Origin of the sequence: Nitrobacter sp., from assembly GCF_047149785.1 — a bacterium.
In the GTDB taxonomy this organism is placed as follows: domain Bacteria; phylum Pseudomonadota; class Alphaproteobacteria; order Rhizobiales; family Xanthobacteraceae; genus Nitrobacter.
Window position 1 is genome coordinate 2,475,001 of record NZ_BAAGBE010000001.1, and the last position, 57,241, is coordinate 2,532,241.

General features: G+C 63.7%; 47 protein-coding genes, 3 tRNA genes, 2 rRNA genes and 1 pseudogene (1 of these 53 cut by a window edge). 19 read left to right on the forward strand and 34 right to left on the reverse strand.

All coding sequences use genetic code 11. The features are described from left to right. From ACMDCM_RS11455 to ACMDCM_RS11470, 4 genes are all read right to left on the reverse strand, one after another. A 23S ribosomal RNA gene (locus ACMDCM_RS11455) occupies window positions 1–422 on the reverse strand (it extends 2,398 nt beyond the left edge of the window). 433 nt (window positions 423–855) lie between these two features. Next, window positions 856–931 (reverse strand) — tRNA-Ala (locus ACMDCM_RS11460). A gap of 32 nt (window positions 932–963) precedes the next feature. After that, window positions 964–1,040: transfer RNA gene (locus ACMDCM_RS11465), tRNA-Ile, on the reverse strand. Window positions 1,041–1,272: 232 nt separating this feature from the next. Beyond that, window positions 1,273–2,761: ribosomal RNA gene (locus tag ACMDCM_RS11470) — 16S ribosomal RNA — on the reverse strand. Together the 16S and 23S rRNA genes with 2 tRNA genes alongside form the textbook arrangement of a ribosomal RNA operon. Window positions 2,762–3,611: 850 nt before the next feature. On the opposite strand from ACMDCM_RS11470, the gene ACMDCM_RS11475 reads away from it, so the two are divergent. Then, a complete protein-coding gene (locus ACMDCM_RS11475) occupies window positions 3,612–5,663 on the forward strand; it encodes a M23 family metallopeptidase (protein WP_412773677.1) in 2,052 nt (683 codons plus the stop codon). Between the two features lie 55 nt (window positions 5,664–5,718). Here ACMDCM_RS11475 and ACMDCM_RS11480 read toward each other — a convergent pair. Then, window positions 5,719–6,080: pseudogene (locus tag ACMDCM_RS11480) on the reverse strand (DUF1850 domain-containing protein). Between the two features lie 379 nt (window positions 6,081–6,459). On the opposite strand from ACMDCM_RS11480, the gene ACMDCM_RS11485 reads away from it, so the two are divergent. Beyond that, on the forward strand, window positions 6,460–7,746 hold the full coding sequence (locus tag ACMDCM_RS11485; protein WP_412773678.1) for a glycerate kinase type-2 family protein: 1,287 nt from the start codon (window positions 6,460–6,462) through the stop codon (window positions 7,744–7,746). A 91-nt stretch (window positions 7,747–7,837) separates the two neighbouring features. Here the strand turns inward: ACMDCM_RS11485 and ACMDCM_RS11490 are convergent, their stop codons facing one another. The 5 genes from ACMDCM_RS11490 to ACMDCM_RS11510 all read right to left on the reverse strand — a co-directional run bounded on the left by ACMDCM_RS11490 (window position 7,838) and on the right by ACMDCM_RS11510 (window position 12,021). Further along, window positions 7,838–8,239 (reverse strand): hypothetical protein, encoded by a 402-nt coding sequence (locus ACMDCM_RS11490; protein WP_412773679.1) that lies wholly within the window; start codon window positions 8,237–8,239, stop codon window positions 7,838–7,840. 137 nt (window positions 8,240–8,376) lie between these two features. Next, the gene (locus ACMDCM_RS11495) at window positions 8,377–8,733 is read right to left on the reverse strand and encodes a DUF3307 domain-containing protein (protein WP_412774733.1); all 357 of its coding nucleotides are present in this window, start codon (window positions 8,731–8,733) and stop codon (window positions 8,377–8,379) included. A gap of 346 nt (window positions 8,734–9,079) precedes the next feature. After that, entirely contained in the window at window positions 9,080–9,985 is a 906-nt protein-coding gene (locus tag ACMDCM_RS11500; RefSeq protein WP_412773680.1) for a DUF6537 domain-containing protein, read from the reverse strand. Next, window positions 9,982–10,650, reverse strand: coding sequence for a Crp/Fnr family transcriptional regulator (locus ACMDCM_RS11505; protein WP_412773681.1), 669 nt, complete (start codon window positions 10,648–10,650; stop codon window positions 9,982–9,984). The genes ACMDCM_RS11500 and ACMDCM_RS11505 overlap by 4 nt, the downstream gene beginning before the upstream one ends. A 492-nt stretch (window positions 10,651–11,142) precedes the next feature. After that, the gene (locus ACMDCM_RS11510) at window positions 11,143–12,021 is read right to left on the reverse strand and encodes a cytochrome c oxidase assembly protein (protein WP_412773682.1); all 879 of its coding nucleotides are present in this window, start codon (window positions 12,019–12,021) and stop codon (window positions 11,143–11,145) included. Between the two features lie 389 nt (window positions 12,022–12,410). Here ACMDCM_RS11510 and ACMDCM_RS11515 point away from each other — a divergent pair, with 389 nt between their 5' ends. Both ACMDCM_RS11515 and ACMDCM_RS11520 read left to right on the forward strand, forming a co-directional pair. After that, entirely contained in the window at window positions 12,411–13,382 is a 972-nt protein-coding gene (locus ACMDCM_RS11515; protein WP_412773683.1) for a sensor histidine kinase, read from the forward strand. Between the two features lie 185 nt (window positions 13,383–13,567). Further along, window positions 13,568–13,822 (forward strand): PepSY domain-containing protein, encoded by a 255-nt coding sequence (locus ACMDCM_RS11520; RefSeq protein ID WP_412773684.1) that lies wholly within the window; start codon window positions 13,568–13,570, stop codon window positions 13,820–13,822. A 310-nt stretch (window positions 13,823–14,132) separates the two neighbouring features. Here ACMDCM_RS11520 and ACMDCM_RS11525 read toward each other — a convergent pair whose 3' ends face one another. Both ACMDCM_RS11525 and ACMDCM_RS11530 read right to left on the reverse strand, forming a co-directional pair. Then, on the reverse strand, window positions 14,133–15,320 hold the full coding sequence (locus ACMDCM_RS11525) for an NnrS family protein (protein WP_412773685.1): 1,188 nt from the start codon (window positions 15,318–15,320) through the stop codon (window positions 14,133–14,135). A 206-nt stretch (window positions 15,321–15,526) separates the two neighbouring features. Beyond that, window positions 15,527–15,901, reverse strand: a complete 375-nt coding sequence (locus ACMDCM_RS11530) for a response regulator (protein WP_412773686.1) — start codon at window positions 15,899–15,901, stop codon at window positions 15,527–15,529. A 213-nt stretch (window positions 15,902–16,114) separates the two neighbouring features. Between ACMDCM_RS11530 and ACMDCM_RS11535 the strand changes: the two genes are divergently transcribed. Continuing rightward, entirely contained in the window at window positions 16,115–16,891 is a 777-nt protein-coding gene (locus ACMDCM_RS11535) for a Crp/Fnr family transcriptional regulator (RefSeq protein WP_412773687.1), read from the forward strand. Between the two features lie 285 nt (window positions 16,892–17,176). Then, complete coding sequence (gene typA, locus ACMDCM_RS11540; protein ID WP_412773688.1) at window positions 17,177–19,003, forward strand: translational GTPase TypA; 1,827 nt, start codon at window positions 17,177–17,179, stop codon at window positions 19,001–19,003. Window positions 19,004–19,241: 238 nt separating this feature from the next. Here typA and argF read toward each other — a convergent pair whose 3' ends face one another. Together argF and ACMDCM_RS11550 are read right to left on the reverse strand one after the other, a co-directional pair. Beyond that, window positions 19,242–20,165 (reverse strand): ornithine carbamoyltransferase, encoded by a 924-nt coding sequence (argF, locus tag ACMDCM_RS11545; protein WP_412773689.1) that lies wholly within the window; start codon window positions 20,163–20,165, stop codon window positions 19,242–19,244. Next, complete coding sequence (locus ACMDCM_RS11550) at window positions 20,162–21,370, reverse strand: aspartate aminotransferase family protein (protein ID WP_412773690.1); 1,209 nt, start codon at window positions 21,368–21,370, stop codon at window positions 20,162–20,164. Before ACMDCM_RS11550 ends, argF begins: the two co-directional genes overlap by 4 nt. A gap of 467 nt (window positions 21,371–21,837) precedes the next feature. Here ACMDCM_RS11550 and ACMDCM_RS11555 point away from each other — a divergent pair, with 467 nt between their 5' ends. Then, the gene (locus ACMDCM_RS11555; RefSeq protein ID WP_412773691.1) at window positions 21,838–22,344 is read left to right on the forward strand and encodes a GcrA family cell cycle regulator; all 507 of its coding nucleotides are present in this window, start codon (window positions 21,838–21,840) and stop codon (window positions 22,342–22,344) included. A 94-nt stretch (window positions 22,345–22,438) separates the two neighbouring features. On the opposite strand, the gene phoB is transcribed toward ACMDCM_RS11555, so the two are convergent. The 10 genes from phoB to ACMDCM_RS11605 form a co-directional block, all read right to left on the reverse strand. Beyond that, on the reverse strand, window positions 22,439–23,143 hold the full coding sequence (gene phoB, locus ACMDCM_RS11560; RefSeq protein ID WP_412773692.1) for a phosphate regulon transcriptional regulator PhoB: 705 nt from the start codon (window positions 23,141–23,143) through the stop codon (window positions 22,439–22,441). A gap of 21 nt (window positions 23,144–23,164) precedes the next feature. Beyond that, window positions 23,165–23,878: a phosphate signaling complex protein PhoU gene (gene phoU / locus ACMDCM_RS11565; protein ID WP_412773693.1), complete on the reverse strand. Its 714-nt coding sequence runs from the start codon at window positions 23,876–23,878 to the stop codon at window positions 23,165–23,167. Between the two features lie 31 nt (window positions 23,879–23,909). Continuing rightward, entirely contained in the window at window positions 23,910–24,731 is an 822-nt protein-coding gene (gene pstB, locus ACMDCM_RS11570) for a phosphate ABC transporter ATP-binding protein PstB (protein WP_412773694.1), read from the reverse strand. Further along, window positions 24,728–25,573 carry a phosphate ABC transporter permease PstA gene (gene pstA / locus ACMDCM_RS11575; RefSeq protein ID WP_412773695.1) on the reverse strand — a complete coding sequence of 282 codons (846 nt, stop codon included), beginning with the start codon at window positions 25,571–25,573 and terminating at the stop codon, window positions 24,728–24,730. The genes pstB and pstA overlap by 4 nt, the downstream gene beginning before the upstream one ends. Before the next feature lie 80 nt (window positions 25,574–25,653). Beyond that, window positions 25,654–26,643 (reverse strand): phosphate ABC transporter permease subunit PstC, encoded by a 990-nt coding sequence (gene pstC, locus ACMDCM_RS11580; RefSeq protein WP_412774734.1) that lies wholly within the window; start codon window positions 26,641–26,643, stop codon window positions 25,654–25,656. Between the two features lie 99 nt (window positions 26,644–26,742). Further along, a complete protein-coding gene (gene pstS / locus ACMDCM_RS11585) occupies window positions 26,743–27,768 on the reverse strand; it encodes a phosphate ABC transporter substrate-binding protein PstS (protein WP_412773696.1) in 1,026 nt (341 codons plus the stop codon). A 130-nt stretch (window positions 27,769–27,898) separates the two neighbouring features. Next, window positions 27,899–29,188, reverse strand: a complete 1,290-nt coding sequence (locus ACMDCM_RS11590) for an ATP-binding protein (RefSeq protein ID WP_412773697.1) — start codon at window positions 29,186–29,188, stop codon at window positions 27,899–27,901. Window positions 29,189–29,225: 37 nt separating this feature from the next. Next, window positions 29,226–30,281 carry a putative bifunctional lysylphosphatidylglycerol flippase/synthetase gene (locus ACMDCM_RS11595; RefSeq protein ID WP_412773698.1) on the reverse strand — a complete coding sequence of 352 codons (1,056 nt, stop codon included), beginning with the start codon at window positions 30,279–30,281 and terminating at the stop codon, window positions 29,226–29,228. A gap of 116 nt (window positions 30,282–30,397) precedes the next feature. Further along, window positions 30,398–30,724 (reverse strand): hypothetical protein, encoded by a 327-nt coding sequence (locus ACMDCM_RS11600; RefSeq protein WP_412773699.1) that lies wholly within the window; start codon window positions 30,722–30,724, stop codon window positions 30,398–30,400. Between the two features lie 4 nt (window positions 30,725–30,728). Then, complete coding sequence (locus tag ACMDCM_RS11605; protein ID WP_412773700.1) at window positions 30,729–32,120, reverse strand: OmpA family protein; 1,392 nt, start codon at window positions 32,118–32,120, stop codon at window positions 30,729–30,731. Window positions 32,121–32,393: 273 nt separating this feature from the next. Between ACMDCM_RS11605 and ACMDCM_RS11610 the strand changes: the two genes are divergently transcribed. Next, window positions 32,394–33,452 carry a polysaccharide deacetylase family protein gene (locus ACMDCM_RS11610; RefSeq protein ID WP_412773701.1) on the forward strand — a complete coding sequence of 353 codons (1,059 nt, stop codon included), beginning with the start codon at window positions 32,394–32,396 and terminating at the stop codon, window positions 33,450–33,452. A 144-nt stretch (window positions 33,453–33,596) separates the two neighbouring features. Here the strand turns inward: ACMDCM_RS11610 and ACMDCM_RS11615 are convergent, their stop codons facing one another. From ACMDCM_RS11615 to mtgA, 4 genes are all read right to left on the reverse strand, one after another. After that, window positions 33,597–35,360 carry a putative bifunctional diguanylate cyclase/phosphodiesterase gene (locus ACMDCM_RS11615; RefSeq protein ID WP_412773702.1) on the reverse strand — a complete coding sequence of 588 codons (1,764 nt, stop codon included), beginning with the start codon at window positions 35,358–35,360 and terminating at the stop codon, window positions 33,597–33,599. Between the two features lie 527 nt (window positions 35,361–35,887). Next, window positions 35,888–36,547: a hypothetical protein gene (locus ACMDCM_RS11620; protein ID WP_412773703.1), complete on the reverse strand. Its 660-nt coding sequence runs from the start codon at window positions 36,545–36,547 to the stop codon at window positions 35,888–35,890. Between the two features lie 130 nt (window positions 36,548–36,677). After that, the gene (gene rpmF / locus ACMDCM_RS11625) at window positions 36,678–36,863 is read right to left on the reverse strand and encodes a 50S ribosomal protein L32 (RefSeq protein ID WP_009798498.1); all 186 of its coding nucleotides are present in this window, start codon (window positions 36,861–36,863) and stop codon (window positions 36,678–36,680) included. A gap of 152 nt (window positions 36,864–37,015) precedes the next feature. Next, entirely contained in the window at window positions 37,016–37,693 is a 678-nt protein-coding gene (gene mtgA / locus ACMDCM_RS11630; RefSeq protein WP_412773704.1) for a monofunctional biosynthetic peptidoglycan transglycosylase, read from the reverse strand. Between the two features lie 380 nt (window positions 37,694–38,073). Here mtgA and ACMDCM_RS11635 point away from each other — a divergent pair, with 380 nt between their 5' ends. Together ACMDCM_RS11635 and ACMDCM_RS11640 are read left to right on the forward strand one after the other, a co-directional pair. Continuing rightward, complete coding sequence (locus ACMDCM_RS11635) at window positions 38,074–39,000, forward strand: polyprenyl synthetase family protein (protein ID WP_412773705.1); 927 nt, start codon at window positions 38,074–38,076, stop codon at window positions 38,998–39,000. A gap of 9 nt (window positions 39,001–39,009) precedes the next feature. Next, window positions 39,010–39,696, forward strand: a complete 687-nt coding sequence (locus ACMDCM_RS11640) for a DUF1345 domain-containing protein (protein WP_412773706.1) — start codon at window positions 39,010–39,012, stop codon at window positions 39,694–39,696. Between the two features lie 74 nt (window positions 39,697–39,770). On the opposite strand, the gene ACMDCM_RS11645 is transcribed toward ACMDCM_RS11640, so the two are convergent. Continuing rightward, complete coding sequence (locus ACMDCM_RS11645) at window positions 39,771–41,690, reverse strand: caspase family protein (RefSeq protein ID WP_412773707.1); 1,920 nt, start codon at window positions 41,688–41,690, stop codon at window positions 39,771–39,773. Window positions 41,691–41,956: 266 nt separating this feature from the next. On the opposite strand from ACMDCM_RS11645, the gene ACMDCM_RS11650 reads away from it, so the two are divergent. Continuing rightward, on the forward strand, window positions 41,957–43,564 hold the full coding sequence (locus ACMDCM_RS11650; RefSeq protein ID WP_412773708.1) for a Na+/H+ antiporter: 1,608 nt from the start codon (window positions 41,957–41,959) through the stop codon (window positions 43,562–43,564). Window positions 43,565–43,686: 122 nt separating this feature from the next. Here the strand turns inward: ACMDCM_RS11650 and ispG are convergent, their stop codons facing one another. Next, entirely contained in the window at window positions 43,687–44,979 is a 1,293-nt protein-coding gene (gene ispG, locus ACMDCM_RS11655) for a flavodoxin-dependent (E)-4-hydroxy-3-methylbut-2-enyl-diphosphate synthase (RefSeq protein WP_412773709.1), read from the reverse strand. Between the two features lie 260 nt (window positions 44,980–45,239). Then, on the reverse strand, window positions 45,240–45,731 hold the full coding sequence (locus tag ACMDCM_RS11660; RefSeq protein WP_412773710.1) for a Fur family transcriptional regulator: 492 nt from the start codon (window positions 45,729–45,731) through the stop codon (window positions 45,240–45,242). Window positions 45,732–45,953: 222 nt separating this feature from the next. On the opposite strand from ACMDCM_RS11660, the gene ACMDCM_RS11665 reads away from it, so the two are divergent. From ACMDCM_RS11665 to ppa, 7 genes are all read left to right on the forward strand, one after another. After that, a complete protein-coding gene (locus tag ACMDCM_RS11665) occupies window positions 45,954–46,442 on the forward strand; it encodes a MarR family winged helix-turn-helix transcriptional regulator (protein ID WP_412773711.1) in 489 nt (162 codons plus the stop codon). Then, window positions 46,435–47,595, forward strand: coding sequence for an HlyD family secretion protein (locus ACMDCM_RS11670; RefSeq protein ID WP_412773712.1), 1,161 nt, complete (start codon window positions 46,435–46,437; stop codon window positions 47,593–47,595). Before ACMDCM_RS11665 ends, ACMDCM_RS11670 begins: the two co-directional genes overlap by 8 nt. 4 nt (window positions 47,596–47,599) lie before the next feature. Further along, window positions 47,600–49,156: an MDR family MFS transporter gene (locus ACMDCM_RS11675; protein ID WP_412773713.1), complete on the forward strand. Its 1,557-nt coding sequence runs from the start codon at window positions 47,600–47,602 to the stop codon at window positions 49,154–49,156. 110 nt (window positions 49,157–49,266) lie between these two features. Continuing rightward, the gene (mutS, locus tag ACMDCM_RS11680; protein WP_412774735.1) at window positions 49,267–51,993 is read left to right on the forward strand and encodes a DNA mismatch repair protein MutS; all 2,727 of its coding nucleotides are present in this window, start codon (window positions 49,267–49,269) and stop codon (window positions 51,991–51,993) included. Between the two features lie 13 nt (window positions 51,994–52,006). After that, window positions 52,007–53,266 carry a flavin monoamine oxidase family protein gene (locus tag ACMDCM_RS11685; RefSeq protein WP_412773714.1) on the forward strand — a complete coding sequence of 420 codons (1,260 nt, stop codon included), beginning with the start codon at window positions 52,007–52,009 and terminating at the stop codon, window positions 53,264–53,266. A gap of 128 nt (window positions 53,267–53,394) precedes the next feature. Further along, window positions 53,395–53,904 carry a GNAT family N-acetyltransferase gene (locus ACMDCM_RS11690; protein WP_412773715.1) on the forward strand — a complete coding sequence of 170 codons (510 nt, stop codon included), beginning with the start codon at window positions 53,395–53,397 and terminating at the stop codon, window positions 53,902–53,904. Window positions 53,905–54,128: 224 nt separating this feature from the next. Further along, on the forward strand, window positions 54,129–54,659 hold the full coding sequence (ppa, locus tag ACMDCM_RS11695) for an inorganic diphosphatase (RefSeq protein ID WP_412773716.1): 531 nt from the start codon (window positions 54,129–54,131) through the stop codon (window positions 54,657–54,659). A gap of 190 nt (window positions 54,660–54,849) precedes the next feature. Here the strand turns inward: ppa and folD are convergent, their stop codons facing one another. The 3 genes from folD to ACMDCM_RS11710 all read right to left on the reverse strand — a co-directional run bounded on the left by folD (window position 54,850) and on the right by ACMDCM_RS11710 (window position 56,476). After that, window positions 54,850–55,734 (reverse strand): bifunctional methylenetetrahydrofolate dehydrogenase/methenyltetrahydrofolate cyclohydrolase FolD, encoded by an 885-nt coding sequence (gene folD, locus ACMDCM_RS11700; RefSeq protein ID WP_412773717.1) that lies wholly within the window; start codon window positions 55,732–55,734, stop codon window positions 54,850–54,852. 119 nt (window positions 55,735–55,853) lie between these two features. Beyond that, window positions 55,854–56,174, reverse strand: a complete 321-nt coding sequence (locus ACMDCM_RS11705; protein WP_412773718.1) for a DUF167 domain-containing protein — start codon at window positions 56,172–56,174, stop codon at window positions 55,854–55,856. Window positions 56,175–56,185: 11 nt separating this feature from the next. Continuing rightward, window positions 56,186–56,476, reverse strand: coding sequence for a YggT family protein (locus ACMDCM_RS11710; protein WP_040674890.1), 291 nt, complete (start codon window positions 56,474–56,476; stop codon window positions 56,186–56,188). Between the two features lie 417 nt (window positions 56,477–56,893). On the opposite strand from ACMDCM_RS11710, the gene ACMDCM_RS11715 reads away from it, so the two are divergent. Next, a tRNA-Ala gene (locus tag ACMDCM_RS11715) sits at window positions 56,894–56,969 on the forward strand. Window positions 56,970–57,241 lie beyond the last annotated feature (272 nt).

Sequence of the window (57,241 nt, forward strand, 5' to 3'; positions counted from 1 at the left end):
CGAGCATGAATGCTTGCATTACCCATACGGGGCTATCACCCTCTGAGGCCCTGCTTTCCTGACAGGTTCTGGTTGTCTCACATTCATGACTGGCCTGGTCCGGGTTCGCTCGCCACTACTACCGGAGTCTCTGTTGATGTCCTTTCCTCCAGGTACTTAGATGTTTCAGTTCCCTGGGTTCGCTTGAAACCTCCTATGTATTCAGAAGTCTCATACCTTCGTTTGATAACCGAAAATCCAAACCCACGACGACTTGCGTCATCATGAGCTTAGAGTTTCGGCTATCGAAGGTGGGTTTCCCCATTCGGAAATCCGTGGATCAAAGCTTCTTCGCAGCTCCCCACGGCTTATCGCAGCGTAGTACGTCCTTCATCGCCTCTCAGCGCCAAGGCATCCACCGAACACCCTTAAGGCACTTGATTGCTCTCATTATCAATATCCACACACTCGGCAGAATGTTGGCCGCACACTTGCGTCCGGGACCCGAAAGTCCCCTCGGCACGCACCCTCGATGAATGCTGCATGCGGCTGGACATTGATTAGAAAGACCAGCTTGCTTCGTAAGATCGAACCGATGGCGAGGCGGTCAAGCTTCGCCAACAGGATCATTTACAACCCGCTCATCTTGCAACTTGCGTTGCGACATAAACGGGCGCCGAAATGACCTGGAGATAGTGAATGAACGCCGACCATGCCTGGCGGCACGACCTGCGATCCAGACTCGGATCGATCTCCTCTTTACGATGTCAGAAATCCCGCACGTCCACCGGTTAAAGGATGGAGCCATGCGAAGCGATGTTTTCGCGGACGGCGATACAGAAACCTGCAAGGAGCAAGCCGATCGATCAAACCATCTGGTGGAGCCAGACGGGATCGAACCGACGACCTCATGCTTGCAAAGCACGCGCTCTCCCAGCTGAGCTATGGCCCCGTACCAGAAGACGAATGCAGCACTCGACAAGATGGTGGGCCTGGGAAGACTTGAACTTCCGACCTCACGCTTATCAAGCGCGCGCTCTAACCAACTGAGCTACAAGCCCCTACGACGAGAGACTTGCCGGCGAGCGATCCCGATGACGTCATCGCGAGATGAAGCCATCATGATACGTCGATCGCCACGGCCGCCCCTGGCGCGTGTTCGTCCGCGAAGAAAGAGAAACGAAGACGGCGAAATCCCGCCAATGCAGCTCGACGATCTGGCGATCGCCGGCCACTGATGTTTCCAAGAGACCCGATAGAAGAGCGTGAGCGCTTCTGAAGGGCCATCCTTAGAAAGGAGGTGATCCAGCCGCAGGTTCCCCTACGGCTACCTTGTTACGACTTCACCCCAGTCGCTGACCCTACCGTGGTCGGCTGCCTCCCTTGCGGGTTAGCGCACCGCCTTCAGGTAAAACCAACTCCCATGGTGTGACGGGCGGTGTGTACAAGGCCCGGGAACGTATTCACCGTGGCATGCTGATCCACGATTACTAGCGATTCCAACTTCATGGGCTCGGGTTGCAGAGCCCAATCCGAACTGAGACGGCTTTTTGAGATTTGCTAGGGGTTGCCCCTTTGCTTCCCATTGTCACCGCCATTGTAGCACGTGTGTAGCCCAGCCCGTAAGGGCCATGAGGACTTGACGTCATCCCCACCTTCCTCGCGGCTTATCACCGGCAGTCTCCTTAGAGTGCTCAACTAAATGGTAGCAACTAAGGACGGGGGTTGCGCTCGTTGCGGGACTTAACCCAACATCTCACGACACGAGCTGACGACAGCCATGCAGCACCTGTGCTCCATGCTCCGAAGAGAAGGTCACATCTCTGCGACCGGTCATGGACATGTCAAGGGCTGGTAAGGTTCTGCGCGTTGCGTCGAATTAAACCACATGCTCCACCGCTTGTGCGGGCCCCCGTCAATTCCTTTGAGTTTTAATCTTGCGACCGTACTCCCCAGGCGGAATGCTTAAAGCGTTAGCTGCGCCACTGGAGAGTAAACCCTCCAACGGCTGGCATTCATCGTTTACGGCGTGGACTACCAGGGTATCTAATCCTGTTTGCTCCCCACGCTTTCGTGCCTCAGCGTCAGTATCGGGCCAGTGAGCCGCCTTCGCCACTGGTGTTCTTGCGAATATCTACGAATTTCACCTCTACACTCGCAGTTCCACTCACCTCTCCCGAACTCAAGATCCTCAGTATCAAAGGCAGTTCTGGAGTTGAGCTCCAGGATTTCACCCCTGACTTAAAGACCCGCCTACGCACCCTTTACGCCCAGTGATTCCGAGCAACGCTAGCCCCCTTCGTATTACCGCGGCTGCTGGCACGAAGTTAGCCGGGGCTTATTCTTGCGGTACCGTCATTATCTTCCCGCACAAAAGAGCTTTACAACCCTAGGGCCTTCATCACTCACGCGGCATGGCTGGATCAGGCTTGCGCCCATTGTCCAATATTCCCCACTGCTGCCTCCCGTAGGAGTTTGGGCCGTGTCTCAGTCCCAATGTGGCTGATCATCCTCTCAGACCAGCTACTGATCGTCGCCTTGGTGAGCCGTTACCTCACCAACAAGCTAATCAGACGCGGGCCGATCTTTCGGCGATAAATCTTTCCCCGTAAGGGCTTATCCGGTATTAGCACAAGTTTCCCTGTGTTGTTCCGAACCAAAAGGTACGTTCCCACGCGTTACTCACCCGTCTGCCACTGACGTATTGCTACGCCCGTTCGACTTGCATGTGTTAAGCCTGCCGCCAGCGTTCGCTCTGAGCCAGGATCAAACTCTCAAGTTGGACTTGAAACTTTGAACCGGCTGATCACAACGTTTGACGAGGTCCCACCATAATCATTGAACGCGATTCACATCGCGGACAACGCGATCTCATTGCTGAGACCATGGTGTAACCTTTGAAACGTGTACCGCCGAAGTCTTTCGTCCGGTCCCGATCCGCAAAAGGCCGAAGCCCTCCGCTCGTCAGAACCCGCAAGGACTCCGCCGTCCACGTTTCTCTTTCTTCATCTTCACTTGTCAAACAGCCCGGGTCCGGAGACCCAACTTCCATCCCTGGAAGCCTCGTGAAACACTCACCGGACGACAAACAACAACCGACGGGTGTCGGCTGTTGATTCACTCAACCTAGTGAGGAGCTTCACAGGCGTAGCAATATGCCTCGGCAAAACCCGAAGCAGCGCCGCGCTCAGTGGGCGGGTTATAGTCTCACCCCCGGACGCTTGTCAACGCCCATCGTCAACAAATTGTTGCACGTGGACAAACAATTCCGCAGCGCGAAGAACCAGGATCCGCCGGCGACCCACGCCGTACTTGAGCCACATTCCTGCGACGTTCTCACAAAGAGTTAAGTCTTGAATCGCCGATTGCTAGGGGGCATCGGCCGGCAGCTTCAGGACACGGTGGTTTCAAGAGAGGGCGATCGTTCAAGCGCATCGCCTCATCCAGGTGACCGCAACGCATCAAGGGGTTCAGGCGCCATTGATATTCGGGACTGCGCGCAACACGGCGTGAGTCTCGGACGAGCATGAAGCATCCGCGGCTTCCCGCGCCGTTCCTTTCGTAGGGGCGCCGGTTCGCGAGGTGCAGGGAATTTCGCCGGACGCGGGCGGACATCGGGGGGAGACGGCGGATTGAATACGGCGCGCGGTGGCCATTACGGACGCGAGACCGGGATCATCGATCTCGGCCACGAGCCGCCGCTTTCCGCCGACGGATCCGAAGCCGCCGTGATCGACCGTCGCCGTATCTCGGTGCAGTGGTTCAGCGGCACCATCCTGACAGGTCTGTGCGGCGCGGCCCTTATCGGCGGCGCCGTTTTCGCCTCGCTCGACGGCGAAACCACGTTTGCCCGCATGCCGGAGCGGGTGGAAGGCACGCTGCGCGGCTCGTTCGGGGCCGGCGACCACCAGACCAGTCTTCACAAAAGCGACCGCCTGCCGCCGCCGAGCGAGGCCGCTGCCGCAAGGCAGGTCATCCGCGTCTCAACCGTAACCCGCGCCGGCAATCGCGACGTGATGCGCGTGCGGCCCTTCGTTCGCGTATCCGGCAACCTGTCGATGGCGACCAGCGACCTCAGCGCAAAGATTCCGCCATTCAACGCCCAGCGGCTGCTCTCCGACGTCGGAAGTCCCGGCCCGGCCGTCTCCGAAGATGCCAGCGCGGCAGCGGCCGCCGAACCCGACGCGGAAGTCTCCTTCGTGACCCGCGATCTCGCCCCGATCCTGCCGAAGGCGAAGATCGCAGCAACGATTCCGCTGGATGAAGTCCTGATGCGGGTGCGCGATGCCTCGAACTGGCGCGGCAACGGCGGCGTGCGCTACACCATGGCCAACGCGACGGCCGATGTCGGCGGCGCAACGTCGAGCATCAAGATGGCCTACGCCGCGGAGGGCGGCGTCGATCCCTATGCCGGATTCGAGGCCCGCATCGTCCCCGAAAACGTGACGTTGCTTCCGAAGACCAGGGAGCAGTCGACCGGCGGCAATCCGGTCGCCGAGCGCGTGCATCTGGTCAAGCGAGGCGACACCGTCATTTCCGTGCTGCGCGACCAGGGCGCGACACCGGAAGAAGCACGGGCAATCGCGGCAACGCTCGGGCCGCACGGGCGCGACGGCGGACTTAAGGAAGGCGAGAAGCTGCGCATCCTGATGGCGCCCGCAGCCCCGGGCCAGCGACTTCAACCCTATCGCGTGATCGTGGCAAACGATTCGACGATCGAGGCCGTCGCCGCCCTGTCGGACCTCGGCAAGTACGTCGCGGTCGACGTTGCGAGCATGAATTCGGTCGCGGAGACTGCCGATCCCAGCGACAACGAAAACGACGACGGCAGCGGGGTCCGGCTTTATCAAAGCATCTACGAGACCGCGCTGCGCGACAAGGTGCCACCCACGGTCATCGAAGACATGGTCCGCATCTACTCCTACGACGTCGATTTCCAGCGCAAGGTCCAGCCGGGCGATTCGTTCGACGTCTTCTATGCCGGTGACGACGAGGGAACGCCGGCGACCGAGAAGAACGAAGTGCTTTATGCCTCGCTCACCGTGGGCGGCGAGACCAAGAAGTACTATCGCTTCCAGACCCCCGACGACGCGACCGTCGACTACTACGACGGGACCGGCAAAAGCGCTAAGAAATTCCTGGTCCGCAAGCCGGTCGCCAGCGCCGTTATGAGATCCGGCTTCGGCATTCGGCGCCATCCGATCCTCGGCTACGTGAAAATGCATACCGGCGTCGATTGGGCCACGCCGTATGGCACGCCGATCTTCGCAGCCGGCAATGGCGTCGTCGAAAAGGCCGAATGGGAGGGCGGCTACGGCAAGTACGTCCGCATCAAGCATAATAACGGCTATGAGACCGCCTACGGCCACATGTCAGCCTTCGCCAAAGGCATTGTGCCCGGCAAGCGGGTGCGGCAGGGACAGGTGATCGGTTTCGTCGGCTCGACCGGCCGCTCCACCGGAGCGCACGTGCACTACGAAATTCTGGTCAACGGCCGCTTCGTCGATCCCATGCGCGTCAGGCTTCCGCGCGGCCGGTCGCTGGAGGGTCCGATCCTTGCCAGCTTCGAGAAAGAGCGCGACCGGATCGACGCGATGATGAACAGCCGCAATGCCGGCGCCCGGGTCTCCGACGCGACGGGCACCCCTGTCCTGTCCCAGGCCCGGCAGGTCTCCAACCGCTGAGGCGGGTGATCAAGCCGGGAGAAAAACGATCCGCATTGGGGGCTCAGGGTGAGGGTTACTCACATGCGCGCAGCGTCGTGACGTGAACTCCCGCGGGATGGCCCAGGATTTCAGACAAGGTACGACACGTTCCGTCCGCGCACAGCCGGCCACACCGGAATTGCCGAGCAGGAGTTGCGGCATCGGAGCGCGCTGCGGTCGCCATTCAAACCAGCCATCACGGAGTCGCGCCTCCGGCGGCGGCTCCATGCCGGCGCCCGAGCCCTTCACGCGCGCTTCCACCAGCTCGAGACCGCGCGGCGTGACGCGCCAGTCTTCCTGCCAGCCGGTCTTCTCGATCGAATGGGTCCACGCCGGCGTGAACGCTGCAAGCGCCAGCGTCTTGGTGACGCCCGCCGAAATGAGGCAAAGGCTCATGTCGCAGCCGTCGAGTGGCGGGATCCGCGCCGCCACTGCCAGGTCACGACCGCGAACGCCAGCCCGTAGCCAACCCAATCGCTATATTTGAATTCGCCGAGCAGGCAGAGCGCGGCGACAAACGCGGTACGACGAAAACCGCTTTAGACATTGGTATGAGTGAAGGCGCCGGCGAACGCGCATGCGGATCGCGCGCGCATATCCGGACATCCGCCTCCATGAACTTCGGCCTGTTCTTGCGTGCCAGCGTCACACGTGCGGCGCGGTTCAATATCGTTCCGACGTCCAGACGGGTTTCCTTGCGGCCGAATCCGGCGGATAACGGACGGCTTGTTCAACCCGTCGTCCTTTTGCACCGACCAAGCGCAAGATCCGAGCCATGACCGACCACCGCAAGCTGCTGCGCGCGATCTTCGATGCGGCGGTGGCCGCCGCTCATCCCGATAACATTCTCGATGCGCACCTGCCGCGCGCCCCGAAAGGTCGCGTGATCTGCCTTGCCGCGGGAAAAGGCGCGGCCGCCATGGCCGCGGTCGTGGAACGGCATTACCTCGATGCCGCGAGGCTCGGCCCCGAACGTCTGGTCGGCGTGGCCACGACACGTCACGGCCACGGCGTGCCGACACGCCGCATCGGGGTAATCGAGGCCGGCCATCCCGTGCCCGACGAGGCGAGCCTGCGCGGTGCCGATCTCAGCTTGAGGCTCGCGAGCAGTGCGACCGCCGACGATCTGCTGCTGGTCCTGCTGTCGGGCGGCGGATCGGCCAACTGGATCGCGCCCGTGGACGGCGTATCGCTCGCGCAGAAGCAGCAGGCCAACCGCGCTTTGCTTCGATCCGGCGCGCCGATCGGCGACGTCAACACGGTGCGGCGGCATCTGTCGCGCATCAAGGGCGGGCGGCTGGCGCGGGCGGGACGATGCGCGGACATCGTGACGCTGGCGATATCGGATGTGCCGCGCGACAAACCGGCCGACATTGCCTCCGGCCCGACCGTGCCCGATCCGACCACGCTGGCTGACGCCCGCACATTGGTCGCAAAGCACAATCTCACGCTCGACGATGCCGTCATCCGCGCCCTCAACGATCCGGCCAACGAGAGTTGCAAGCCGGGCGACGCCGCCTTCGCGCGCGCCCGCTTCGACATCATCGCGCGCCCCGGTGCTTCGCTCGCCGCAGCCGTCAGACTCGCGCGCGATGCTGGCTTTGAGGTGCTCGACCTCGGCGCCGATCTCGAAGGCGAGGCCCGCGATGTCGCCGCGGATCATGCGAAAGTGGCGCTCAAGGCGCGCGCCGACGGACGGAGACTTGCGATCCTGTCGGGCGGCGAGCTTACGGTGACGGTGCGCGGCAATGGACGCGGCGGCCCCAACCAGGAATACGCGCTGTCACTGGCATCGCAGCTCAAGGACACGCCCGGCATCTCGGCCTTGGCGGCCGACACCGACGGCGCCGACGGCGGCGCGGGCAGCGCGAACGATCCCGCAGGCGCCATCATCGATGCCCGCACCTTTGCGATCATGCGCGCGCAACGCCTCGATCCCCTCGCCTATCTCGCCAACAACGACGCCACCGCGTTCTTCGCCGCCACCGGCGACCTGCTGCTGACCGGTCCGACGCTCACCAACGTCAACGACATCCGCGTCATTCTGGTTGATGCCGCCTGATTGGCGCGACAGTCCGGGCAGCCCGCAGGACAGGAGCGCCCCGGGTGTCTTTAACGTCTTCGCTACGCCTGATGCCTATGCAGCGGTAGCGCTACGCCGGGATCAGCGCGGCCTCGTCGTCGTCGATCTGGTCATCGAGCGGAGCGAACGTGCTGAGCGGTCTGGTCGATAGCGTGATCGGCTTGCGTTGGCCGTGCAATGCCGGCGCCGCATGGGGCTGCCGTGCCTCACGCGACAACGCGAACAGCGTGGAGCCGACGCGGCCGCCGAGCTGGATCAGATCGCGCTCCGAGCAGTTCGAGGCGATCGACAGCGCCAGCGTATGCAGGTGGCTGCGGCGGTAGCAGAACAGTGCCAGCATCGCTCGTACATCCGGAGCAACGCTGGCGATGAGCTGCGGCAACCCATGCTCGTTGGAACGATACATGGCGCCCAACAGATCATCCTTGACTGGACATATGTCGTTCTCGAAAGCGTCCTGACTCGACCACATGGAGACTCTCCTGGATCAGGAGGATGCAACGCAATTTCCTAACGAGAAGTTAACCACCCGCACAAAGAGCTGCCCGACCGCCTTGCAATCCGGTTCCGAATCGGAATGCGGGCCATGTTCGCGGATGCTGTGCCGGGTCAGGCGTTGAAGGCCATGACCACCGACAGACCGAAGCCGGTAAGATGATGCAGCGCCTGATCGACGCCGATCAGCGTCCAGAACCACGGGTGCTGACGCTCCTGGGTCACCTCGAAGGTCGAGGAGAGGAAGCCCTTGGCGCGGTCCACGACGATATGGATCGCAAAATCGATAAAGGCGATGAACCAGAAGCGCGGCGCGATCACCAAAATCAGCAGCAGCGCGAGCGCCAGATGCACAAGGCAGTGCGCGAGCAGCGGCAGCGCCCAGCCGGTCTTTTGATCCTTGCCGACCGCCATCCACGAATTCTGCAGCACGAAATCGGCGATCACGTGCTTGACGGTCAGCACGGCCATCCAGCCGGCCAGCGGACCTACCGCGATCGACGACGACAATGAGGGAAGCAGCACGCGGACGCCCCTTGTTAGTGTGTGGGTTCGGAAGTTCGCTTCATCGCCCCTTGCGAGTCCGTCAAGCAAACTTCCGAACCTAAACCACGCTAGAGCGTTTTCAAGCGAAGTGGATACGCGGTTCGCGTAAAGAAAACGCGTCAAATCAAAAATCATGGAGCCCGCTTCTGATTCCATCAGAAGCGGAAAGGCTCTAGAACTATAAAATCACGCGAACCGGATTCCACTTCGCCCGAAAACGCTGTAGTGAACAGGTTCTAACATTTGCATCGGTTTCTTGCGAGCACCCTGGTCAAGTCGGATTCGGAAGAACCGGCGCTGATGCGCGAGCGCCGGCTCCGACCCGCTCCCTGATCCCGGCGATGACGCGCTTCAAGGATTCCTGCCGCGGGTCCGAACTCACGGCTGCGCGGGCCTCTGTTATGGCGCCCGCCAGATCCGGACAGGACAATGCGCCGTCGAGCGTCGGTTTAATGAGATGATCGACGATCAAATTCCAGTCCTTCAGACTCCGCGCGTAACCATCGCCGTGACCCCGCACCATCTCGGCTGTCGCGACCACCGCGGCGACTGCGGCAGGCTGCTTCGTCAGGCTGCGATCGATCATGTGCAGCCAGTGCTCGACCCAGGCGCGCTCTCTGGCATAGCGGAAGGAAGACAACCGCCAGCGCTTGAGCGAGGCTTCGATCCGCAGGCGGCGACGCCGCAATCGGCCCGCCGCGCTGAACCGCATGGTGACCGGCAGATGTAGCCATCCCGGATACTGCAGTATCCACAGCGCGTAATCGGCCGCCGTTTCCGGCAGCAACGACACCAGCTCATCAAGACGCAGCTTGCGGACATCGTCCGGCGGAACGCCCTGCCCCGCTTCAGCCTCGGCAAGTTTAAGCTGCGCCATCCGGATCGCGTCATCATATGCCATGCGCGCGGCCATCAGCCGCGTGATCTCGGCAAATGCCGCGTCATCGACGTTGCGCCGGCCGATAAAGCGCCTCAGCCGGGCGACGTAAAGCTGCGCGTAGCCCGGTCCCTGATAATCGATCAGGCGATGCACGGCATCGGCCGCGACCGGCCTGACACAGTCGGGCAGGCCCGCCGGCAGCACCGGTATCGGATCGTCGTCGTCGCCGAGCACATCTGCGAAAATCGAGCGGATCGCGGGAAGAACGCCGGTGCTTCTTGGAACGCCGGGATTCATGCCAGCTCGGGTGTCGCGGTCGCCGGCGCTGTACGTTCCGCCAGCCGCTCCTCGAGCTTGCCGATGTTCTGAAACAACCGGGCGCTGGCCAGCCGCAGGAAGTAGAAGCCGAATTCGGGATTCTGGACGTAAAGCTGTTCCACCTGGCGATAGCTGACGCTGAGCACGGTGCCGCTTTCGATGCATTCGAGCGACTGGGTGCGCTCGTTGGAAGGCGACAGCATCCCGAGTTCCCCGACAATGGCCCCGACCGGAAGCTCGATGCCGGACTCCACCAGGCGATAGCGGCCGCTGACGATGTAGAACATGCTCTCGGCCTTCTCGTTTTTGTAGAACAGCATGTCGCCCGCCTCGCATTTACGTTCGGTCATGAAAGGCTTCAGCCAATCCATCGACAGGTCGCTGTTCACGGACTTCTTCACCTCGCGCACGAGCAGCAGCATCTGGTGCAGGCGATAGCCGTTAAGGCAGAACAGCCCGGCGTGAAGCCCGAACTGCAGGACGTTGTGAAGCGGGACCGCAGTGATCATCAGCACGAGATTGGCCAGCATGCCGAAAGCCCGGAGCGGAATCATGGTCCGCATGGTGTAGGTGGCAACCACAAAGAACGAGGCGGCCAGGCTGCCGATCGTTCCGAGATGGTCGGCTAAATGTGATGTGTCCATGGCGGTCCAGCCAATTTCCTTGAAGCGATGAGGTTGACGACGGTCTTTCAGGCGGCCGCCGGGGACGCCGTCGCCGGGCATGATATTCGGGAAGCAACGGGCATTATATACGGGATTATAACTCAATAACTCGGCTAAAATGCCGCTCGCCGACGCGCGGCCGCCAACCCCTCGCCTCGCAGGGAAGGCGTTTAGTCCGGCGTCGAGGGCTTTCCGAAATCGACCTAGCGGGGGCGGCGGGGGCGGCGGGGGCGGTTCAGACGTTCGCTTCGGTCTCTCTGCAAGCCCCTCAAGCGAGCTTCTGAACCCGAACCCGCTGGAATCATAAGGTTGCTATAGCGTTTTCGAGCGAAGCATGTCCTCGGGCTTGGTCTGAGGATGGCTACCGGTTCGCGTGAAGAAAACGCGTCGAATCAAAATTTAGAGCCCCTTCCGGAATCGGAACACTAGAATTCTTTGTCCAAGACGGCATCGGTTGAGCCGGCTTGAGGTTTACTCCTGGCTCACCGTCTGCAGGTAGGCGACGAGATCGTGGCGAGAAGGCACGTCGAGCACGCGCACCGGCATGCGGGCGCCGGGTACGAATTTCTTCGGATCGGCCAGCCAACGGTCCAGATTATCCCGCGACCAGACCAGACCGGCGCTCTGGAGCGCGGACGAATAATGATAGCCAGGGACGGTGCCCGCCTTGCGGCCCACCACGCCGCCCAGCCGGGGACCTGCCTTGTCGGCATCCAGCGCGTGACATGCCGTGCATCGTTCGCTGAAGAGCTGCTTGCCGTGGACCGGGTCAGGCGGCGCATTGGGAAGGAAGCGCGCCAGGTTCTTGCTCTGCGATGGATTCACCGACCGAAGAAGCGTGTAGCTGAGCGTGATCGTATTGACGGCCTTGTTGTCCGAATCCTCGGCGAAGGCCGGATCGACGAAAAAGACGACCGGCATCTCGATCTTCTGATGCGGGTCGAGGCGCTCCTCGTTGAAGCAGAAGCACTGGATCTTATTGAAATAAGGCCCGCTGGTGTTCGGCGTGACATTGTATGTCGCGTGGGCGACGATCGACTCGTTGCTGAGATTCTCGGCCTTGAAGAAAACCATCTTCTGCTCGCCGAGATGAACATCCACGGAACGCTGCTCCGGCTCGAACCGCCACGGCAGATCCGACGCCACATTGGTGTCGAACGCAACCGTAACGGTCTTGTCGGACGTGACGGCCGGGTCCGTATATGCCCGTTGCGTCGTTCCTCCGTATCCCGTCGCACTGCAGAACACGCGATATATTTCCGGCGAATAGGCGACGAGTCCGAGCATAATGCCGAGCGCCACGAACGAGGGCAGGAGAACGTTCAGGTGCTTCCAATTGCGCGGCTTCATAATTTCGATCTCTCCCGCGATGCCATCCCGGCATGGGGTGTAGATCGATGCGGGGCGGCCGTCCACCCATCGAAATGCGGACATGATAAGACAAAATGCGATATTCGCGCGAATTGACGCATTTGTGATCTGTTCGAATAATCACGCCGCGTTCGTATCGCGAGCGCTGAACACCAAGCCGAGCGTTAAACGCAAGCGATGGCCGCGCACGGTCAATCCCACGGGGGAGAAATAATAATGTATGCGTCCGAGCCGGGCTTTGTGTTAACTGACTTGTATTCCACAACGTCCGCACCGGCGAATTGTCCTGGCCACCGGACAGGTGATTGCCCGAGCGCATCGCGGTATCATAGCTTTTTACCGCGGGAGTGCATGCAATCAGGAACCCGATGGCGAAGTGGATCGATGAATTCCGGCGCGGATTGCAGGGCGTCTCCGTGCCTTCGGCGATCCTGGGTTTCAGCCTTGCGGCGGCCTGCCTGATCCTTGCAACCGCGCTCCGGTTCGGAATCTCGTTTTTGCGTCCCGATGTGCCCTACGGCCCCTATCTTCCCGCTGTCTTTGCGGCCGCCGCATTCGGCGGAGAACGCGCCGGGATCGCCGCCGCGATAGGCGGCGCGGCTCTCGGCCTCATGCTGGATTTTGGCGGGGCGCCACAGGGACTGGCCGCGGCGATACTCGTCGCGATCTATTCCGTCGTCGCGGCGCTCGTCATTCTGGGTGTACGGCGCTACCGTTCACTGGTGGCGCACCACCACGAGCTCACACGCCGCCTCGGCAAGGAACAGCGCTACCGCGAACTCGTGGTGGAAGAACTGCAGCATCGACTCAAGAACAAACTCGCCACCATCCACGCGGTGGTCAGGCAGGCGCTCCACGATTATCCGGTCGCCTGGAGCAAGATCGACAGCCGCATCCGCGCACTGTCGGCGACCGACGACCTGATTGCGCGCACGGACGGTCGCGGCTGCGATATCATCGACCTCCTGCGCCTGGAGCTTTCCCCCTACGGCCACGTCCGCTTCACACTGGACGGCAAGCCCCTGTTCCTGCCGGCGAAGCTCGCGGTCAGTCTCGCGCTGGTGTTTCATGAACTCGCGACCAACGCCGCCAAGTACGGAGCGTTCTCCACGCCCCGCGGCGTCCTCCATGTGTCATGGACCGTGACCAACGACACGTTATCGATCGTCTGGGACGAATCTGGCGGCCCGATCATCACGGTGCCGGGCAAGCCGGGGTTTGGAACGCATCTTCTCAATGCCGGCCTCCGCCCGTTCGATGGGAAATCGGAGATCGCGCTCCTCAGCACTGGATTGCATTGCATGATGCAATGCCGGATCGAGTCAGCCAACGGCCAATAACGTTATCGCAAAGCGGGACTGCGGAGGCCTTCATCCTTGGCTCGCCAAGATACGGCCCGGAAAACGCCGCAACCGCCAGGCCCGCAAACTTGCCGCGTTCGGGAACGCAACGGACCGCTGCCGGTTCTATCGGTGTTGCGTCCGCGCGACGGCGCAACGGATCGTATCGCGACGAGGAGGATCCCATGCGAAACTATCTTCTGCCTCTGGTGGCCGCCGTCTCGCTCGGTACCGCCGTCCCCGCAATGGCCTACGATTCCGGTGACCTTCTCTCGATGCAGGAGGCGCTCGGCGTCGCGACCGACATCGGGCTTGTAACCGTCTCTGACACCGAGTTCGCCGGTAACGAGTGGCAAATCGAGGGGCGCGACCTGTCCGGCCGATACATGGAGGTCGACGTCGACGCCATCACCGGCGAAGTATTGAACGTCGATCGGTAAAAACACCACTATGTCAAGGCTGTGAGCGATCGTCCGGTCCAGCTTTAGAGCTATTCCGGCTTGATGGAATCGAAGCCGCTCTAGCTAGCTTTTGTTGCGACGCGTTTTCTTCACGCGAACCGGCATCCGTCCTCGGGTCAAGCCCGAGGACATGCTTCGCTCGAAGACGCTATAAAGCGTGATCCCGAAAAAGCCTGCCCCCGACTGGATCCGGGGCGGCAACCGGCTTTCGGGAAAAGATCATGCTCGTTCAGACATGACGGCGGTGCGGCCGGACGTCCGCCGCCCGTTCATCTCCATGCTGAACGTTTCACCCGTTACGACGGGGCGCCAGCAACATCGGCCCGTATCTGAGAGCAAACAGGCCGAAGCCGCCGATCCATAGCGCCGCCGAGGCCTCAATCAACATCGGAGGCGAACCACTGGCCGCCGCCGCAACGCGCGCCATGGCGGCAAGGATCACAAGGAGATAGATAAGGGCCGTGGTTCGATCCGCCGCGAGCGGACGGCCGGTGTGGCCGAGCGAAACGCGCGTCATGACGCCGAGCGTCATGGTGCCGATGGCGCCGGCGGTCAGCGCGTGGATCGCAGCGGCTTCCGGCACGTGAACTGTCAGCCTCGACACGCCCAACAAGGCTGCGCCGACGACGACCCAGAGATACCCGACATGAAGAACGCTCAACAGCGGTTCGGCTGTGGTGGCAATGCCGCGCCAGCGCCAAAGCCGCCAGAGATTAAGTACCGCGGCGACAACCAGAAGCCCGCCGACAGGCGGAAATGCCGGAAAAAAGGCCCAGCCGATCATCCCGGCATGGAGCGCACCAAGCGCGATGCTATCGACCCGGTCATGCGCGGGTGGAAGGGCGTCCGCGCCTTGCTTGACGAGCCAGTTGCGCGTGAAGGCCGGGATGATCCGCCCGCCGACCACCGAGATCAGGACGATGATCGCCGTCAACCCGAGGCGCCATCCGAGGCCCGCGGGCACGGAGAAACCTGCAAGCTCCAGATACATCAGAAGATCGGCGATCCCAAGAAAGGCGACCGGGAGCGGCATGGGCATGTTGCGCCAATTGCGCCCGGCGACGATTTCGCGGGCGCAGACCGCGCAAAGCACGAACGGAAAAGCGAGATCGATTGCCGCCGCGAGCCAGAACGGGATCGACGCCGACACGAGACATGCGACCCGGCCCGCGAGCCACAACGCCGCCAGCGCAGCGAGCGGCCAACCGCTGACCGGCGCCCGGCCGGTCCAGTTCGGGATCGCAGTCAACAGAAAGCCGGCGATGGCCGCCATGACGAAGCCGAACAGCATTTCGTGAATATGCCACGTCAGCGGATCGAAGCGGCTGGGCGGCGCGATCCCCATCGTGAGCATGACGATCCATCCGGCGAGTGCTGTCGCCGACCAGATGCCCGCCATCAGGAAAAACGGTCTGAAGCCGATCGTCCAGATCGCCAATGGCCTGGCTCTTGCGCTCTCCACATCCGACATGGCCATGCGACATCCTCTCATCGTTCCGCCCGCAGTTGTCAGCGCGCAAGTTTCGGCCGCGGGAAACGGTATCCTCGATGGTCAAACATGAGATTGCGCTGACGCAACCGACAGGTTGATCGGGTGGCGACCCCGATGGTGGCATAGACCGTATCGAACAGGCCGCAGGCCCGCAACGTCACCGAACGGCGAGCAACAAGCCTGAATCCGGATCATCTCGCGGTGCTGCTTTGCCAGCCCAACAGAATCGCGGACAATTCGTCGCGTGCTAACGGTTTCGAGAGTCTGGGTCGATCTGAATATTCCGGCGGAAAGGCCCTGTCGCCGCTATAGCCGGTCACAAAAGCAAACGGGATTTGCAGCGCGGCCAACCGCCCCGCGACAGCAAAGCTTTTTTCCTTGGAGAGCCCGATGTCGAGAAGCGCGAAGTCGGGAGCGCGTTCGTCGATCATCTCCAGCGCCTGAGCGACGCTTGAGGCAATCCGGACTCCTGTTACGCCGAACTCCACAACCATCTGCTCGAAGTCGAGCGCGATGATGGCATCGTCCTCAACGATCAAAATGTCGCCGGGCACGTCGGCTGGCATGTCGGCTGGCATCGCTGCCGAATTATCGGGAACGACGGGCTTCATGAAGTCTCATCCGGTGATGGCTGAAATTCCGCTGGAACCTTAACCGAGACGCATTCCCTCGCTTAGTTCCCGGCCGGAACCGACCACATCGCACGGGCGCTTGTCTGTTCACTTTTGAACATAACATCCCGGCAACTTTCCCTATATTCGGGTCGCAGGAAGAACATCATGGCCACTCAGCAGGCGCCGCACACCGACCGCCCCTTCAACAATCTCCTGCGCAGGCTCAGCGACGTCGATTACAAACTCATCGAACCGTTTCTCGTCACCGTGACCGGAGCGAGCGACGACCTGCTCTACAATCCCGGGGACAACGTTGAAATTGTCTACTTCCCCTGCGCAGCAAGTCTCACATCCTATCTCGTTCCCAACGAGGACGGCCGCGATGTCGAAACCATTCTGGTCGGGCGAGAGGGCGCCGTCGGCGGTATCGTCAGCCACGGATTTCTGCCGGCCTATACGCGGATCACGATCAAGGTCGGCGGGCCGTTCGTGCGATTGCGCATCACGTGTCTGGAAGCCGCGAAGGCTCAATCCCGCTCGCTGAGCAATCTGTTCGCGCGCTATGCAGACTGCATGCTGGCCCAGGTTTTTCAGTCCACCGCCTGCAACGCCATCCACTCGATCGAACAGCGCACGGCCAAGTGGATTCTCGCGGCGAGGGAGCGGACCGACAGCGACCTCGTGCCGCTCACCCACGAGCAACTCTCGACCATGCTGGGCGTCGGCCGAAGTTACGCCAGCCGCGTCATCCAGACCTTCAAGGCCGAGGGCATTCTGGAGACGCGGCGCGGCGCCATCCTGGTGCGGAACCGGGATGCTTTGATCGCCCGCTCCTGTCTCTGCAACGACGCGGTCAAGAGCCATTTCGAGGAGGTTTTGCGTGGGTTCTACCCGACCGAAGACGCCCGAACTGCGCAGGAGCCCCTGTCACCGGCAAAATGAGTTTTCTTACGACAAACAACGCATTGTTTTTTGACGATTTCCGGCTATATAGCGTCGCAGCGAAAGCGCCGGAGCCGCAATGCGGCTGTTCGCACCTCTAAGTCCGGCATTTCAGACAAGAAGTGGCGCCAATGACCTGGCCGGAAGCGACGAACCCCTGACCGCTTTTGCCGCGTGAATCGATCACGCCGCGCCCGTTTCCTTGACTTTTCCCCACAGGACCAGACCGCCGCCGCCAAACTGGGCGACGAGCGGTTTTCCCCGACCAAGAAGAAGCCTTGACCCATGAATCTTCGCAACGTCGCCATCATCGCCCATGTCGACCACGGCAAAACCACTCTCGTTGATCGCCTGCTGCAACAGTCGGGCACCTACCGCGACAATCAGCGCGTGGTCGAGCGCGCAATGGATTCCAACGATCTGGAACGCGAGCGCGGCATCACCATCCTGGCGAAGGCGGCCTCGGTGCAATGGAAGGACACCCGGATCAATATCGTCGATACGCCGGGCCACGCCGATTTCGGCGGAGAGGTGGAACGCATCCTCAACATGGTGGACGGCGCGCTGGTGCTGGTTGACGCCGCCGAAGGTCCCCTCCCGCAAACCAAGTTCGTGGTGTCGAAGGCGCTGAAAGTCGGCCTGAAGCCGATCGTCGTCATCAACAAGGTGGACCGCCCGGACGCGCGTCCGACCGAGGTGGTCAACGAGGTGTTCGACCTGTTCGCCGCGCTCGACGCCAGCGACGAACAGCTCGACTTCCCGATCCTCTACGGCTCGGCCAAGCAGGGCTGGATGGCGGACGGCCCGGAGGGACCGCAGGACGCCGGCATGCAGCCGCTGTTCGACCTGATCGTGCGGCACGTCCCGCCGCCGCAGGTGGAGGACGGACCGTTCCGCATGATCGGAACGATCATCGAGGCCAACCCCTATCTCGGCCGCATCATCACCGGCCGCATTACCTCGGGCGCGATCAAGCCGAACCAGAGCATCAAGGTGCTGGCGCGCGACGGCAAGCTGATCGAACAGGGACGCATCTCGAAAATTCTCGCGTTCCGCGGCCTGGAGCGCACGCCGCTCGAGGAGGCGGAAGCCGGCGACATCGTCGCCATCGCGGGAATGACCAAGGGAACCGTCGCCGACACCTTCTGCGATCCGGTCGTCGAGACGCCGATGCCGGCGCAGCCGATCGATCCGCCGACCGTCTCCATGACCTTCATGGTCAACAATTCGCCGCTCGCCGGCACCGAGGGGACCAAGGTAACGAGCCGCATGATCCGCGACCGGCTGCTGCGCGAGGCGGAGGGCAATGTCGCGCTGCGCGTGAGCGAGGCCGCCGACAAGGACTCGATGGAAGTCTCCGGCCGCGGCGAATTGCAGCTCGCCATCCTGATCGAGACCATGCGCCGCGAGGGCTTCGAACTCTCGGTCTCACGCCCGCGCGTCGTGCTGCGCAAGGACGAGGCGAGCGGCGAATGGCTGGAGCCGGTCGAGGAAGTCGTGATCGACGTCGACGAGGAGCATTCCGGTATCGTCGTGCAGAAGATGAGCGAGCGCAAGGCGGAGATGACGGAGATGAAGCCGTCCGGCGGCAACCGGCTGCGGCTGGTGTTCTACGCGCCGACCCGCGGCCTGATCGGCTATCAGGGCGAACTGCTCACCGACACCCGCGGCACCGCCATCATGAACCGGTTGTTCCACGGCTACGCCCCTTACAAGGGCGACATCCAGGGCCGCCGCAACGGCGTGCTGATCTCCAACGATCAGGGCGAAGCGGTGGCCTATGCGATGTTCAAGCTCGAAGATCGCGGACCGATGATGATCGAGCCGGGCTGGAAGGTCTATCGCGGCATGATCGTCGGCGAGCACACCCGCGACAACGACCTCGAAATCAACGTGCTCAAGGGCAAGCAGCTCACCAACATCCGCACCACGTCGAAGGACGAGGCAGTGCGGCTGACGCCGCCGATCAGGATGACGCTGGAAAAGGCGCTGGCCTATATCGAGGACGACGAACTGGTGGAGGTGACGCCGAAGTCGATCCGCCTGCGCAAGAAGCACCTCGATCCCAACGAGCGCAAGCGCGCCGAGAAGACCCGGGACCTGGTGGCGTAAGCATTATAGCGTTTTCGAGCGAAGTGGGTACCGGTTCGCGTGAAGAAAACGCGTCAAAACAAAATCATAGAGCTCCGCTTCTGTTTCCATCAGAAGCGGAAAGACTTTAGCGTGCGGGCAATCATCGCTTCACGAGCGGCCTGCAGCTCTCGCGGAGTTTATCACCGGGCAGCGCTTTGCGCCGGCCCGTGGGCTCGCAACGACACCTGAAGAAACGCCGGCAGAAGCCGAAGCGCGATTATCCCCTCGCGAGACACCAGGCCAGAATGCCCTTCTGGGCGTGCATGCGGTTTTCCGCCTCGTCGAACACCACCGATTGCGGCCCGTCGATCACCTCATCAGTGACCTCGTCGCCACGATGCGCCGGCAGGCAGTGCATGAACAGCGCATCCGGCCTGGCCAGCCGCATCAGCTTTGAATTCACTTGATAGGGCCGAAGCAGGTTGTGACGGTGCTCGCCGTCCTTGTCGCCCATCGACACCCAGGTATCGGTGACGATGCAATCCGCGCCGCGCACCGCCGCTTCGGGATCGGTGCCGAGCCTGATCGACGCCCCGCTCGACCTGATCCAGTCCTTCAGCGGCTTGTTCGGCGCAAGCTCCGGCGGGGTCGCGATGTTGAGGTTGAAGCCGAAGCGCTCCGCCGCATGCGCCCACGACGCCAGCACGTTGTTGTCGTCGCCGGTCCATGCCACGGTGCGGCCCTTGATCGGCCCGCGATGTTCCTCGAACGTCATCACATCAGCCATCACCTGACAGGGATGCGAGCGCCGCGTCAGTCCGTTGATGACGGGCACGGTCGCGTGCGCCGCCAGTTCCGTCAGCGCGTCGTGGCTGAGGATGCGGATCATGATGATGTCGACGAAACGCGACAGCACCTTCGCGGTATCGGCGATGGTCTCGCCGCGCCCGAGCTGCATCTCGGCCCCGGTCAGCATGATCGCCTCGCCGCCGAGCTGGCGCATGCCGACGTCGAACGACACCCGGGTGCGCGTCGAGGGCTTGTCGAAGATCATCGCCAGCGTCTTGCCATCGAGCGGCTTGTCGGCAGTCCTGCCTTCCTTGCGTCGCTTCTTCATCGCCACGCTGGCGTCGAGGATCGCGCGCAGTTCCGTCGCCGGCACGTCGAACAGGTCGAGAAAATGCCGCGGCGCCTTGCTCATTGCGCCGCCTCCTTGTTTGCACGCGCGCCGGAAAGCCGGGCGCAAGCCCGCTCCAGCCGCCGCACGGATTCCTCGATCTCCGCCTCGCTAACGATCAGCGGCGGCAGCAGACGCACGACGTTATCGCCGGCACCGACCGTCAGCAGTTTCTCCTCGCGCAGCGCGCCGACCAGATCGCCCGACGGCACCACCGCCTTGAGGCCGATCAGCAGTCCCTCGCCGCGCACCTCGCTCAGCACATCAGGATGGCGATCGACGACCGAGGCCAGCTTCTGTTTCAAGAGCAGCGACATCTTTCGCGTCCGCTCGAAGAAGCCCGGCTCCAGCATCACGTCGAGCACGGCGTTGGCGGCTGCGACCGCGAGCGGATTGCCGCCGAAGGTCGAGCCGTGCGAGCCCGGCGTCATGCCGGACGCGGCTTCCGCTGTCGCCAGACAGGCGCCGATCGGAAAGCCGCCTCCGAGCGCCTTCGCCAGCGACATCACGTCCGGCGTGACGCCGATCCGCTTGTAAGCGAACAGCTCACCGGTGCGGCCCATGCCGGTCTGCACTTCGTCGAACACGAGCAGCAGGCCGTGCTCGTCGCAAAGCTGACGCAAGCCCCGGAAGAACGCATGGGACGGCTCGCGCACGCCGCCTTCGCCCTGCAGCGGCTCGATCAGGATGCCGGCGGTCGCGGGACCGATCGCCTTCTTCACGGCCTCGATATCGTCGAGCGGCACCTGGTCGAAGCCGTCCACCGGCGGACCGTACCCTTCGAGATATTTCGCCGAGCCGGTGGCGGCCAGCGTCGCCAGCGTGCGGCCGTGGAAGGCGCCTTCGAAAGTGACCATGCGATAGCGTTCCGCATGACCCCTGGAGGCATGATGGCGACGCACCACCTTGATGGCGCACTCCACCGCCTCGGCGCCGGAATTGGCGAAGAAGACGAAATCGGCGAAGCTCTGCTCGCACAGCCGCGCCGCCAGCCGCTCGCCGTCCGGCGACTTGAACAGGTTCGAGACGTGCCAGAGCTTTGCCGCCTGCGCCTGAAGCGCGGCGACCAGATGCGGATGGCAGTGGCCGAGCGCGTTCACGGCAACGCCACTGGTAAAGTCGAGATAGCGGCCGCCGTCGGAACCGACCAGCCATGCGCCTTCGCCGCTCTCGAATGAGAGATCGGCCCTTGCGAAAACGGGCAACAGATGAGACGCCGCGGTGGTCATGACGGTTTGCCGGTTGATGATGGGAGCGGATTGATCCGATCGCGCTGTGGCGATCGGTCAACTGTCGGCCCCGGAAACGAAACGTGCCGCCTTTCCGGGCGGCACGTGAGGGTTATTCTAGGTGCGCAGCGGTCACTGTCAATATTTCCGTTGCACGCCAGTGATGCACGCCAGTGATGCACGAAAGTCGCAGAAAGCGCCGATTTTTCCGATTTTACTGCAGAACATGTGGACGCCGTAAGGCCGGACTCTTGCGCGCGAGTCACGCCATATTGTAGCGTTGTGGCTGTCGGATACGACATCTCGTGCGGCGTTTTTGATCCTCGAAGGTCTCTGTTCTCGGCGTAAGCGTCCTGGCGATTTTTCCGCCCGGCGAGGGCTAAGGGATTCTGCCCACACGGGTTTTCGGGGGACGCTTTCAGGTGCGGCCTTAGCGCAGGCACGCGTGACACAAGGGAAAACGTGCGATGACGGTGATAACCTGGACCGACGACCGCGTCGAGCAACTGAAAAAGCTTTGGGAGGCGGGTCTCTCGGCAAGCCAGATCGCCGCCGAACTCGGCAACGTGACGCGCAATGCGGTGATCGGCAAGGTGCACCGGCTCGGCCTGTCGGGCCGCGCCAAAAGCCCGTCGTCAACGGTTCCACGGCCGCGCAAGGCCCGCCCGGCCCAGCACATGATGCGGGTGTCGCGCCCGGTCTCCCGCGGCAATACCGCGCTCGCGCACGCCTTCGAGGTCGAACTCGAGGTGGATCCGATTGCTTATGACAATGTGGTGCCGATGAGCCAGCGGCTGTCGCTGCTCGAACTCAGCGAAGCCACCTGCCACTGGCCGGTCGGGGATCCCTCCAGTCCGGAGTTCTTCTTCTGCGGCGGCAAGGCACTCTCCGGCTTGCCCTACTGCGCGCACCACTCGCGCATCGCCTATCAGCCCGCCGCAGATCGCCGCCGCCCCTCGACGAAAGCCCGATAAACGCGGTTTGCACGTGACGCCCTTGCGAACGCAGGGACACCTTGCAACTTCAAAGCGTGTGCCCCCCACGTTCGCAAAAGCGACAGCGGGTGCCCTATTCAGCCGCCTTCGCGAACTGCTCGTCCAGCGCGTAGCCAGCACCGCGCACCGTGCGGATCGGATCCGGCTCGCCATCGGGATTGAGCAGCTTGCGCAGCCGGCCGATGTGAACGTCCACGGTGCGCTCGTCGATGTAGATGTCGCGGCCCCAGACGCTGTCGAGCAGTTGCTCGCGGCTGAACACCCGGCCGGGATGCTCCAGGAAAAATTCCAGCAGGCGATACTCTGTCGGACCGAGATCGACCTGACGGCCGGAACGCCGGACGCGGTGCTTGTCGCGGTCGAGTTCGATGTCGCCGAAGCTCAGGATCGTTGCAACCCGCTCCGGACTTGCACGCCTCAGCAGGCTTTTGAGCCGCGCCAGAAACTCCGGCACCGAGAACGGCTTGACGACGTAGTCGTCGGCGCCGGTTGCAAGCCCTCGTACCCGCTCGCTCTCCTCGCCGCGAGCGGTGAGCATGATGATCGGTAGCTGCCTGGTCTCGGGGCGCGCCCGCAAGCGGCGGCACAGTTCGATGCCGGACAACCCCGGCAGCATCCAGTCCAGCACCACGAGATCGGGGATGCGCTCCTTCAGCCACGTATCGGCTTCGTCGCCGCGCGCCACCGCGTCGACCTCGTAGCCTTCGGCCTCGAGGTTGTAGCGCAAGAGCGTCGTCAGCGCCTCCTCGTCCTCGACAACCAGAATGCGTGCAGCCATTGGTGTCCCGCCTGCTGTCGTTCAGTTTCCAGGAACCGACGCAAATCCCGTCATATCGCCCTTGGGGCGCTTGTCGAGCATCTGCTGGCCCTCGATCATGTAGAACACGGTCTCCGCGATATTGGTGGCGTGGTCGCCGATCCGCTCGATGTTCTTGGCGCAGAACATCAGGTGAATGCAGAACCCGATATTGCGCGGGTCTTCCATCATGTAGGTCAGGAGTTCGCGGAACAAAGAGGTGCAGATGGCATCCACCTCCTCGTCCCCCTTCCAGACCGCCATCGCCGACGGCAGGTCGTGCGCCGCATAGGCGTCGAGCACCGATTTGACCTGGGACTGCACGAGGTCGGTCATGTGCTCCAGACCGCGGATCAGCTTCAGGGGATGGAAATCGCTGTCGAGCGCGACCACGCGCTTGCCCATGTTCTTGGCAAGATCGCCGATCCGCTCCAGATCGATGGCGACCCGCATGGCGCCGACGATCGCGCGCAGGTCCACCGCCATCGGTTGCCGCCGCGCAATGGTGCGCACGGCGCGCTCCTCGATCATGCGCTGCAATTGATCGATCTCGGCGTCGGTGTCGACGACGCGCGCGCCGAGCGCGGCGTCGCGGCGGATCAGCGCATCCACAGACTCGACGATCTGCCGCTCGGCCAAACCGCCCATCTCGGAAACCAGCCGCGTCAGCTCCTGCAGATCGTCATCGAAAGCCCTGGCGGTGTGTTCGAAAGCCATTTCAATTCTCCCCGCGCATGCGCGCGCAACGTCAGCCGAAGCGGCCTGTGATGTAATCCTGGGTGCGGCGGTCGGCGGGCGAGGTGAAGAGCTTGTTGGTCGGTCCGAACTCGACCATCTCGCCGAGATACATGAACGCGGTGGTGTCCGAGACCCGTGCCGCCTGCTGCATGTTATGGGTGACGATCGCGATGGTGTAGTGATCCTTGAGTTCGTCGATCAGTTCCTCGACCTTGGCGGTGGAGATCGGATCGAGCGCCGAGCACGGCTCGTCGAACAGAATCACCTCCGGTCGCACCGCAACTGTCCGCGCGATGCACAACCGCTGCTGCTGGCCGCCGGAGAGGCTGAGCCCGCTGGCGTTGAGCTTGTCCTTGACTTCATTCCACAACGCGCTGTTGCGCAGCGCCCTTTCCACCCGGCCATCCATCTCCGATTTCGGCAGTCTCTCGTACAGGCGGATGCCGAACGCGATGTTTTCATAAATCGTCATCGGGAACGGCGTCGGCTTCTGGAACACCATGCCGACCCGCGCGCGCAGAAGATTGAGATCGAGCCCGGGGTCGAGAACGTCGGCATTGTCGAGCAGTACCTCACCTTCGACGCGCTGGCGGGGGTAGAGGTCGTACATGCGATTGAAGATGCGAAGCAGGGTCGATTTGCCGCAACCCGAGGGACCGATGAAGGCAGTCACGCGGTTGGCTGCGATCGACAGGTTGATGTTCTTCAGCGCATGGTGCTGGCCGTAATAGAAATTGAGATTACGCGTGACGATCCTGGCTGGGCGATCGGAATCGATCAACGACGGCGGAACGGCCGGGCGCGCGGAGATGGCGGCGGAAACGTCGGTCATTTTACGGTCCTCTCAGAGCCGATCAACCTCGCGCCGATATTCAGCGCCAGAACAGCCAGCGTGATCAGCAGCGCGCCGTTCCACGCCAACTGCTTCCAGTAGGCGTAGGGACTCTGCACGAAGTTGTTGATGGTGACGGGAAGGTTCGCGATCGTGTTCGTCAGGTCCACGCTGAAGAACTGGTTGCTCAGCGCGGTGAACAGCAGCGGCGCGGTCTCGCCGGCCACGCGCGCGGTGGCGAGCAGCACGCCGGTGATCAGTCCCGCCCGCGCCGCGCGATAGGCGATGCGCCTGATGACGAGCGAGCGCGGCAGACCGAGCGCGGAGGCCGCCTCGCGCAGCGAATTCGGCACCAGCATCAGCATATCCTCAGTGGTGCGAACCACGACCGGAATGACGATCACCGCGAGCGCGAGCGAGCCCGCGAGCGCCGAGAAGCCTCGCATCGGCACCACGACCGCGCCATAGATGAACAGTCCGATGATGATCGAAGGCGCGCTGAGAAGGATGTCGTTGATGAAGCGGATCACCGGCGAAAGGCGGTCGTGCCTGCCGTATTCGGCAAGATAAGTGCCCGCGAACAGGCCGATCGGCGCGCCGACGCCGACCCCGATCACGGTCATGATGACGGAGCCGACGATGGCGTTCAGGAGCCCGCCTTCGGAAGCACCGGGCGGCGGCGTGTTCTGAGTGAAAAGCTGCCAGCTCACGCCGGCCAGGCCATTGTAGAACAGCGTGAACAGGATGAGCGCGAGCCAGGTGACGCCGAAAGCGGCGGCGGCAAAACACAAGGCGCGGACGACGATGTCCCGACGGCGGCGGGACGCATAAATCGGATTCATGATTTCACCCGAACAGGCGTGATCTCTGAACAAGCAAATTCGTTTGTCCGGAAAATCCGCTTTCCGCTTTTTCGGATCATCTATTTCCCCGCCTTCTGCTCCAGCCGCAGCAGCATCAAGCGCGCAGCCGCGAGCACGAAGAACGTCAGCACGAACAACAAGAGACCGAGCAGCATCAGGCTCGACTGATGCAGGCCGTCGCTCTCGGCGAACTCGCTGGCGATCGCCGCGGAGATCGTGGTGCCCGGCGCGAAGATCGACGGCGAGAGGCGGAACGAGTTGCCGATGATGAATGTCACCGCCATCGTCTCGCCGAGCGCGCGACCAAGCGCCAGCATGACACCGCCGATGGCCCCGACACGCGTGCAGGGCAGCACGACGTGGCGCACGACTTCCCAAGTGGTGCAGCCGACCCCATAGGCCGCCTCCTTCAGGACCGGCGGTACAGTTGCGAACACGTCGCGCGAGATCGCGGTGATGAAAGGCAGCACCATGATCGCGAGGATCAGCGAGGCATTGAACAGGCTCAAATAGGACGGCGGACCACCGAAGATCGCGCCGAGGACCGGCACGCCCGCGAACAGGTCGATGAAGAAGGGCTGCACCGTATTGGCGAGAAATGGGCCGAGGATGAAGAATCCCCACATGCCGTAGATGATCGAGGGAATGCCGGCGAGCAGTTCGATCGCCATGCCGATCGGCCTGCGCGCCCATAACGGGCACAATTCGGTGAGAAAAACCGCAATGCCGATGCCGACGGGGATCGCGATCGTCATGGCGATGACCGAGGTCAGGATCGTGCCGTAGAGCGGGCTCAGTGCGCCCAGCACCGGCGGCTCGGCGGACGGCGCCCAGCGCTGCGTCGTCAGGAAGGCGCTTCCGAACTTCACAATGGCGGGCCATGACCCGACGATCAGCGAAACGATGATGCCGCCGAGCAGCAGCAGGACCAGGATCGCGCAGATCCGCGTGGTCCAGTAGAACGCCTTGTCACCGAGCCTGAAGGCGTTCAGCGCGCGGCTGCGGTCATGAGAGCCCGCCTGCTCCATCGCGCCGCCATGAACGGCCATTTCCGCCACGCTTGTCCCCTGTTTCCCGCTACGCATACTTTCTCGCAAGGGCTCCTGAAGAATGGAGGAGCGCGATGGCGCGCTCCTCCATGGCCGCGATCAGCTCCTGATCTCGGAGGTCCAGGTCTTTTCGATCTGCTTGACGACCGACTCCGGCATCGGGATGTAGTCCAGTTCCTCGGCCATCTTGCCGCCCTTCTCGAACGACCACTTGAAGAACTTGATGGCCTCGGTGGAGGCCGCTCTGTCGACCGGTTCCTTCTGCATCAGGATGAACGTCGCCGCGGTGATCGGCCAGGAAGCCTCACCCGGCTGATCGGTCAGGATCACGTAGTAGCCGGGCGCATGAGCCCAGTCGGCGTTGCCGGCCGCGGCCTGGAAAGCGGCGACGGTCGGCTGCACCGTCTTGCCGGCCTTGTTGATGAGCGCGGCGTAGACCAGCTTGTTCTGCCTGGCGTAGGCATACTCGACGTAGCCGATCGAGTTCCGGGTCTGGCCGACATTGCCGGAGACGCCTTCGTTGCCCTTGGCGCCGACGCCCGCCGGCCACTCGACCGCGGTACCCTCGCCGACTTTCGCCTTCCACTCGGCGTTCACCTTGGACAGGTAGTTGGTGAAGTTGAACGAGGTGCCCGACCCGTCCGAGCGATGCACGACGGCGATCGCAGCCGAGGGCAGCTTGAGCTTCGGGTTGAGCTTTGCGATCGCCGGATCATCCCATTTGGTGACCTTGCCGAGATAGATGTCGCCGAGCAGTTCGCCCGAAAGGACCAGTTCACCGGGCCTTACGCCTTCGACATTCACGACGGGGACGATAGCGCCCATCACCATGGGCCACTGCAAGAGGCCATCCTTGTCAAGCTTGTCGGCCGTCAGCGGCGCATCGGTCGCGCCGAAGGTCACGGTCCTGGCGAGGATCTGCTTGATGCCGGCGCCCGACCCGATCGACTGGTAGTTCAGGCCGTTGCCAGTCTCCTTCTTGTAGGCATCGGCCCATTTCGAATAGACCGGAAACGGAAAGGTCGCGCCCGCGCCGGTGATGTCAGCCGCCCTCGCCGGAAGCGAAAAGGCGGACGCCGAGGCGGCAACGAGGCCGGCGGCGGCGATGGCCTTGAAGAAATTCATGTGTGGTCTCCCTCGTATCGAGCGGAGCGCGAATGCGCTCATGGCGTCCGTCTAAGTGCGGTCGATGCTGCTTTTACGAAGGTTTGACGACAGCGGGATGACAGCGGCAAGCCGTTGCAACCATTGACCTTCAGGCGGGGGAGATCGCCTGCGCCGGTGGAAAACCCGCCGTGAAGGATGCGCCTTGGCCGGGCACGCTTTCGATCAGCAGGCGGCCGTGATGGCGGTTCAGGATGTGTTTCACCAGCGACAGGCCCAGCCCGGTGCCGCCCTGAGCGCGGCTGTCGCCGACGTCAATGCGATAGAAACGTTCGGTGAGGCGCGGCAAATGTTCGGGCGCGATGCCGGGACCGAAGTCCCGCACCACCACCCGGAATTCCGGGACGCCGTCGGGCGCCGCATCCATCATCGACGACACCACGATCCTGCTGCCCGACGCGCCGTACTTCAGCGCGTTCTCGATCAGATTCTCGAACAGTCGCAGCAACTCCTCGCGATCGCCGGCGATCATCACCGGCGTGTTCGGCAATGAAACCTCGATGTCGACCTGACGCTCCACGGCCAGCGGCTCGAGTCCGTCGACGACCTGACGCACGATCGGAATGAGATCGACAAGCGTGTCCGGCCGCACATGCGCCGACAGCTCGACCCGCGACAGCGACAGCAAATCGTCGATCAGCCGCGCCATGCGCGTGGCCTGAGCGTGCATGATGCCGAGAAAGCGGTCGCGGGCGCCGGGGTCGTCACGCGCCGGGCCCTGCAGCGTATCGATGAAGCCTGACAACGCCGCCAGCGGCGTGCGCAACTCGTGGCTTGCATTGGCGACGAAGTCGGCGCGCATTTCCTCGACCCGGCGCAACGGCGTCTGATCGTGGAACGTCAACAGCATGCAATGATCGATGCCGCCGAACGCGGTCGGCACCGGAACCGGCGTGATGATCAATTCCATCCAGCGATCGACCGGGACATGATTGAGATAGGTCGCCCGCCGCGTTTCCCGAGTCGCGATCGCCTCGCGCAACGCCGTGACGATCTCGGGCGAGCGCAGCGCGAATTGCGCAAGCTCGTTCTTGCGCAATGCCGGCACGAGTTGCGCCGCCGCGGCATTGAGATGGATGACGCGGCCGGCCCGATCGAGCAGAACGTTGGGATCGGGCATGCCGGCAATGATGGCATACGCCGCCGCGGTCTCCACCGGATTGGCGCCGAGTTCAGTTTCGCGCGATGCGGCCGGATCGTGAACCTGCCAGGGCACCAGCGCCGCGGCGGCGATGCAGACGAAGGCGGCGATGGCGCGGGAGGATTGCAGTCCGCCGAACACGGCAAGCGCAACCAACACCAACCCCGCAACCAGCAGAATGAGCGCCGAGCGGCGCAGCCGATCCGGCCAGGAGGCGGGCTTCGCAGCAAACATGGGCATCCTGAAAGCGGCTCCTTCCGCGGCCGCGTGAATGCTGTCAGGCGCCGGAGTCGCCCTGCTCCCCCACACAGGATACCTTACCCGCAGGCTCGACGCTTGCCGCGGGCCGCGCATCATGCGCGCGCTTCATGCGCTTGCTCATGACGACTTCCCGAAACGTCAGCAGGATGATCGAAATAACGAAGGGCACGACATAGTAGAGCAGCCGGAACAACAGCATGCCTGCCAGCAGGTCCTTCTTGTCCATTTGCCAGAGGCCGACCAGCATGGCGGCGTCGAACACGCCGAGTCCCCCGGGCGAATGGCTCGCGAATCCGAGCAGGGTCGCCGACACGAAAATCACGGCGACAACGACAAAGCCGACGTTCGGCTGGTCGGGAACCAGCACATACATGGCCAGCGCGCAGAACCCCAGATCGACGATGCCGATGAGGATTTGCAGAAGCGTCATCGGGCCGTCCGGCAGAACCACGGTCCACGATCCGCTGCCGACGCGACGCGGCCGGATCCCAACCCAGATCACGTATCCGATCAGACCGGCGATGATCGCGGTTGCGATCAGTCGGTTGCACCAGGCCGGAAGCTGATCGATGCTTGTCGCGGCTCCCGGATGATAGGCGATGCCGAGCCCGAGTACGGCCGCGTTGCCGAGCCAGAAGGTGAGACCGGCCAGAAAGCAGACCTTCGCGACGTCGATCGCATTCAGTCCCCAGGCGGAATAGACGCGATAGCGGACCGCGCCGCCCGTGAAGACGCTGGCGCCGACGTTATGGCCGACCGAATAGCTGGTAAAGGCCGCAAACGCCGCGATGCGGTAGGGAATGTAAGTGACGCCGATCGCCCGGACCGCGAACAGATCGTAGAACGTCAGGGTAAAATAGCCGGCGGCGACAAACAGGCCCGATAGCGCGATCAAGCGCGGCTCGGTCTGCCGGACGGCTTCCAGCACGTCGTCGACATCGATGTCCCTGAGGATATGGAAGAGCACATAGAATGCGACCGCAATGATCGTGACGCTGATCGCAACACCGAGTTTGTGCAGGACTTGTTTCTGGCGCAGAACCGAGATTGCCCTGCGTATTGATCCTAGCATCGAGAGCCTCGAACTACGGTCCCGGCAAAACTTTGCCGTTCCGCATTCATTCGCGTGGACAATGTCGTAGCGTGTTTGGGTTCCTAGTGGAATTCCGCCGGGGTTAAAAAAGCCTTTTATTCCAACACATCAGTGTGTTCCGCCGACCCGCCGGAGGCCAACTGGCGCGCGACCACCCGGTCGCGCAGCCACGAGCCGACCGCGCAACCGACAAGATAGACGCCGAACATCACCAATCCAAGATCGAGCCAGTAACCGAACCGGCCGGGAACCAGATGCGTCAGCGCCGCCACAATCAAGGCCGCGACCAAGAGAGACAGCCCCTGCGCGACCCGCTTCTTGACGCCCCGGCCACGGTGGACCACCGCGATCCAGCCCATGGCGAAACCCAGCAGCCACGATCCAGCGAGCCAACCCCAATGAAACATCGCCAGATAAACCATATCCTTACTGCCTCACAATGAAGTCAATGCGGCGATTCTTCGCCTTGCCCTCGTCGGTGTCGTTGGAGGCGATTGGCTGAGCACTGCCGTAACCCACCGGCTTGAATCGATCCGCGGGCATTCCGGCTTTCACGAGATAGTCCACGACCGCCTGCGCGCGTCGCTCGGACAACGTCTGGTTAAAGGAAGCGTCGCCGTCGCTATCGGTATGTCCGGCGATCTCGATCGTGGCGGTCGGACAGCGCAGCGCAGTTTCCGTCAGCCGGTCCAGCAGGCCGATGGAATCCGGATCCAGGGTGGCCTGGCCGGCTTCAAACTGGATGGTGCGCCTGCCCAGCAGATCGGCGAACAATTGCTGACAGACCGCGGGATCGACCGGCGCCGCCGCCGGCTTGACCGATACTTCCAGCTTCGCTTGCCAGCCTCGCGGCAGATCCTTGGGCAGGTCAGCGCGGATTTGCCTTCCCGCTGCATCATAGAGGGCATCGCCGGAAAGATTGACGTCCCGATCAGAGACGACAAGTCTTCCGGTCGACAACCGCGACAGGGATCCGAGCGCGCGCGTGACGACGGCGTCGAACCCTGCCGGCGCACCGAGACTTGCCTTGAGCTTGTCGACGACCTTCTCGCCGAACTTGCGGCCGGCTGATGCGGCGATCGCCGCATGCACGGCATTGTCGGGCACATAGCCGGTCAAGGTCAGCGTCGCGGCAACCGGATCCTTGTTGGCCTCGAAGATATACGGGGGGGCCTGGATGTCGTTGGAAACGGAATATCCGTCCGGCAGATTCTTGAGCGCTGCCGCAATCGCCTCGCGGCCGCCCAGTTCGCGCGCCATGCCCGACAGGTTTACCGTTAGATCGGAAATCGTGGCTTTGCCGGTCTTGAGTTTGCCGATCTCGCCGATCAGCAATATCGCCGCGGCCTCAAATCGCGGCGGCGCGCCGCGCGACAGATTCATGTGGTCGGCGAGGTCGATGCCTGAAAACGTCGCACGCGCGGCGTCCAGCAGCTTGTTCCTGACCACCGGCAACGGCGCGCTGCCGCTGAGCGTCACCCTTCCGACCTCGCGTTCGATGGTCCAGACGAACGGCTTGGCCTCGGCGACCAGCGCGGTGCGATCGTTGACCAGCCTCACGCCCGGGACCGCCTCGACCGAGGCCACCGCATTGCTGCGCTCCTGCTCCGAAAACGCCTCGGCAGAGAACGTGATATCGCGGCCGGCGGCGCTGATCGTGGTCTTGTCGAGAACGCTGTTTTTCAGCGAAGCGGCGGCGCGCGCGGTCAGATCGGCTTCCAGCGGACCCGTCGTGGTCCAGGCGGCTATCGCCCAAAGAACGGCGAGAGGGATGACGCCGGGCCACCACTTGCTGCTCCATTTGAAAAATCCGCGCATTCGATATCCCGTGTCGCGCAAAACCGGGCGGCTCGCCGGCGTTCCGGATCGTGCTGGCCGGACCATCTGAAGCGCGCGAACGGTCCAAACCAGATGCCGATTCGGCCGGCGCCGCGCTGGAAATGAAGAGAAAACAAACCCTTGCGAGGCTGTCAAACCGGAAATGGGACGAAAACCTCATAGCTGCTGCTTCGCCGCCGGATAACCGTTTCTTCAATCGTTTTCCACTAAGGAGGTCACCAAACCAACAATAAGGGCCGGCCGGTCAACTGGATGAAGCAGCTCCGCACCACCGTCATCCGCGCCGGACTGGAGGCGCTGTATTTCAGCGGCGCTCATCATCTGCTGCGGCCGATCTTCGCGGGCATCGGCACGATCTTCATGCTGCATCACGTGCGGCCGCGCCGGGACGCAGCGTTCCAGCCCAATCTTCACCTGGAAGTGACTCCTGAATTCCTGCGCACGACCCTGGCTCATGTCCGATCGCAGCGAATCGACATCGTAACGGCCGACGAGGCGCTCCGCCGGCTGATCGAGCACGACTTCTCGCGACGATTTGCCTGCTTCACCTTCGACGACGGCTACCGCGACAATCGCGACTTCGCGCTGCCGGCGATGCGCGAATACGACGCGCCGCTCACCGTCTATGTCGCGAGCGACTTCGCGGAAGGAACCGGCCGCCTCTGGTGGGTCGCGCTCGAACGCATCGTCGCGGCCGCCGACCGGATCGACAGCACGATCGGCGGCACCGCCATAGATCTCGACACCCGCACGGTCGAGGACAAGCAGGCCGCGTTCGCTCGGATCCACGACCTGCTGCGCGGGCTTGCGGACGATCGCGACATCGCGCGCGCGATCGGCGAATTGTGCGCACGCCACGGCGTCGATGAGTCCGATATCAGCCGGGAGTTGTGTCTGTCGTGGGACGAGTTGAAGCCCTTCGCGGCCGATCCGCTGGTCACCGTCGGCGCGCATACCGTCAGCCACTGCAATCTCGCAAAGCGAAGCGAGCAGCAGGCGCGTCAGGAGATCACCGTCAGCCGGACGCGGATCGAAGCCGTCTTGCAGCGTCCGGTCGCCCACCTCGCCTATCCCTACGGCGACCGTGGTGCTGCTGGACCGCGCGAGTTCGCTCTTGCGAAGGCGGCGGGTTTCAAGACCGCCGTCACGACGCGGCCGGGCATGATCTTTCCCGAAAATGCGGGGCATCCGACGGCGTTGCCGCGAATTTCCCTCAACGGAAATTATCAGACCGCGCGCGTCCTGCCGGTGCTGACATCGGGCGCCGCCACCGCCATGTGGAACGGTTTCCGCCGCGTCAGCGCCACGTGAAGGGATGGCGGCTAGAGCGTTTTCAAGTGAAGTGGATACCGGTTCGCGTAAAGAAAACGCGTCAAATCAAAATCATAGAGCCCGCTTCTGATTCCATCGGAAGCGGAAAGGCTCTAATTTGCAGGACCATCTGCTGCGCCCGCGTCACGCCGCCGGGATGGCCTCGGAGTTGCTCCAGGGCCGCGCCGGCGAGGCGAGACCGATCAGCCGCCCCTGGATGTAATCGCAGCCCCAGTCACGCAGCATGACGGCGGATTGCTCGTCCTGAACCCACTCGGCCACCGTCTTGATATCGAGCCGCCGCGCCAGATCGATCAGTGTCTGCACGAAAGCCCGATCGTCGGGGGAGCGCGCGATATTCTCCACGAACGCGCCGTCGACCTTGACGATGTCCACGCCCAGCTTGCGCAGGTTGCGGAACGAGGTGTAGCCGGCGCCGAAATCGTCGATCGCAATCCGGCTGCCGAAGTTCTTCAACCGCGTGACGAATTCCCTGACGCCGTCGATATCCTGAATCGCGACGGTTTCGGTGATCTCGACGATCAGGCGTTCGGCGACCCCGGGATGCGCCCCCATCAGGGATTCAATCGCCGCCCACCAGTCGGCGTCCATGGTGGTCTCCGGCGAGATGTTGATGCTGAGCCGGACGCCGGGCGCTTCCGCGAGTTCGGCGACCACAAGTTCGAGCACGCGATGATCGACCAGGCGGATCAGGCCGAGCTTTTCCGCGACCGGCACCACATCCGGCGCGAGCAGGAACTGCCCGTCCTGCTGGCGCATTCGCACCAGGCACTCGTAGAACGCCGGCGCACGCGTGCGCGCATCGACCACAGGCTCGAAGGCGGTGAGGATGCGCCGCTCGTTCAGCGCGGTGACGATTTCGTCGGTAACGCGGATGTTGGTCCGCCGCTGCGCGTCTCGCTCGACATCGGGCCGCCACACCGCGAACGACCCGTTGCGGCGGCTTTTGGCGGCTTCGAGAACTTCCTGGGCGCGGTTGATCGCCTCATCGGCGGTGCGTGCGTAACGCGGGGCCAGGACCGCGCCGATCGAGGCGGTGACGGAGACCGGACCGGACCTGGTCGGCACGATCTCGTCCCTGATACCCGTCAGAAGCCGCTCCGCGGCGACGTTCATGTCGTCGCTCGTGCAATCCTTCAGAATCAGTCCGAACTTGTTGCCGGAGAAGCGGCCGAGCACATCGCCGCTACGCAAGCGCGTACGGACACGCCTGGCGACGTCGCCGATCACCTCGTCGGCGACGTCGAAGCCGAAAGCGTCATTGATGCGCGCCAGATGGTCGATGCCGAGCAGCAGGAAAGCGAACGACGACCGGTAGCGCGCGGCTTCCTCGATCGCAACAGCAAGCGCCGCCGTCAGATGGGTGCGATTAAGTTCGCCGGTCAGGGCATCGTTTCGTGACAATCTGACAAGCTGCTCGTCTCGCGCGCGCCGCTCGTTCTCGAGCCGGACGATGCCTTCGACACGCACTGCCTTGCCATCGGCGTCGGCGAACCAGCAACCGGATTCCTCGATCCAGAGCATCGGCGCCGAGGCGCTGGCGCGCACGCCGTATTCGATGACATAGGGGACGCCCTCTCCCGGGCGCCGCGCAGGCGACGCGGCCAGCAGGACATCGGTGCGGACAGATCCGGACGGTTCGATCAGCCCGCCGAACCCGGCGCCGGTTGCGAGCAGAGCCGGGTCGATATCCTTAAAAATCGACGCCGCCTCACGGGTCCAGGCCATGGCGTCGCTGGCGATATCCCAGACGAATGCAGCCCGGCCGAGCGCAGCAACAATCTCCGACACCCTGGGCACCGGCGCTTGTTCCGCCGGCGCGTCGACTGTCTGTGACGCATCTACGCCGGACGGGGGCTGGGCTGCCGGTGCGATGGCGGATGTCATGGTCGCCTCATTCTGGGACGCCGACAGGTGATTCCTCTGCGAGCATAAGACCTCCCAGCCGCCAGGCATAGGCCCTAAACGCCCCGGAAAGCCGCCATTTGCCGGCACAACCGGGGGGGGCACCTCACGCGGTGCCCGGCACGGCCCTTGCGAGGCCAATCGCAAATACGGACGCGACGTCTCAAAACAACACATTTCGACGGGGCCGGATGAAATGGCGACCACGCAAACGTGCCAGACAGGTATAGTCGCCGCGGATCGGCGGGACGATAGCGAGGCGACAAACCCCGCAAGCGCCACGTCGGCATCCGCCGTCGTGCCCCTCGAACGTCAGCCTCCATTGCGATCCGTGGCGCGTCATGACGTTTTCTTTGTCACGCAACTGATCGCCATGGCGCAACACAGCCCGCAAACGCAGGCGTTACGCCGCGCTGCACCGCAGGTTGCGCACGCCGCCTATCATTCGACGAGCGTCCGAGATCAAGGCAGCGCGCAAATCGGCCTGCGGGTGACGCGAGTCATCTGAGCTAGCGCCGGGGCTGATCGGAAGACATCGGCGCCCCGCCGCCAGGCTGGATGTCGGACGCCGGAACGTTCGGATGCTGTTCGTTCGCGGTGGTCTCCAGGCGAACGATCACCGGCTCCGGCGCGATCTTCAGGACCGGTTCGGCAACGGACGCAGCCGTCGGAACGCCGGAGACAGGCGTCGGCGGAGAATCAGATGCCGGCGCGGAAACGGGCGGATCAAAACGCGGTGGTTCACGTGCCTCGGCTTCTTCAGACGCCGGTTGCAACGGCGCGGCGGCCGCACGGGCCGGCCGCCGCGCGCGCAAGACGAGGCCGGACAAGAAATCGACCGACGCCAGCAGCGTCAGCATGAAATAGGTCGATGAACCGAACTGCGGCAGCATCACGAATTCCGCCGCGGCGCCTCCGAATACCATCAGCGCCAACAGATGGTCGGTGAGGTATTTGCCGCCGGCACGGGAGCCCTTGATGATCTCGAACAGCAACAGGACGATGCCGAGCGCAAGCACCACGTCGCCGAGCGTCACCGGCCATGCCACGCCCGACACCAGCACCAACGTGAAAACGGGCTCCGTCAACAGGACGCCCGGCATCAGGAAGACGATGATGTTGCAGATCGCGAGAGGGATCAGGAGCAGCGGAAAACCGATCATGGACATCGGCAAAGCCTCCGTCGTTCAAGCGGGCGGGTTGAATTCGCGCCGAAACCGCCCTGACCTTCTCGCTCCCTTTAATTCCGGGTTATGCGGGACCTGCGATGCCAGCCCGGAAGCCCGAAATGAGGCCGGATCAGGAGTCGCTCTTGGCCTTCAAAACCTGGCGGCCCTTGTACATGCCGGTCTTCAGGTCGAGATGGTGGGGGCGTCGCAGTTCGCCGGAATCCTTGTCCTCGGCGTAAGTCGGCTTGCTGAGCGCATCCGCCGAACGGCGCATGCCACGCCGCGACGGCGATGTTTTTCTTCTTGGAACGGCCATATCGGATGTCCTTGCAGGGTTTGGGCGGCGTTATCCCGGAACGCCCACGGGCAGGCGTGCCCGGCCGAACGCGAGCTGAATGCTAAGGCCGGGCTTATAATGGAAGGAGCGCGCCAAGGCTAGTGGTCCGATTCCAACAACGCGGCCTCGGCTCAACCGCGATTGTCGCGCCAACATCGTCGCAGTTCGGCGGCCTGCGCCCGGACCATATAGGTTCCAGCCAGCCGGCGCACCCCGGGACCGGGCTTTCGGGCGCTCCGCCTGACCGGATTGGGCAGGATCGCGGCCATGAGCGCGGCCTCCCGGGCGGTCAGGTTCGCGGCGGAGCGCCCGAAGGCGTAACGGGAACCGGCCTCGGCCCCGAACTGCCCATTCGGACCCCACTCGGCGATATTCAGGTAGATTTCGAGGATCCGTTGTTTGGGCATCACGGCATCGATCCACATCGCGAGCGGAAATTCCAGCCCCTTGCGGATCAGGCTGCGGCCCGGCCACAGGAACAGATTTTTCGCGACCTGCTGCGTGATGGTCGAACCGCCGCGCGTCACCTCGCCGTCCTCGGCCTCGTCGAGCACCTCCCGCAGCGAATCCCAGTCGATGCCGCGATGGCTGCAGAACTTCGCATCTTCCGATGCGACCACGGAGCGCGGCAGCGCCGGCGAGATCGCCGCGAAATCGATCCACTGCCGCGACACCGGCGCGCCGGAGAGCTTGCGCCATATCATCAACGTCGAGACCGGACGGCCGGTCCGGTAGAGCGGCGTCAGCACATAGGGCAAAAGCAGCAGGCCGACAACGGCCAGCAGCGTGACACGGACCGTCCGCCGCATCACACCCCGCACGCAAAATCACGGTTAACGGTACCGAACACGGCACAAGCAGGCATCAAACTCCCCTTCCGGCCGCATCATAGCACGGCCGAACCGGCATATTGCCGATCGGGCGGAATTGACGAAGCCGGTGTCATGGACGATTGTCCCGCCCGATCGGCCTAAAGGGGTCGTTTGAGCCGAGTTGTCATTCCCGAAGCGCGTCAGCGGCTATCGGGAATCCGGTAACACGGGGAGAATCCGTAAATACCGGATTCCGGAAGGTTCGTCGCGGAGCCCGTTATCGGGCCGCGCTTTGCGCGGACCCGTCGGCGATGCCCCCGGAAATGGCACGGAAAGGTCGTTTTCTATTCTTGTTCTATTCCTGGAGCCCTTTTTTGATGACGTCAGGACTTTCATCCGCCGATTTCGCAAAACGCCTCGACAGGACGGCGGACGACACAGAGACGCTGCTGGGGACATTGCTGTCCGATACGCTTCAGCCCGGCGAGATCGCGCGGCCGAAGCGGCTGATGGACGCCATGCGCTATTCCTCGCTCGGCGGCGGCAAGCGGCTGCGGCCGTTTCTCGTCGTCGAAAGCTCGGCCGTGTTCGGGGTTCCGCGCGACGCCGCGCTGCTCGCCGGCGCGGCGCTCGAATGCATCCATTGTTATTCGCTGATCCATGACGACCTCCCGGCGATGGACAACAGCGACCTGCGCCGCGGGCAACCGACCCTGCACAAGACCACCGACGACGCAACCGCGATCCTCGCCGGCGACGGCCTGCTGACGCTCGCCTTCGACATCATCACCCGCGACGAGGTCCACAGGGATCCGGCGGTCCGCCTGGCGCTGACGCGCGCGCTGGCGCGCGCCGCCGGCATCGGCGGCATGGTCGGCGGACAGATGCTCGACCTCGCCGGCGAGGGCCGCTTCGGCGACCGCGAGCCGGTGGACGTGGCGCGTTTGCAGCAGATGAAGACGGGTGCGCTGCTCCGCTTCGGCTGCATCAGTGGCGCGCTGCTCGGCCAGGCATCGCAAAAGGATCATCAGGCGCTCGATGCTTACGGCCGCGCGCTCGGCGAAGCCTTCCAGATCGCCGACGATCTCCTCGACGTCGAAGGCGATGCGGCGGCCCTCGGCAAACCCGCCGGCGCCGACGCGGCGCTCGGCAAGACAACCTTCGTCACCCAACTCGGCATCGACGGCGCAAAGAAGCGGGTCCGCGATCTTCTGGCGAAGGCGGACGAGGCGCTGTCGGCCTTCGGCGCGCGCGGCGACGTACTGCGCGCCGCCGCGCATTTCGTCGCCGACCGCAAGAACTGAAGGATAACGATGGCGGGCAAGAACGCCGACGAAGAATTCTTGCTTCGCTTCAGGAAGCTGCCGGCGCCGGTGCGCATGGTCTATGCCCGGCCGCGCACCTTCGTCGCCGTCGCCGTCGGCATCGTCGCGTGCCTGCTGCTGCCGCATTCGCTGCAGCCGGTGACGCGGCTGCTGATCGGCTGGGACGTTTTCGCCGCGCTCTATCTCATACTCGTCTTCGTCGTGGTGTTCGGCAGCGGTCTCACTCACATCCGCCGTAACGCCCAGCTTCAGGATGACGGCCGCTTCGTGATCCTGCTGGTGACCGCGACCGGCGCCTTCGCCAGCATCGCCGCGATCGTATTCGAGCTTGGCGACCATACCCATAGCCCGCCGGAACTGGCGCTGGCGACGCTGACCATCGCATTATCCTGGGCAGCCGTGCACACCACTTTCGCGCTGCATTATGCGCACGAATACTATCGCGGGGCTGAACCCGGCGGCCTGCAATTTCCGAGCGGCGACCGGCACGAAGACGCCGACTACTGGGATTTCGTCTATTTCTCGTTCGTGATCGGGATGACGGCGCAGGTGTCCGACGTCGGCATCACCGACAAGATCATCCGCCGCACCGCGACAGCGCATGGCGTGATCTCGTTCGTCTACAATACGGCGTTGCTGGCGCTGATGGTTAACATCGCGGCGAGCGCGATCTGACCGCCGATAGCCATAGCATGATCCGTAAAGCAACCGGTCCGCGCGCCTGTTGCGCGCATGACAAATGCCCCGCTTCAATTGCAGATCTCGACGTTGCCGCCACCGCCTAACCGTCCACCCCCCTCCGCGGTGGTGCGGAACTCGATCCGGCAACCGCGCTTGACCGGGTGGCAGGTGTGATCGTCGCAGACAATGCCACCTTGCTCCGGCCTCGTGCTCGCGCGGCGGGGCAGTCTCCGCGGCGCAGCTATCGGCGGCGCCAGTTCGTCATCGAACCTGCCGCGGGCGGCGCGGCGGGGCCGGCGATTATCGCGCTCGCGCGACGCGGAAGGCGCCTTGCGTTCTTTCCGCGCGACACATTCGTTGTCGTCGTTGAGTACCTTGCCCTGGCCACAAGTGATCTTCGTACAGGTGTCGCCATCGGCCTTGTAGCCGTGACGGCAGATCAGCGGGCAGACGCGCGCCGTCTTGCCCTTGATGACGCCGAGCGTGTCGAGGCTGGCAAGCCTGACGTTCACCTTGGCGTCCGCGTAGCGATTGAACTTTTCGAGCGCGAGTCGGGACGCCCTGCCCCATTCGCCGTCGGCCGACCCGTCGTAGCAGCCGACGCGGCGCAATTCGGCCTGCACCGATTTGTTGATGTCAACGGCCGACAAGGTTGGCTGCGCGACAGACTCCGCCGGCGGGGTCCGGGAAGCGGTCTGCCGGGCCGGCGTCGGGGCGGCCGGCGAGGTGCCGGTCGGCGCAGGCGCGCCGGACTGCGTTGAACTGCGATCCGGCGTATTCGAAACGATCGCTGAAGATTTGGAATCCGAGGTATCGGCAGCGCGTTCGACCGCCTCGCGCGCCTGCTCCGCCGCGTCCACCTTCGCCTGCTCGATCCGCTTCGCCTTTTCGGCGGCAACCCGCGCCTCTTCGGCTACCTTGGCTGCGGCCGCCGCCTTGGCAACATCGGCCTGCTTCGCGCCTTCGGCCGCGAGGCGCGCTTTCTCATCCGCGGTCTCGCGCGCCTTCTCGGTCGCGGCGAGACGCGCATCTTCCGCGGCGATCTTGTCGAGCTGCCCTTTCGCAAGATCGGCGTAGAAGCCGGTCGGATAACTCTTCAGGAACGTGTCCCACGCTGCGCGCGTCCCGAGCTGCAGCGACAGTTCGTAATCGCGGCGAACCTCGGCGCGCGCATCGGCGACGGGAGCAGCCGGCACGGCCGGCACGACCTTGGCCGGAACCAGCGGCACATCCTCGCCGCCGAGCGAGCCGTAGACATACGGTTCCTGCCGGTTGTTGGTGACCTTGAGCACGTCGTCACGCACGAAGCCGAACGCCTTGCGCACGTCGAGGCCGGGCGTCGCGATATGGCGCACCAGCGCGGCGGTGAACGGGCTGTGCTTGCTGTCGCCGTCGGCGGCGGTCGAACCGGCCTTGGCCGCGTAGGCGATCAACGTATTCGGCGAGGTCGGCTCGACCTTGGCGAGGCCGCGACCGATCGAACGCATGCTGACCCTTTTCATGGTCTTGTCGAATGGATTGTCGCGGCATGCATCGAGAATCACCAGCCGCAACTGCTTGGCGGATTCCACGGCGACCAGCACGCGATCGAGCGATATCGCTTCGTCGTAGACATCGGTGTCGCGCTGAAGCGCCGCGTCGATCGGAATCAGATAGTTCGTGCCCTCCACCTCGATGCCGTGGCCGGCATAATAGATCACCGCCATGTCGGCGTTGCGCGCCTTGTCGCCGAAGTCGCGCAGCGCCCGCCGCATCTCGGCCCCGGTCAGGTCGTGACGCGCCTCGACCACGTCGAAACCGGCCTGTTCCATGGTCCGGGCGAAAGCGGCCGCGTCATTGTCAGGATTGGCGAGTCGGGGAACGTTGCGGTATTCCGAGTTGCCGATCACCAGCGCCACGCGCGTCTCCGCCGAAGCCGGCTGACAGATCAGCGCCGTGACCGCGGCCAGTAAAAATCCGAACAAATCGAGATATCGTCGCAAGCTCATGGCGGCACGTCCTGATCGTTCGTTCATATCACACCTGCCGGATTACCTGAAATCAAAGCCAGGCTTTGTGAGCCCGATCACAATCGTCAGGCCGGGCTGCTGCGCATCCGGGTTCGGACGATCCGTCAGCGCGCATGAATAGGACGACGGCAGCTCGCGAAACGTTCAACCGATCGGAGACGCCAGAAGGCCGCTTTCTGAACATCCCAAAGGACCGGGCATTGTTGACCCCGCCGCTGTTCCGCGCCATCTGAGGCACAGCCAACATGACCGAAACCTTTCTGAATTCCCTCCTCGTCCTCACCGTGCTGGCCGCATCGGCGGCACTGGCCCGGCGGCTGGTGACGGCGCCCGCCATCGTGTTTCTGGTGGTCGGCATCGTGCTGGCGTTCGTGCCGGGTCTTCCGCCCATCGAAATGGCGCCTGAAAGCGTGCTGCTGATGGTGCTGCCGCCGCTGATCTATTCCGCCGGCGTCTCCATGAGCTGGCGCGAATTCAGATCCAACCTGCGGCCGATCGCCCTGCTCGCCATCGGCTGCGTCATCTTCACGACCTGCGCGGTTGCCGCCGCAACACACTGGCTGCTCGGCCTGCCCTGGGGCGTCGGCTTCGTGCTCGGCGCCATCGTCTCGCCGCCCGACGTGGTGGCGCCGCTCGCCATCGCCAAGCGTCTGCATCTGCCGCACAGGATCCTGGTCATCCTCGAGGGCGAAGGCCTCGCCAACGACGCCACCGCGCTGATCCTCTATCGCTTCGCGGTGCTCGCGGTCTCGACCGGCACCTTTTCGCTGCCGACCGCGGCCGGATCGTTCGTCCTCATCCTGTTCGGCGAGATGGCGTTTGGCGCCGCCGTCGGCTGGCTCAGCCTGCGGCTGCGCCAGTGGGCCCAGGATGCACGGGTGGAAATCCTGCTGTCGCTGCTGACGCCCTATCTCGCCTATTGGGTGCCCGAACATCTCGGCGGCTCCGGCGTGATCGCGACCGTCGCCGCCGGACTTTATGTGAGCTGGAACGGACCGCTGCTGATCCCGGCGGCGACGCGGCTTCAGGGCATCTTCTTCTGGGATCTCGCGATCTGGCTGATCGAGGGCGTCCTGTTCCTGCTGATGGGCTTCGAGGTCCGGGTGCTGATGGAGAAGGCGAAGGCGGTCCCGATCGGCGAGGTGCTGATGGCGATCGCGCTGACCTCGGCTATCGTCATCGCGGCTCGATTCATCTGGGTCTTCCCCGGCACCTACCTGACCCGCATCCTCAGCGCGCGGGTCCGCAGGCGCGATCCGACGCCATCATGGCGCTATGTCGTGGTGATCGGCTTCACAGGGATTCGCGGCGTGGTGTCGCTCGCGGTGGCGCTGGCCCTGCCGCTGACGCTGCCGGGCGGCGAGGCGTTTCCCTATCGCGACCTCATCCAGTTGACGAGCTTCGGCGTGATCTTCGTGACGCTGTTCGGCATCGGCCTGACGCTGCCGTTCGTCGTCGACCTGCTCGGCGTCTCGAAGCGTGGCCGCCGCGAGGCGATGAAGGAGCGCGAGGCCGAGATCGCGGCGCGGCGAACCATCATCGAGGCTGCGCGCGGCGCGCTCACCACCATCATCACCGAACGCAAGCTGCCCGAGGGCCTCGCCAAGTTTCTCGAAGCGCGGCACGAAACCCGGATGCGAGCGCTGCCCGATCCGCCGCGGAACGGCGACGAGCATTCGCCGGCGACCAAGGGAGCATCCATGGTGCGCGAGATCATCGGCATCGAGCGCGCGCATCTCCACCAGCTCTTGCGCGAGGGCAAGATCACCGACGAAACCCGCCGCCGGATCGAGCGCGATCTCGACCTGGAGGAAGCGGTGGTCGACAACCGGGAAAAGCACACGCCGCTATAAGTGCCGGCCCCTGCTGAAAGCGCTTCATCGGAACACTATGTGCTCCCTCTCCCGCTTGCGGGGGAGGGTTGGGGAGGGGGGCAATGTCGATGAAATGTCCCCACTCGACCGGCTTCGTCGGTCTACTCCGCCGCGGTCGCCGCTTCGGCCCGCGTCTTGGCGCCGGAGCCATACCGCTGTTCGATGTAATCGATCACCAGCGCCTTGAAGTCCTGCGCGATCGCCGGCCCGCGCAGCGTCCTGAACTTCTTGCCGTCGACGAAGACCGGCGCGGCCGGCGCCTCGCCGGTGCCGGGCAGCGAAATGCCGATATCGGCATGCTTGGATTCGCCGGGGCCGTTGACGATGCAACCCATGACCGCAACGTTGAGCTGCTCGACGCCGGGATACTGCGCCTTCCAGTTCGGCATCTCGTCGCGGATGAAGTCCTGAATCGACCGCGCCAGTTCCTGGAACGTGGTCGAGGTGGTGCGTCCGCAGCCGGGACAGGCCGCGACCAGCGGCACGAACGTGCGGAAACCCATGGTCTGCAGCAATTCCTGCGCGACCTGCACTTCCAGCGTGCGATCGCCGCCGGGCTCGGGCGTCAGCGAAATGCGGATGGTGTCGCCGATGCCCTGCTGCAAAAGGATCCCGAGCGCGGCGCTTGAGGCAACGATGCCCTTCGAGCCCATGCCGGCTTCGGTCAGACCAAGATGGATCGCATAGTCAGAGCGTTCCGCCAGCGTCTGGTAGACGGCGATCAGATCCTGCACCGCCGAGACCTTCGCCGACAGGATCATCTTGTTTTTCGGCAGGCCGATTTCCTCGGCGCGCTTCGCCGACAACAGCGCCGACTGCACCATGGCCTCGCGCGTCACCGCGCGGGCGTCGAGCGGCGCGGCCGAACTGGCGTTCTCTTCCATCAGGTGCGTCAGCAATTCCTGATCGAGCGAGCCCCAGTTGGCGCCGATCCGCACCGCCTTGCCGTATTTGATCGCGGTCTCGACGATGTCGGTGAACTGCTTGTCGCGCTTGTCCTTGAAACCGACATTGCCCGGATTGATGCGGTACTTGTCGAGCGCTTCGGCGCAGGCCGGATGATCGGCCAGCAGTTTATGGCCAATGTAGTGGAAATCACCGATCAGCGGCGTGGTGACGCCGCGCTTGCGCAAACCGTCGCGGATATGCGGCACGGCGGCGGCGGCCTCGTCGCGATCCACCGTGATGCGGACCATTTCCGAGCCGGCGCGCGACAGTGCGGCGACCTGGGCGATCGTGCCCTCGATGTCGGCGGTGTCGGTATTGGTCATCGACTGCACCACGATCGGCGCGCCGCCGCCGACGGCGACGTTGCCGACCATGACTTGCGTGGTTCTGTGCCGCGGACTCGGGCCAGCGACGTCGATTTGCGACGGATTTTCGAGCTTGTTCATGGGTCTCAAAATATCAGGTTTTCGTGACATTCAGTAACGGATCAATGGCGAGCGGGGAAGACCGATCGAAGTCAAAGGCCGGCAACCACCACTGGCGCCGCAAGTCAAAGCCGGCGTCAGCGGGTCATTCATAATGAGATAACCCGCCGCGACGTCAAACAAAGGGGGCATGGAGGTAAAAGCCGGCAATTTGCCGGCGGAATAAGTTTTAACCATTGAAAACCATATCAAAATTTCATCTGGATGGCCGACCGACGCCGCTAGCTCGCGCTCTGGCAATGCGCGCAGGTGCCGGTGATTTCGACCACGGACAGCTTCGGCGTGAATCCGGTGGAGCGGGCGGCGTCGCTCAGGCTCTGCGCCACGCGGCTCGCCGGAATTTCGCCGACCGAACCGCACCGCTCGCAGATCAGAAACGCCACCATCGCGCTCGCATCGTGGTCGTGCCCGCAGGCCAGGAACGCGTTGCGGCTTTCGATGCGGTGAACGAGGCCGTTCTCCATCAGAAAGTCGAGCGCGCGATAGACCGTGATCGGCGCCGGGCGCGGCATCGATTTGGCCAGTTCCTCGATCACCTCATAGGCGCCGAGCGGCCGATGGCTCGACAGCAATGCCTGCAGCACCTGGCGGCGGATCGGCGTGAACTTCTGCGCGCGCTGGGCGCAGACCTTCTCCGCATGGCTGATCGCCTCCGAGGCGCAGCGGTCGTGATCGTGCCCCGGCACGGGGAATGTCGGTCTGGTCGCTGTCATCTTATGTCTATTTAAACCGTTTGAGCGGATTTCGCCGCTCTATTTCAATTTCAGCAGTCATATTCGCGGAATACCTACATCTTGCAATGCAGCATAGCCCCCGGAAGGTATTATGTGCAGGCAAGCAGCTAGCCATGAGCTGCACGCAGGTCAGCTTTTTCATAGTGGAGGTAATGCTTTTCATAAGCTTGCTTATTATAACGAGTGTTAGGAGTTCTTCCTATGCCGGACCGTTCGATCGAGAGCGACTTTCTCTTTACCCTGTTCGAGGTGCAGCGCCTGCTCCGGCTCTTCGCCGACAAACAGGCGTCGCGCTACGGCCTGAACCGGGCGCAGTGGGCTGTGCTCGCCAAACTGGAGCGCACCGAAGGGCTGAAGCAGGCCGATGTCGCGGAGTTGATGGAGATGCAGCCCATTACTCTGACGCGATTGATCGACAAGCTTTGCAAGGCCGGCCTGATCGAGCGCCGCGGCGATGACACCGACCGCCGCATCAACCGCCTTTACCTGACCCGGGCCGCGCGGCCCTTGCTGGCGCAGCTTGCCGCATTGCGTGGCGAAATCACACAAGCCGCGCTCGCCGATATCGCGATCGCGGATGCACGCCGTCTGATCGAGCAACTTCAAACCGTCAAGGACAATGTCCGCAACGCGCTGCAAGGCGTCGGGCACATCGACAACAGTAAAGCGAAAGAACAGCGCTATGGCTGAGCCAGCCCTGAAATTTCCACCCGATCAGAAAGGCGCGCCGGCGGTGCTGCCTCCATCGCCGCCCAAGGATGCCAAGCCGCGCCGGCGGTTGCTGGCTTCGCTGCGCCGCTACCGCCGGCCGCTGCTTCTGGTCGTGCTGCCGCTGATCGCGCTGATCGCCGGGCTGACATTCTATCTGTCGGGCGGCCGCTACGTGACGACCGACGACGCCTATGTCGGCGCGCAGAAGGTTCTGATCACGCCGGAGGTCTCCGGCAAGATCGACAGCGTGACCGTGAAGGAAGGTCAGCACGTCAAACAGGGCGATCCCCTGTTCGAGATCGATCCAGTGCCGTTCCGCCTGGCCGTCCAGCAAGCGCAAGCGAAGCTGAGTGTCGCCACAATCGAATACAACACGCTGAAATCGAACCTCGCCAATTATGCCCAGTCCGAAGCGCTCGCCCAGCAGAGCATCGACGTCAAGCAGCGCGATGTCGATCGCAAGACGGCGCTCGTGAAAAGCAATTCCGGATCGCGGCTCGACCTCGACAATTCCCTCAGCGCGCTGGTGCAGGCGCAGGGCGTGAACCAGATTCTGGAGCAGCAGATTTCGAATGCCCGCAACAAGCTGCTTGGCGATCCACATTTGCCGATCGAGAAATTCCCCGCCTATGCGCAGGCCAAGGCCGCGCTGGCCGACGCGCAGCGCAACCTCGCGAATACCGAGCTGCGCGCGCCGATCGACGGCGTCGCCACGCAGGTCGACAACATTCAGCTCGGCCGCTTCGTCGCCGCCGGAACGCCGGTGTTCAGCGTCGTCGATCTCGACCATCCATGGGTCGATGCGAATCCCAAGGAATCCGACTTCACCTACGTGGCCGTCGGACAACCCGTCGATCTCTCCATCGACTCCTTCCCCGACCACACCTTCAAGGGCACCGTGGGGTCGCTCAGTCCCGGCACCGGCGCGACATTCGCGATCCTGCCGCCGCAGAACGCCACCGGAAACTTCGTGAAGGTCGTGCAGCGCATTCCGGTCCGGATCTATTTCGACAAGAGCGATCCCGCCGTGGCCAAGCTGAAATCCGGCATGAGCGTCTACGTATCGATCGACACCCACCATCGCCGCACGCTCGCGGGCCTGCTTGGCCTGTCGCGCACAAAGCAGAACTAGATCGATGTCGGCGGCCCCCGCACATTCGGCCGCGGTTCCGGGGCTGCGCCGGAACATGGTGACGATCTGCGCCATGACCGCGACCATCATGCAGGCGCTCGACACCACGATCGCCAACGTCGCGCTGCCTTACATGCAGGGGTCGCTGTCGGCGTCGCAGGACCAGATCAACTGGGTGCTGACTTCCTATATCGTGGCCGCCGCCATCATGACCGCGCCGGTCGGCTGGATCGCCAACCGCTTCGGCCGCAAGCGCATCTTTATCCTCTGCTCGGCAGGCTTCACCCTCGCATCGGTGATGTGCGGACTGTCGCAGGATATCACCCAGATGGTGCTGTCCCGTTTGCTGCAAGGCGTGTTCGGCGCCGCGCTGGTGCCGCTGTCGCAGGCCGTGCTGCTCGACAGCTACGCGCTGCACGAGCGCGCCAAGGCGATGGCGATCTGGGGCATGGGTGTGATGATGGGGCCGATCATGGGCCCCTCGCTCGGCGCGTGGCTGACCGAAACCTATAGCTGGCACTGGGTGTTCTTCGTGAACCTGCCGTTCGGCCTGATCACGGTCATCGGTCTGAGCATTTTCATGGACGAGACCCGGCTCGACACCAAACTGCAATTCGACTGGTTCGGCTTCACGGCGCTCGCCATCGGCATCGGCGCGCTGCAGCTTGCGCTCGATCGCGGCGAGCAGCTCGACTGGCTGGAATCCTGGGAGATCACCACCGAGTTCATCGTCTCTGCCGTCGGCTTCTACTATTTCTTCGCGCACTCGCTGACGACGAAGCGACCGTTCGTTCAGTTCGCGATCTTCAAGGACCGGAATTTCGCGACCGCGCTTATCTTCATGGCGGTGATCGGCGTGGTGCTGTTCTCGACCATGGCGCTGGCCTCGCCGCTGTTTCAGAACGCCTACGGCTACCCGATCCTGACCGCGGGGCTGCTGCTCGCGACACGAGGCATCGGAACGTTCGTGGCCATGATGATGGTCAGCCGCCTCATGGCATACTTCGAGGCGCGGACCCTGATCGCCGCCGGCCTGACGCTGATCGCGATCACGCTCTACGACATGGCCGGCTGGACCGCCGATATTTCGGTGCGGGCCATTGCCATCAACAGTATCTTCCAGGGCTACGGTATTGGCCTTGTCTTCGTGCCGATGACCACCGCGGCCTTCATGACGCTGCCCGACCATTTGCGCACCGACGGCACCTCGATGCTGACGCTGGTGCGCAACGTCGCGAGTTCCATCGGCATTTCCATTGTCATCGCGCGACTGACAAGCGGAAGCATTCGCGTCCATGCCGTACTGGCCGAGCATATCAACCCGTTCAACAACGCGCTGCAGATGCCGAACGTGACAAGCACCATCAACCTCAACACCGACATGGGCCGTGCGATGATGGACCTGATCCTCAATGCGCAGGCGCAGATCATCGCGTTCTCGCAGGACTTCGAACTGGTCGCGCTGGTGACCGTCCTCGCGATTCCGCTGGCGCTGATCCTGAAATCGACCAAGGCGGCGATGCGCGCGCCGTCCGCGGATCATGCCGCGGTAATGGAATAGGATGAACAGCACGGACGCCCTCGCGCGACCGCGAACCGATCACGTGGAAAACGGGCACGGCCGCCGCAATGCCATAGGAAGCGGCATTGAAACTCTGTAGTTTCGCCGCCATGACGATCCAGCACACCGTTCCGACATCGCCGAGCACTGCCGCCTCCGCCGAGGCGTCGCGGGTTACACCGATGATGGAGCAGTATCTCGAAATCAAGGCGGCCAATCCCGGCCTGCTGCTGTTCTACCGGATGGGCGATTTCTACGAGCTGTTCTTCGAGGATGCCGAAATCGCCTCCCGCGCGCTCGGCATCACGCTCACCAGGCGCGGCAGGCATCAGGGCGCGGATATTCCGATGTGCGGCGTTCCGATCGAACGCTCGGACGATTACCTGCACCGGCTGATCGCGCTCGGCCATCGCGTCGCGGTATGCGAGCAGACCGAGGATCCGGCGGCGGCGCGCAAGCGCGGCAACAAGAGCGTGGTGCGCCGCGATGTGGTTCGGCTGGTCACGCCGGGGACGCTGACCGAGGAGACGCTGCTCGATGCCAAGGCCAACAATTATCTGCTGGCGCTGGCGCGCGCGCGGGCCTCATCGGGAGGCGACCGCATCGCGCTGGCCTGGATCGACATCTCCACGGCGGAGTTCATGGTCACCGAGTGCTCCACCGGCGAACTCGCCGCCACGCTCGCGCGCATCAATCCCAATGAAGTGATCGTGTCCGATGCGCTCCATGGCGATGCGGACATGAGCGCGCTGCTGCGGGAGTTGCCGTCGGTGACGCCGCTGACCCGCGACGTGTTCGACAGCGCGACCGCCGAGCGGCGGCTGTGCGATTATTTCGCGGTCGCCACCATGGACGGACTCAGCGCCATGTCGCGGCTGGAAGCGACCGCAGCAGCCGCCGCCGTCACCTATATCGACCGCACCCAGATCGGCAAGCGGCCGCCGCTATCGCCGCCGTCGCGGGAAGCCTCGGGCAGCGCCATGGCGATCGACCCCGCCACCCGCGCCAACCTCGAACTGACGCGCACGCTCGCGGGCGAACGGCGCGGCTCGCTGCTCGACGCCATCGACCGCACGGTGACCGCCGCCGGATCGCGGCTGCTGGCGCAGCGATTGGCGGCGCCGCTGACCGACAACGCGGCGATTGCGCGGCGGCTGGATGCCGTCGCCGCATTCGTAGCCGACAACGCCGCATGCGACGACATCCGCACCGTGTTGCGCGCGGCGCCCGATATGTCGCGGGCGCTGGCGCGGCTCTCGGTCGGCCGCGGCGGTCCGCGCGACCTCGCGGGCCTGCGGGACGGCATCGTTGCCGCCGATCAGGCTTTGGCGCGGCTTTCCGCGCTTTCCGATCCGCCGACGGACATCGCCACGGCGATGGCGGCGCTGCGGCGACCCTCCCGCGATCTCGCGCGCGAACTCGGCGATGCGCTGGCGGACGAACTGCCGCTGACGAAACGCGACGGCGGCTTCGCCCGCGAGGGCTACGAGGGTGCGCTCGACGAGGCCCGAAAACTGCGCGACGACTCGCGCCTCGTCGTCGCCGCGATGCAGGCCCGCTACGCCGAGGAGACCGGCGTCAAGGCGCTCAAGATCCGCCACAACAACGTGCTCGGCTATTTCGTCGAAGTGACCACGCAGCACGGCGACAGGCTGATGAGCGCGCCGCTCAACGCCACTTTCATTCATCGCCAGACGCTGGCCGGCCAGGTGCGCTTCACCACATCGGAACTCGGCGAGATCGAAGCCAGGATCGCCAATGCCGGCGACCGAGCGCTCGGCCTCGAACTGGAGATTTTCGACCGGCTCGCCGCGATGGTGGTCGAGGCCGGCGACGACCTGCGCAATGCGGCGCACGCCTTCGCGCAACTGGATGTGGCGGCCTCGCTCGCCAGGCTCGCGGCCGACGAGAATTATACCCGGCCCGAGGTCGATGCCTCGCTCGGCTTCGCCGTCGAGGGCGGCCGGCATCCGGTGGTGGAGCAGGCGCTCAAGCGCGGCGGCCAGCCGTTCATCGCCAATGCCTGCGACCTGTCGCCGGGCCCGGGCCAGACCTCCGGCCAAATCTGGCTGCTCACCGGCCCGAACATGGCGGGCAAATCGACGTTCCTGCGCCAGAACGCGCTGATCGCGCTGATGGCCCAGATCGGCAGCTTCGTGCCGGCGAGCCGCGCGCGCATCGGCATGATCGACCGGCTGTTCTCGCGGGTCGGCGCCGCTGACGATCTGGCGCGCGGACGCTCGACCTTCATGGTGGAGATGGTGGAAACCGCCGTCATCCTCAATCAGGCATCGGAGCGCTCACTCGTGATCCTCGACGAGATCGGGCGCGGCACCGCGACCTTCGACGGCCTCTCGATCGCGTGGGCGGCGATCGAGCACCTGCACGAAACCAACCGCTGCCGTTCGCTGTTCGCAACGCACTATCACGAACTCACCGCGCTGTCGGCAAAGCTGCCGCGGCTGTTCAACGCCACCGTGCGGGTCAAGGAATGGCACGGCGAGGTGGTGTTCCTGCACGAGGTGCTGCCCGGCGCCGCCGACCGTTCCTACGGCATCCAGGTGGCGAAACTCGCCGGCCTGCCGCCATCCGTGATCGCGCGCGCCAAAGCGGTGCTGGCGAAACTGGAGGCTCAGGATCGCGGATCGACCGTGCGCGCGCTGGTCGACGACCTGCCGCTGTTCGCGGTGCCGTCGCGCGCTACCGAGGAATCCGCGCCGTCCGGAGAAACCCCGCAACTGGTCGAGGCGTTGAAAGCCCTGCATCCCGACGAGATGTCGCCGCGCGAGGCGCTGGATGCGCTCTATGCTCTCAAGGCGAAACTGCCGAAACAGTGACCAGCGTGCCGCGATGCCGCGAAATCTCCCCTCCATTGTCGATGTCGCCATCATCGGCGCCGGCGCCGCCGGACTCGGCGCAGCCGACGCGCTGAAGGATTCCGGCCTCTCCATCATCGTGCTGGAAGCCCGCGACCGCGTCGGCGGACGCGCCCACACCATCGTTCCAGCCCCCGGCATCGTCTTCGATCTCGGCTGCGGCTGGCTGCATTCGGCCGACAAGAATTCTTTTATTGCAATCGCGGACCGCCTCGGTTTCGACATCGACAAAACCCCGCCGCCATGGCGCGAGCAGAGCTTTGACGCCGGATTCCCGGCGACCGAGCGCCAGGATTTCTTTGCCGCGCTCGATGCATTTGACGAGCGGACGAAAGAAGCCGCGAAAAGCGGCACCGACAGCGCCGCCAGCCTGTATCTCGCGCCGGACAACCGCTGGAATCCGATGATCGATGCGATTTCCAGCTATGTAAACGGCTGCGAACTCGACTCTGTTTCGGTCCACGATACCGCCGCCTATGAGGACACCGGGATCAACTGGCGGGTGCGGCGCGGCTACGGCGCGCTGATCGCGGCCTATGGCCGGCCCTGCCCGGTCGCGCTGAATACGCGGGTGTGGCGCATCGATCATTCCGGCTTGCAACTGCGCATTGAAACCTCAAAGGGCACGCTGATGGCGACCAAAACGATCGTCACAGTGCCGACCAGCCTGATCGCGAACGAATCGATCCGCTTTCACCCCGAACTGCCCGCGAAGGTGAACGCTGCCGCCGGCCTGCCGCTCGGCGTCGACGACAAGGTGATGCTGGCGCTCGACGATCCCGCTAACGCGCTGCCGAAAGACGGCAACCTGCGCGGCGCGACCATGCAGACCAGAACGGGCGCCTATCATCTGCGCCCGTTCGGCCAGCCCTGCATCGAGGGATTTTTCGGCGGCAGCTTCGCGCGCGAACTTGAGGACGCCGGCGACGGCGCACTCGCGGCGCAAGCGATCGAGGAGATCGTGGCGCTGCTCGGCTCGGATTATCGAAGGAAACTGAAACCGCTGGCGGAATCGCGCTGGGCCCGCGACCCCTTTGCATCGGGAGCCTATTCCCACGCGCTGCCGGGCCACGCCGGCGACCGCGCCGTACTGGCTGCGCCGGTGGATAGCCGGCTTTTCTTCGCGGGCGAGGCCACCTCTTCGAACTTCTTCTCAACGGCGCATGGCGCGCGCGACAGCGGCGAGCGGGCGGCGCGGGATGTGATGGAGGCTGTGCGATTGCCAAAACGCTGACACGGAGCCTGGACTGGTTGTCCCTTTTCGATACAAAACGCCGCACTGGCGATGCGGGAAGCTCACATTTTAACCTTTAATTAACGATGGACCTTGAAGACCGCGCGCGGACTTGCTTTGATCGGGGCATGAGCACGACCCTGATCGAACTCCGGCCAGCGAAGATCGCGGACGCATCCGCGGTTGCGGCGACCCATGACGAATCCTGGCGTTCGGCTTATCAGGGCATCATTCCCGGCGCGGAACTGGAAAAGCTGATCAACCGGCGCGGCCCGCTCTGGTGGGACAGCGCGATCCGCAAGGGCAGCCGCGTCAGCGTGCTGGTGTTCGGCGACAAGGTGGCCGGCTATGCCAATTACGGCCGCAACCGTGCTCGCAGCCTGCAATATGACGGCGAAATCTACGAGCTTTACCTGCGCCCCGAATTTCAGGGGCTGGGTTTTGGTCGGCGGCTGTTCACTGCGGCCCGGCGCGACCTGATGCAGAGCGGACTGAAAAGCATGGTGACCTGGGCGCTGTACGACAACGAGCCGGCGATGAAGTTCTATCCCGCGCTCGGCGGCCGCATGGTCGCGCGTTCCTCCGAGAGGTTCGGGCCGAAGTCGCTCGACAAAGTGGCCTTCGCCTGGACGGCCTAGAACCTTTCCGCTTCTGATGGAATCAGAAGCGGGCTCTAATTTTCTTCGCGCGGACCGGTATCCGCTTCGCTTGAAACGCTATAGGCGTTCGAAGAACGTTGCCCGCCTATGGTCCCCGCGCCCAACTTTTCGGAAGACTCTTCCCGAAGATGGATGGATACGCGGGTCAAGCCCGCGTATGACGGCTATGCACAGACCGACGCTCCTCGATCACGGGACCTCCCATGCGTATCGATGCGATCTCGACCGGACCCAATCCGCCCCATGAGGTGAATGTCATCATCGAGGTACCGGTCGGCGGCGAGCCGATCAAGTACGAGATGGACAAGGACGCCGGCACGCTGGTGGTCGACCGGTTTCTCTACACGGCGATGCGCTATCCCGGTAATTACGGTTTCATCCCGCACACGCTGTCGCAGGACGGCGACCCCTGCGACGTCCTGGTCGCCAACACGCGCGGCATCGTGCCCGGCGCGGTGATCAGCGTGCGGCCGGTCGGCGTGCTGTTGATGGAGGACGAGGCCGGCGGCGACGAGAAGATCATCGCGGTTCCGACCTCGAAGCTGACCCAGCGCTACGACAAGATAAGGAATTACAGCGACCTGCCGGACATCACGCTGCAGCAGATCCAGCACTTCTTCGAGCACTACAAGGATCTGGAGCCCGGCAAATGGGTCAAGGTGCTGCGCTGGGGCGGCGCGGAGGACGCGCACAGGCTGATACTGGAAGCCATCGCACGGGCGCAGGGGAAATAATCGCCACTCTCATTTGTCCCGGACGCGGTTCAGCGTCTTCACGCTGCGCCGCAGAGCCGGAACCGTCACGAAGATCGTCCCCCCCCTTTTTCACCCCCGGATCAGCAGCGCACCACGCCGCAAGAGCGGCGTGATGTGCAGCATCCGGGGCACGCCTCTTCCCTGGTTCGGCTTTTTATCGAAATTCTGCTCACACTCCCGGCGCGGGCAATCCCTCGATCGCGCAGGCGGCGCGCAGCGTATTGACCAGAAGGCACGCCACCGTCATCTGACCGACGCCGCCGGGCACCGGCGTCACCGCGCCCGCGACCTTCATGGCCTCGTCGAACGCGACGTCGCCGACCAGGCGGGTCTTGCCGTCAGCCGCCGGCAGGCGGGTGATGCCGACATCGATCACCGTCGCGCCCGGCTTGAGCCAGTCGCCGCGCACCATTTCGGCCTTGCCGACCGCCGCATAGACCAGATCGGCGCGGCGGCAGAGTTCGGGCAGGTTGCGCGAGCGCGAATGCGCGATGGTCACCGTGGCGTTTTCGTTGAGCAGCAACTGCACCAGCGGCCGCCCCACCAGGTTGGAGCGGCCGATCACGATGGCGTCCATGCCTTCGAGCGAGGAATGCACGCTTTTGGTCAGGATGATGCAGCCGAGCGGCGTACATGGCGACAGCGCGGGCAGACCGCCGGCGAGGCGTCCGGCGTTGTGCGGATGCAGGCCGTCGACATCCTTCGCCGGATCGATGCAAGCGATGATGGTTTCGGTATCGAGCCCTTTCGGCAGCGGCAGTTGGACCAGAATGCCATGCACGGCGGGATCGGCGTTCAGTTTCGCGACCAGCGCCAGCAGGTCCGCCTGCGCCACATCGGCCGGCAGGACGTGTTCGAACGAGGCCATGCCGGCGGCCTGGGTCTGCTTGTGCTTGTTGCGGACATAGACCTCGCTCGCGGGATCGTTGCCGACCAGCACCACGGCGAGGCCAGGCGTCAGCCCGTGATCGCGCTTCACCCGCGCCACCTCATCGACCACCCGCGCGCGCAAGTCTGCCGCGATGACTTTTCCATCGATGATTTTGGCCGTCATGCTGATCCCCGGGCTTGCCAGAGTCTTTCACCGTTTCATGGATACGGTGAAAGACTCTGGCTTCTTGATTTGACGCGTTTTCTTCACGCGAACCGGATTCCACTCCGTTCGAAAACGCTTTAGTCTGGTTGAGCCGCGGTCAAGGCGCGAAGGGCATGGCCGAGCCTGACGGGATCGCCGCCGACCGCGACCTGCTTCAGCCGCGAGGTCGCCCCCGCGCGTATCTGGACATCGGTTTTGCGCACCCCCAGCGCCTTGGCCAGCACCGCCACGACGGCGCGATTGGCTTCGCCGCCCTCGGCGACGGCGCGCACGCGAAGCTTCACCACCGGGCGTCCGTCGGCCAGCGTCTCAATACCGTCGATCCCGTCGCGACCGCCGCGCGGCGTCACCCGGAGCGCGATGCTGAGACCCTCCGCAGAATACCGCCACGGCTCCATCAAACCGCCGGTCAGAACACGGCGGGATAGATGTAATAGGTGATGACCCGCTGCATGAAGAGGATAATCAGGATCAGGATGATCGGGGAGATGTCGAGCCCGCCGAGATTGGGCAGCATCCGACGGATCGGCGCCAGCAGGGGTTCGGTGATCCGTTCCAGAAACTCGGCCACCGCGGCCACGAACTGATTGCGGGTATTCACCACATTGAAGGCAATCAGCCATGACAGGATCGCCGAGGCAATCAGCAGCCAGACATAGAGGTCGAGGATGATGAGGACGATATCCAGTATGGCTCGCATGGGGAATTAGCTCGCGGGTTTGGTCGTGGATTCGACCGGTGGAGTGAATTTGACATTCGCGACCCCACCTAGCCGCGCGTCCGGGACGCGAATGGACCACCAGTGTAGCGGTTCAGCCGTTCTCTTCACCTTTGGCCAAAGGTCCGTCAAGAGCACTTATGAACCAAACAATATCGGGAGGATCGGTCTCTCGTCCCCCCGGAATTCGAAACTCGCCTCGGACTGCGAAGCCCGGCGACGAACTTTCGCTTCCGTACAATACAAGGCCGCCAAAATATCGTTTTGGTTCCCGTCAAACAAGGGAAGTCGGAGGAAATGAGGCCCAAAACGCCGATTTCAGCCGTTCTTGACTTGCCGTTGGCGAGGACTGTAAATGACGGCGTTTCCCGGTCGCCGCATCGTTCGCCGGCCGTGGACGGGGCCATAGCTCAGCTGGGAGAGCGCGTCGTTCGCAATGACGAGGTCGGCGGTTCGATCCCGCCTGGCTCCACCAGTGATTCCCGAGAGGCAACCGTTATCTTGTGGCAGCCGTCGATCACGACGCGCTCGCTTGAACCGCTCGATCGTCGAGGTGAAGCTCGACAGCGACCACGCATGACCTACGTCATTCGTCTTGGACATCCTGTGGCCGGGCCGCCCCCTCGGCTGGCCGGCAGCAATTCGGACATTGATCCGCAACTCAGCGTTGTACCTGGCGGGTGAAAAGCATCGCGGCATAGCGGATGTTGCAGCGCGGGGTAATGCCAATGCGTTCCAAGGGCAACA

Coding starts and splice junctions, on each gene's coding strand:
- ACMDCM_RS11615 (WP_412773702.1), bottom strand. CDS start 35,360: ATGACATCCGCCATCGCACCGGCAGCCCAGCCCCCGTCCGGCGTAGAT.
- ACMDCM_RS11535 (WP_412773687.1), top strand. CDS start 16,115: ATGGCCACTCAGCAGGCGCCGCACACCGACCGCCCCTTCAACAATCTC.
- ispG (WP_412773709.1), bottom strand. CDS start 44,979: ATGAACAAGCTCGAAAATCCGTCGCAAATCGACGTCGCTGGCCCGAGT.
- mtgA (WP_412773704.1), bottom strand. CDS start 37,693: ATGCGGCGGACGGTCCGTGTCACGCTGCTGGCCGTTGTCGGCCTGCTG.
- ACMDCM_RS11610 (WP_412773701.1), top strand. CDS start 32,394: ATGAAGCAGCTCCGCACCACCGTCATCCGCGCCGGACTGGAGGCGCTG.
- ACMDCM_RS11510 (WP_412773682.1), bottom strand. CDS start 12,021: ATGAAGCCGCGCAATTGGAAGCACCTGAACGTTCTCCTGCCCTCGTTC.
- ACMDCM_RS11670 (WP_412773712.1), top strand. CDS start 46,435: ATGGCTGAGCCAGCCCTGAAATTTCCACCCGATCAGAAAGGCGCGCCG.
- ACMDCM_RS11495 (WP_412774733.1), bottom strand. CDS start 8,733: ATGGCCGTGCTGACCGTCAAGCACGTGATCGCCGATTTCGTGCTGCAG.
- ACMDCM_RS11600 (WP_412773699.1), bottom strand. CDS start 30,724: ATGGTTTATCTGGCGATGTTTCATTGGGGTTGGCTCGCTGGATCGTGG.
- ACMDCM_RS11650 (WP_412773708.1), top strand. CDS start 41,957: ATGACCGAAACCTTTCTGAATTCCCTCCTCGTCCTCACCGTGCTGGCC.
- mutS (WP_412774735.1), top strand. CDS start 49,267: ATGACGATCCAGCACACCGTTCCGACATCGCCGAGCACTGCCGCCTCC.
- ACMDCM_RS11590 (WP_412773697.1), bottom strand. CDS start 29,188: ATGCCCATGTTTGCTGCGAAGCCCGCCTCCTGGCCGGATCGGCTGCGC.
- ACMDCM_RS11520 (WP_412773684.1), top strand. CDS start 13,568: ATGCGAAACTATCTTCTGCCTCTGGTGGCCGCCGTCTCGCTCGGTACC.
- rpmF (WP_009798498.1), bottom strand. CDS start 36,863: ATGGCCGTTCCAAGAAGAAAAACATCGCCGTCGCGGCGTGGCATGCGC.
- phoU (WP_412773693.1), bottom strand. CDS start 23,878: ATGGCTTTCGAACACACCGCCAGGGCTTTCGATGACGATCTGCAGGAG.
- ACMDCM_RS11515 (WP_412773683.1), top strand. CDS start 12,411: ATGGCGAAGTGGATCGATGAATTCCGGCGCGGATTGCAGGGCGTCTCC.
- typA (WP_412773688.1), top strand. CDS start 17,177: ATGAATCTTCGCAACGTCGCCATCATCGCCCATGTCGACCACGGCAAA.
- ACMDCM_RS11505 (WP_412773681.1), bottom strand. CDS start 10,650: ATGGACACATCACATTTAGCCGACCATCTCGGAACGATCGGCAGCCTG.
- ACMDCM_RS11710 (WP_040674890.1), bottom strand. CDS start 56,476: ATGCGAGCCATACTGGATATCGTCCTCATCATCCTCGACCTCTATGTC.
- ACMDCM_RS11530 (WP_412773686.1), bottom strand. CDS start 15,901: ATGCCAGCCGACGTGCCCGGCGACATTTTGATCGTTGAGGACGATGCC.
- pstB (WP_412773694.1), bottom strand. CDS start 24,731: ATGACCGACGTTTCCGCCGCCATCTCCGCGCGCCCGGCCGTTCCGCCG.
- pstA (WP_412773695.1), bottom strand. CDS start 25,573: ATGAATCCGATTTATGCGTCCCGCCGCCGTCGGGACATCGTCGTCCGC.
- ACMDCM_RS11555 (WP_412773691.1), top strand. CDS start 21,838: ATGACGGTGATAACCTGGACCGACGACCGCGTCGAGCAACTGAAAAAG.
- pstC (WP_412774734.1), bottom strand. CDS start 26,643: ATGGCCGTTCATGGCGGCGCGATGGAGCAGGCGGGCTCTCATGACCGC.
- ACMDCM_RS11690 (WP_412773715.1), top strand. CDS start 53,395: ATGAGCACGACCCTGATCGAACTCCGGCCAGCGAAGATCGCGGACGCA.
- ACMDCM_RS11500 (WP_412773680.1), bottom strand. CDS start 9,985: ATGAATCCCGGCGTTCCAAGAAGCACCGGCGTTCTTCCCGCGATCCGC.
- ACMDCM_RS11550 (WP_412773690.1), bottom strand. CDS start 21,370: ATGACCACCGCGGCGTCTCATCTGTTGCCCGTTTTCGCAAGGGCCGAT.
- ACMDCM_RS11525 (WP_412773685.1), bottom strand. CDS start 15,320: ATGGCCATGTCGGATGTGGAGAGCGCAAGAGCCAGGCCATTGGCGATC.
- ACMDCM_RS11620 (WP_412773703.1), bottom strand. CDS start 36,547: ATGTCCATGATCGGTTTTCCGCTGCTCCTGATCCCTCTCGCGATCTGC.
- ACMDCM_RS11605 (WP_412773700.1), bottom strand. CDS start 32,120: ATGCGCGGATTTTTCAAATGGAGCAGCAAGTGGTGGCCCGGCGTCATC.
- pstS (WP_412773696.1), bottom strand. CDS start 27,768: ATGAATTTCTTCAAGGCCATCGCCGCCGCCGGCCTCGTTGCCGCCTCG.
- ACMDCM_RS11685 (WP_412773714.1), top strand. CDS start 52,007: ATGCCGCGAAATCTCCCCTCCATTGTCGATGTCGCCATCATCGGCGCC.
- ACMDCM_RS11675 (WP_412773713.1), top strand. CDS start 47,600: ATGTCGGCGGCCCCCGCACATTCGGCCGCGGTTCCGGGGCTGCGCCGG.
- ppa (WP_412773716.1), top strand. CDS start 54,129: ATGCGTATCGATGCGATCTCGACCGGACCCAATCCGCCCCATGAGGTG.
- ACMDCM_RS11490 (WP_412773679.1), bottom strand. CDS start 8,239: ATGTGGTCGAGTCAGGACGCTTTCGAGAACGACATATGTCCAGTCAAG.
- ACMDCM_RS11485 (WP_412773678.1), top strand. CDS start 6,460: ATGACCGACCACCGCAAGCTGCTGCGCGCGATCTTCGATGCGGCGGTG.
- ACMDCM_RS11705 (WP_412773718.1), bottom strand. CDS start 56,174: ATGGAGCCGTGGCGGTATTCTGCGGAGGGTCTCAGCATCGCGCTCCGG.
- ACMDCM_RS11640 (WP_412773706.1), top strand. CDS start 39,010: ATGGCGGGCAAGAACGCCGACGAAGAATTCTTGCTTCGCTTCAGGAAG.
- ACMDCM_RS11595 (WP_412773698.1), bottom strand. CDS start 30,281: ATGCTAGGATCAATACGCAGGGCAATCTCGGTTCTGCGCCAGAAACAA.
- folD (WP_412773717.1), bottom strand. CDS start 55,734: ATGACGGCCAAAATCATCGATGGAAAAGTCATCGCGGCAGACTTGCGC.
- ACMDCM_RS11645 (WP_412773707.1), bottom strand. CDS start 41,690: ATGAGCTTGCGACGATATCTCGATTTGTTCGGATTTTTACTGGCCGCG.
- ACMDCM_RS11665 (WP_412773711.1), top strand. CDS start 45,954: ATGCCGGACCGTTCGATCGAGAGCGACTTTCTCTTTACCCTGTTCGAG.
- argF (WP_412773689.1), bottom strand. CDS start 20,165: ATGAGCAAGGCGCCGCGGCATTTTCTCGACCTGTTCGACGTGCCGGCG.
- ACMDCM_RS11635 (WP_412773705.1), top strand. CDS start 38,074: ATGACGTCAGGACTTTCATCCGCCGATTTCGCAAAACGCCTCGACAGG.
- phoB (WP_412773692.1), bottom strand. CDS start 23,143: ATGGCTGCACGCATTCTGGTTGTCGAGGACGAGGAGGCGCTGACGACG.
- ACMDCM_RS11660 (WP_412773710.1), bottom strand. CDS start 45,731: ATGACAGCGACCAGACCGACATTCCCCGTGCCGGGGCACGATCACGAC.